The organism is Agathobaculum sp. Marseille-P7918, assembly GCF_964248325.1.
Classification (GTDB): Bacteria; Bacillota; Clostridia; order Oscillospirales; family Butyricicoccaceae; genus Agathobaculum.
In genome coordinates, this window is record NZ_CAXTXI010000003.1 from 1 (window position 1) to 56,503 (window position 56,503).

Consider the following 56,503-nt stretch of genomic DNA (forward strand, 5'->3'; position numbering starts at 1 on the left):
ACTTTCCCATGAGGCCTCTGGGTTGGCTTTCTCCTTTTGAGTTCTCTGTCCAATATGTTTGACAAACCTACATTTTTTGTAAACGAATATCATGGCGCAAAAAAAGACGCCCGTGGGCGCCTTTTTTGCTTTATCGCATAATCAGGTATACGGTATAGACGACATAGGTGAGCGCCATAATCGCGCCGGGTGCTCGGCCGAGCTTGCCGCGGCGCGCGGGAAGATAGAACACCACGCTGATGCCGATGAGCACAAGCGCGTCAATGATCGAGGTCGCCTGCACCGGGATGGGCGTAATGGTTGCGGAAACGCCGAGAATGAGCAGCAGATTAAAGATATTCGAGCCGATGACGTTGCCCATTGCGATTTCATTCTGTCCCTTGCGGGCGGCCACCAGCGAGGTGACCAGCTCGGGCAGGCTGGTGCCGATGGCGACGATGGTCAGACCGATGAGCGTCTCAGACAGGCCGAACATGCGCGCGATGCCGGTCGCGCCGTTGACCGCCAACTGACCGCCGATGATGATGCACGCAAGGCCAAGTATGATGTTGACGCCGATCATCAGCGGGCGCATCGGCACCTCATCCTCTTCGCCTGTCAGCGTATCCCGGTTTTTGAGCGCCGCACGGATTTGCGTGCCCAGCACGAGCGCGAACACGGCCAGCAGGATAATGCCCTCGATGCGAGAAATGGTCAGATCAGGCGCAATGAACACCAGCAGCAGGATGGCCGCGCCGACCGAGATCGGCCAGTCGCGCCGCAGCAGCGTGCGGTCCATGACGAGCGGGCAGACCACCGCAGACAGGCCGGCAACTACCAGCAGGTTAAAGATGTTCGAGCCAACGACGTTGCCGACCGCTATCTCGTTTGCGCCCTGCAAGGCCGCTGTCAGGCTGACGGCCAGCTCGGGCGCGGACGTGCCGAAGGCGACAATCGTCAGACCGACGAGCAAGGGCGATACGCCCAGCCGCCGCGCCAGCGCGGACGCGCCTGCGACAAATTTGTCCGCGCCCCACACCAGCAGGACAAAACCGAATACCAACATGATGAATGATAACATGATACAACCCCCTATAATGTTACGATAGCATATCCGAGCGCAAAAAAAGAGACTTTTATTGCGCATCTGCAATAAAAGTCTCGCTGCTTCCGGTAGGCACGGGTCGAATGCTCGACCGTGATTGACGATGCCGACCACGCCCGCAGGCGTGAGCTACTCCCTTTTGTTGTACCTAAAAATATATCGGAAGGACAAGGGTTAGTCAAGCCAAACTTAGAAAAAACTTTACAAGTTCCCTGCAAAACGGTATACTATATACTACTGAAAAATACGTGAAGGAGCATTTTCATGCTTGAGTTCGAGGAATACAAGGTCAAACTGAACAATTTAAAGCCCCAGCTTGAGGAGCTGTATGAGTCGCTCGGCTTGGACCGGGCAAAGCGTGAGGTTGAGGAGCTGGAGATTAAGTCCTCTCAGCCCGGCTTCTGGGACAATCCGGAGGAAAGCCAGAAGATTGTTTCCCGCATGGGTGCGCTCAAGGGCAAGATTGAAGCGTACAACCATCTGAATGGCCTGTGCGACGATTTGCTGACGATTTGTGAAATGGCAATCGAGGAAAACGACGAGTCCATGCTTGAGGAGCTGGAAAACGGCTATAAGGAGTTGGAAGAGGGCGTGGCTGAGCAGAAGCTGTCCACGCTGCTGACCGGTGAGTACGACCATAATAACGCGTTGGTGTCCTTCCATGCAGGCGCGGGCGGTACCGAGGCGCAGGACTGGTGCGAAATGCTGTACCGCATGTACACCCGCTGGGCCGAGCGCCACGGCTTCACCTATAAGATTATGGACTATCAGGACGGCGAAGAAGCGGGCCTGAAGAGCGCGGATATCCTGATTGAGGGCGAGAACGCTTACGGCTTCCTCAAGGGCGAGTCGGGCGTACACCGTCTGGTGCGTATTTCCCCGTTTGACGCTTCCGGCCGACGCCACACCTCGTTCTCCGCGGTCGAGGTCATCCCGGATATCCCGGACGACTCGGCGGATTTCGAGATTAAGCCCGACGATTACGAAATGCAGGTGTTCCGTTCCTCCGGTGCGGGCGGTCAGCACATCAACAAGACTTCCTCTGCGGTGCGCCTGATTCATAAGGCGACCGGCATCGTGGTTTCCTGTCAGACCGAGCGCAGCCAGTTCCAAAACAAGGACAACTGCTTGCGCATGCTGCGCTCCAAGCTCGTGGAAATCAAGGAGCGTGAGCATCTGGAGAAAATTTCCGACATCAAGGGCGATCAGAAGAAGATTGAATGGGGCAGCCAGATTCGCTCCTATGTCTTTATGCCCTATACGCTTGCCAAGGACACACGCACCGGCTTTGAAAACGCCAACATCAACGCGGTCATGGACGGCGACATCGACGGCTTCATCAATGCGTATCTGTCCGCTCTGGCAACCGGTACGCTGGGCAAGAAGTAAGTTCCACCCAAAACGCATAAACCACAGCTCTTCGGCACAAACTGCTGCCGGAGGGCTGTTTTTTTATGAAGGGTAATGCAAAATATGCCGTAACCGGTGCGCTGGCAGGCGCGGCCAACGGCTTTTTCGGTGCGGGCGGCGGTCTGTTTCTGGTGCCGCTGCTGGTATACTGGTGCGGTTTGGAGGAACGGCGCGCATTTGCAACCTCGGTTGCGGTTATCTTTCCACTCAGCGCGTTATCCGCTGTGCTCTACTGGATGCAGGGCGGATTGGCATTTGCCGCAGCGTGGCCCTATCTGCTGGGCGGTGTGCTGGGCGGCTGGGTTGCGGGCTGTGTTTTTCATCGGATAGATATGGTGTGGCTGCGGCGCGCGTTCGGTCTGCTGCTGCTTTACGGCGGGGTGCGCGCCGTATTGCTGCTGTGAGCGCGCTGCTGTCTGCCGCCGTCGGACTGGTGACCGGTATCCTGTCCGGCTGCGGTGTGGGAGGCGGTTCGCTGCTTATGCTGTATCTCACGATGCTTGTCGGGATGGGACAGTATCAGGCGGCAGGCATTAACCTGCTGTACTTCCTTGCCTGTGCGCCCGCAGCGCTCTGGTCACACATCAAAAACGGTCTGGTCGAAAAGCGGGCGGCTCTGTGGTGCATTGCGGCGGGCGTACCGGCGGCTGCTGCCGCCTGTTTGCTGGCGGCATATATGGACACCGATTGGCTGCGGCGCGCATTTGGCGTATTCTTGTTGGCTGTCGGCATCAAGGAATGTTTTGCAAGGCGAAAATAAGCAGCTGCATGCCGCGCGGAGAATCCAATCCCGGAAAAAAATGCTTCCGGGATTTTTGTCGCATACAAAAGTTACAAAATGATTACAGAACGGTTACAGTTTTGTTGTAAACCGTGCGAAGAGAACAGTTCAGTAGTATACTTTATCTATTAGATGATATTTATTACTAATTGTAAATAAATATTATTATAAGGAGGAAACTGGAATGAACTTGAAAGGATCTCGTACCGAACAGAATTTGCAGGCGGCATTCAGCGGGGAGTCGATGGCCCGTAATAAGTATCTGTTTTTTGCAGATAAGGCGCGCAAGGAAGGACATGAGGATATTGCCGAACTGTTTACCGGTCTGGCACAGAACGAGGGCGCGCATGGACGACTGCTGTATGAGAAGCTGACCGGCATTGGCACCAGTGCGGAGAATTTGCAGACGGCTATTAAGGGTGAGTATGGCGAATGGAGCAGCATGTATCCGGGCTTCGCAAAGATTGCCCGTGAGGAAGGCTTCGAGGACATCGGCCTGCTGTTTGACAATATCGCCAAGATTGAGCAGGACCATGAGCTGCGCTTTATGAGCGCTTTGATGTCGCTGAGTCAGGGGGCGAAAAAGGAAGAGAATACGGCCTCCTTGCCGCCGCAAAAGAAAACGGTTGCCGTACAGGGCCACCGCTGTGTGTTCTGCGGTGCGATTTACGATGAGCGTCCGGATGTGTGCGGCGTATGCGGCGCAATCGGCTCGTTCGAGCAGACAACCTATCAGAAGGAAGTATAAGGAAATTCGTACATAGAGCGGTTTACAAAGCAGCAACAGTTGGGAACAGATGGAAAGCCAATTCGTCTAACAGGATAACCGAAAACGGAAAGGGGTGTCCTGTGATGAAACGACGATGGCTTTGTATGGTACTGGTCCTGCTGTTGCTGCTTTCGCTTGCCGCATGTGGCGCAGCGTCAAGTGGTGCAGACAGCACCACCGGGGATTCGGCAGCACAAGCGGAAAACGGTGCGGCCATGGATGCGGCGGCATCTGAGAGCACGGCGGATTTTTCCGCAGTAAGGGAAAACGCCAAGCTGATTTTGTCGGCGGATTTGACGCTTGAGACGCAGGACTATGATGCAACCTGCACGGCGGTCGAGCAGATGACCGCCGAGGCCGGCGGCTATATCCAGTCGAGCGGGAACGCTGGTGAAAAAGGCAGCCGTACAGCAAATTATACGCTGCGGGTGCCGCAGGAGCAGTTCGAGACTTTTTTCGCCCAGCTGGGCGAAACCTGCCATGTTGTGTCCGCTAATCGGTGGAGCGAGGACGTGACCGAGCAGTATACCGATATCGAAACACGGCTGGCGACTTTGCAGACCAAGCACGAGCGGCTGCTTGCGCTGCTCGATCAGGCGGCGAAGATGGAGGACATCATTTCGCTGGAGAATGCGCTGGCTGACTGCGAGTATGAAATCGACAGTTTGACGGGTGAAAAGCGGCATTACGACGATTTGGTGGGATTCTCGACCTTCAATGTCACGCTGCGCGAAGTGCAGACGCTGACCGCTGTCTCTGAGGGCACGGGATTCGGCGCGCAGGTGGTGCAAGCCGCGCAGAATGGCCTCGGCGGTATGACCGCTGTGGTGCGCGGCCTGATTCTGATGATCGTGATGCTCTGGCCGGTGCTGGTGCTGCTGGGCATAGTGGGCGCTGTGCTCTGGCGGGTGCGTATATACCGCAAAAAGAAAGCACAGCAGTCAGCGGAAAGCAAGAAAGAATAAGCGGCCTTTAGGCTGTCGGATGCATATAATAGAAAAGAACCGCCGAAAGGCGGTTCTTTTTTGCAATGTTACTTTGCGTAGTCAATGGCGCGGGTCTCACGCACCATGTTGACCTTGATCTGACCGGGATAATCCAGTTCGTCCTCGATCTTCTTGGCGACTTCACGCGCCAGCAGGATCATTGCGTCATCCGAAATCTTGTCGGGATTGACAATGATGCGGATTTCGCGGCCTGCCTGAATAGCATACGAGCTGGAAACGCCGGGCGTTTCGTTTGCGATGCTCTCGAGCTTTTCCAAACGCTTGATATAGTTTTCCAGATTCTCGCGGCGCGCGCCCGGCCGTGCCGCCGAGATAGCGTCCGCTGCCTGCACCAGACAGGCTACCGTGGTCTTGGCTTCCACATCGCCGTGGTGCGCCTCGATAGCATGGATGATCGGCTGCGCTTCCTTGTACTTTTTGGCAAGGTCTACGCCGATCTGGACATGGCTGCCCTCGACCTCATGGTCGATTGCCTTGCCGATGTCATGCAGCAGGCCGGCGCGGCGTGCGGGCAGGGGATCAAGTCCCAGCTCGCTGGCCATCATGCCGGCGATATGTGCAACCTCGATGGAGTGCTGCAAAACATTCTGACCGTAGCTGGTGCGGTAACGCAGACGGCCGAGGATCTTGACCAGTTCGGGATGAATACCGTGAATACCGGTCTCGAAGGTTGCGCGCTCGCCCTCGCTCTTGATGATCTGCTCGACCTCGCGGCGGGATTTTTCCACCATTTCCTCAATGCGGGCGGGATGGATGCGACCGTCCACGATCAGCTTTTCAAGCGCCAGACGCGCGATTTCACGGCGTACCGGGTCGAACGAGGAAAGCGTGATAGCTTCGGGCGTGTCGTCGATAATCAGGTCAACGCCCGTGAGCGTTTCGAGGGTGCGGATGTTGCGGCCTTCGCGGCCGATGATGCGGCCCTTCATTTCATCGTTGGGCAGCGGTACGACCGAAACGGTCGCTTCGGAAACATGGTCGGCGGCGCAGCGCTGGATTGCGGTCGAGATGATCTCGCGCGCAGTCTGCTCGCTTTCGTCCTTGAGCTTTTGCTGAATCTCGCGCAGCTTGACGGCTGCATCGTGTGTCGCCTCGGACTCAATCGAAGCAACCAGCATTTCGCGTGCTTCGTCGCGGGTCATGCTGGCAATCTGCTCGAGTTTTTCCAGCTGCTCTGCCTTGATGCGGGACAGCTCTTCCTTTTCCTTCTGGGTCGCTTCCAGCTGGCGCGTCAGCTCTTCGTTCTTGCGGTCGAGCGTGTCGCTTTTTTTGTCGAGCGCTTCTTCGCGCTGAATCAGGCGGCGTTCGAGCTGCTGCGTCTCGTTGCGGCGCTCCTTCAGCTCACGGTCGGCTTCAGCGCGCTGCTTGTGGATTTCATCCTTGGCTTCCAGGATGGATTCGCGTTTTTTGGTCTCACCGGCTTTGATGGCTTCGTTGATGATGCGTGTCGCTTCGGTCTCGGCGGAGCCGATCTCCTTTTCTGCAACGCTCTTGCGATACAGAAAACCGATGACAATGCCCACAACGAGACACACAATACCGGCTATGATCGGGATGATGATGTCGGTCATATTTTTGGTGTGTCCTCCTATTTCTAATTTTGTGATTGGGAGGCAGCACCGGTTTGGGCGAAAAAACGGCTTGCGCGGTATCTTTCGGCAAAATGGGACGCAGATTTGCATCAATGATAGTATATATGGCAAACCATGCGGAAAATAATGACAAAAAATGGCGCAACAGGCCGATCATTCACAGACAAACAGGCGCGGCCCTGCGTAGCAAATGGCGCTTAAAACGCCGGGTTATAATGCCTTTGAAAAAAGCCCTGCGCGAAATTGCGCAGGCTATATTACAGCAGGTATTATACTACAATTTATTGTAAAGCCTGTTGGTCAAACTGTCAAGAAAAACCCATGCCATACCGTGCAGATTTTGGCGTATTTTGAGAACAGGCCGGCCGCGCCCTTGTGGAACAGGCGGCGATTTGCTATAATAAAACGAATATATCGGGAGGAACGCTTATGCACCAGTCTATGTGCCGCATTCAGCGCGGCCCGTTTGTTTATTATACCTGCCGCCGGCTGCCGGTGCGCCACGCCTTTACAACCAAATTCGGCGGCGTGAGCACGGGGCACTGCGAAAGCCTGAATCTTGGCTTTAACCGCGGGGATACCGAGGAAAATGTGCGCGAAAACTATCACCGCCTGGCGGAAGCGCTGGGCGTGGACGAAACGCGCATCACACTGACCCGGCAGATTCACGAAACAGAGGTTTCGGTCGTCGGGGAGGAGCAGGCCGGTATGGGCCTGACCCGTCCGATGGCGTGGCAGTCGGACGCTATCGTCACCGCGCTGCCCGACACGCCGATTTGCGGCTTTTACGCGGACTGCGTGGTCACGCTGCTGTACGACCCCGCAACCCACACCGCGGGCGTGTGCCATGCGGGCTGGCGCGGCATGGCCGCGGGCATCCTGCCCAAGACCGTAGCGGTGATGGAGGAAAAGCTCGGGACAAAGCGCGAAAGCCTGCGCGCGGTGCTCGGTCCGTCCATCCGGCAGGAATGCTTTGAAACCGATGCGGATGTGCCCGAGGCAATGGAAAAGCAGCTCGGCGCGCTGGTGCAACCTTATATTATGGAGAAGGGTCCGAAGTTCCATGTGGATTTGCAGGGAATCGGTGTTCGGCTGCTGCAGAACGCGGGCCTTGAGCCGGAAAACGTAATTGACAGCGGTATCTGCACCATGTGCCGCTCGGATGAATTCTGGTCGCACCGCAAGACGCACGGCCTGCGCGGCGTGCAGGGCGGTGTGATCTGCCTGTAACCGAAAGGAAGTCCGGTTTATGAAATGGAAAAAAGGCGTGCTTGCCGCGTTCCTTGCAGCGTTGTGCCTGCTGAGCGCCTGCGGTCTGCCCGCTTTGGGCGGCGAGGATGCGCCGGTTGACAATGTCAAGGTGTCGGATGCATATTTCGGTCTGGCGTGGTATCAAAACGGCACACTCAATCCGGTGCTGGACAACACCAGCATCAATCGCGTGCTGTGCGAGGCGCTGTATGAGGGGCTGTTTGAGGTTACCTCGAACTTTACGGCGGAAAATGTGCTGTGTGAATCGTATACGGGCGACGGCACAACCTTCACCTTCACCCTGCGGGACGACATAACCTTCTGGTCGGGCGAAAAACTGACCGCGCGCGATGTGGTCTCAAGCCTGCAGACGGCGCAGTTTAACGAGGCTTCGCCGTTTCACAACCGGCTGACGGAGGTTTCCTCCATCGAGGCGGTGAGTGACCGCGAGGTGCGTATCGTGCTCACCTCGCCCAATATCAATTTCCCGCGTCTGCTGGATATTCCGATTTACCGGCAGGGCTCGGCCGACAGCGGCAGCTTTGCCGACGGCACCGGCCCGTTCCAGCCGGTTGAGCAGGATCGACACTGGACGCTGGAGGCCAACGAGAATTGGCACGGCGGCTTCCTCGGCTCCATCCGTACGATTACGCTGGTGACAATGACGCGCGCGGACGCGGCGATGTCCAGTTTCCAGACGGGCGACGTGTCTCTGATGCGCGCGGCGCGTATCTCGCCCGATCCCCCGTCGGTTGGCGGTTCGGTGGATACCGTGCAGACAACCAGCGCGTCGCTGCACTATCTGGGCATCAACTATGCAAACAGTCAGCTGGCCAATGCCAAGGTGCGGCAGGCGCTGAGCGCCGCACTCTCGCGGCAAAGCCTGTGCGCAACGCAGCTGCAAACGTTTGCCGACCCCGCGGTGATGCCGGTCAATCCGCAGCCGGCGGATGAAAATCTGACGCTCAATCTTTCGGCGGACGCAACCAGAGCGGCGCAGCTGCTGCGGGAAGGGCTTGGCGGCGAAACCGACACAGATGAGACGGATACGTCCGGCCAAACCGGCGACACGGACGAGTATGGCAATACGGACGAAACGGATAACGGCGACGAATATACCGACGAGGATAATAATACGGATGGCGGGGAAGATACGGACATCAGCACCGCTGCGCTTGGCACCGGAGGACAAACGCTGTCCATTCGTCTGCTGGTCAACTCGGACAACGCCTTCAAGGTCGCAGCTGCAGAGCAGATTGCCGCGTCCTGGAATGCGCTGGAGGGCGTGACCGTGACAGTGGATAAGCAGCCGTATGAGACGTTTGTCTCCATGCTGCAATCCGGTTCGTTTGACGTATACTATGGAGAAACACAGCTTACTGCGGATTTTGACCTGCGTCCGCTGTTATCCTCCGGCGGCAGCCTGAACTATGGCGGCTATTCAAACGAGGACATGACGGCGGCAATTGCTGCGGCGCGCAGCGGCGAAAATGTTTCCGGCTTCTACAGCCTGTTTTTGGAGCAGATGCCCATCATTCCGATTGCGTTTGAGCGCGGGCAGATCATTATTCGCAAGGGTCTTATCGACAATTATACGCCCTCGCCGTACAATGCGTTTGCAGGGCTGGAAACGTGGACGACTTCATAAAGGAATTTAAATCCCCCGGAAAATCCGCCGCCTGCGGTGAAACACCGACGCGGTTTGGCAGATATAGGAGATATTTCATGGCAGAAAAGGTAGTATTGGGACTTTCGGGCGGCGTGGACTCCGCTGTAGCGGCGGCACGGCTGCGAGACATGGGCTATGAAGTGCACGGCCTGTTTTTGGAGGTGGGGCTGGGCGGCGAGGAGGCCGCCCAGCACACGGCGGATGATTTGGGCATTCCGCTTTATATCGCGCACCGGCGCGAGGCGTTCGAGCAGCAGATTTGCGGTTATTTTGCCGATTCGTTCTGCAATGCGCGCACGCCTAACCCGTGCGTGATGTGCAATCCGCTCATCAAATTCCGCGCACTGACCGACTACGCCGATGAAATCGGCGCGGCGTATGTTGCCACCGGGCACTATGCCCGCACGGGACATGATGCCGAGGGCCGTGCGCTGCTGCGGCGTGCCCGCGCGGAAAAGGATCAGAGCTATATGCTGTACCGACTGCCGCGCAAAACGGTGGCGCGCTGTCTGTTCCCCTTGGGTGAAGCGGAAAACAAGGCGGAAGTGCGCGAAAACGCGCGCGAAATCGGCCTTTCTGTGTCGGAAAAGCCGGACAGCATGGATGTGTGCTTCATCCCGGACGGCGATGTACAGGGCTGGCTGGAGCGTCACGGCGCGGCCTGCCCGCCGGGCAACTTTGTGGACGAAAACGGCAAGGTGCTCGGGCGGCACAGGGGCATTCACTGCTATACGGTCGGCCAACGTAAGGGGCTGGGCGTCGCGGCGGAGGGACGGCTGTTTGTGCATGAGCTGCGGCCGGAGACCAACGAGGTCGTTTTGTCGCTCGAGGATGTGTACCGCAGTGAGATTACCGTGCGGGACGTGCATTATATTGCGCTGGAATACGCGGAAAACGGCCCGTTTGCCTGCGAGGTGCGCGTACGCTTTTCGCGCCGCAGCGACCGTGCGATCGTCTATCCGGACGGCAAGGAGGCGCGCATCGTGTTTGAGGATGCGGTTCGCGCACCGGCTGCGGGGCAGAGCGCGGTGCTTTACGACGGCGATATCGTCATCGGCGGCGGGTTTATCGAGTAAAAAATGGCGGCTTGCCGCCATTTTCTTTTGGAATCGCGCGGGGCGCGTGGAAGGGTGAAAGACAATGCGGGAAAATCATATTTTGCAGGGACATCTGCTCGGCGCGTTCACCGTGCTGGTCTGGGGCACGACGTTTGTTTCGACCAAGGTGCTGCTGCGCACCTTTTCGCCGGTGGAAATCATGGTCACGCGTTTTGCGTTGGGGTTTGCAGCGCTGTTGATTGCGTCGCGCGGCTGGATGCGCGCCAAGGAAAAACGGCATGAAATCCTGTTTGCGCTGGCAGGACTGACGGGCGTTACGCTGTATTTCCTGATGGAAAACATTGCGCTGACGTACATATCGGCCTCGCTCGTTGGTATCATCGTGGCGGCGGCGCCGCTGTTTACCGCACTGTTCGCCGCGCTTTTGCTGCACGAGAAGCTCGGCCGCTGGTTTTTCTGCGGCTTTGTCTGTGCGATGGCGGGCGTAGCGCTCGTGTCGCTGGCGGGCGTGAGCGAGCTGCATTTCAGTCCGCTGGGGGCGTTGCTCGGCGTGGGCGCGGCACTGGTCTGGGGCGTGTACTCCGTGCTGATTCGGTATCTGGGCGGGGCGGGCTACGCTACCGTACCGCTGACCTGCCGGGTGTTCGGCTATGGACTGCTGTTTCTGCTCATTCCGGCGTTTCTCGACGGCTTTCCGGCAGGACCGGCGGCATGGCTCGAGCCGGTGCATCTGGCAAATCTGCTGTTTCTCGGGTTGGGCGCATCCGCGACCTGCTTTGTGACGTGGAACCGCGCGGTATTCCTGCTCGGTCCGGTGCGTACCAGCGCGTATATCTACGCGACTCCGATTGTAACCATCATCAGCTCGGCGCTCATCCTGCACGAAACGATGACCCCGTCCATGTGGCTGGGCACGGCGCTTGCGCTCGGCGGTCTGGTACTGTCCGAACGCGACGGCACCAAGAAAGAAAACGAGTCAAAACGGTGATTCGCGCGCCGTATGGCGCGTATCAAATAGAAAAGAACCGCCGGAAGGCGGTTCTTTTTATCAAAGCCGAGGACATGTGCCTCGGCTTTGATGCAAGAAAGAGGAAAAGTTTCGCATGTTGGAACTTTTCCTCGTATGGGGGATGTCCGCGCTTCGCGCGGCATGGCCCCGCAATCGAACCTGTACGGTTCGATTGACATTAGTTGAATGCCTCGTCATCCCGTTCCTCGAACATGCGGTGCACGCGGGCGCGCAGTTCAGGATAGCCTGCAAGCGTTGGGTCGGTCTGCAAAATCTGCTCGGCTTCTTCGCGTGCGCTCTGCATGAGTGCCAGATCGGCAATCGGGTCGGCAACGTGCAGCGCTGGCAGACCGTGCTGCCGCCTGCCGAAAAAGTCGCCCGGGCCGCGCTGCGACAGGTCGGCGCGCGCGACTTCAAAGCCGTCATTTGTTTTACACAGGATTTTCAGCCGTTCTCGCGCGGTTTGCCCTTTGTCCGCGCCGAAGAAAATGCAGTAGGACTGCCGCGTGCCGCGTCCGACGCGCCCGCGCAGCTGGTGCAGCTGGGACAGGCCGAAGCGGTCGGCGTCCTCAACGACCATCAGGTTGGCGTTCGGCACGTCCACGCCGACCTCAATGACAGTCGTGGCAACCAGAATATCGTATTCTTTCGCGGCAAATGCCTGCATGACGCGCTCTTTTTCTGCGCTTTTCATGCGGCCGTGCAGCACGGCAACGCGCCGGTGCGGCAGCATTTTTTGCAGGTCGACTGCGTGCTGCTCCGCGCTCTTGAGGTTCATTTCTCCTTCTTCGACCAGCGGACACACCACATAAACCTGCCCGCCCTGCTCGATCTGTTTGTCAATGAAGGCAGTGATGCGTTTTCGCATATTCTCGCCCACAGCATAGGTCTCGACCGGCTGACGGCCGGGCGGGACTTCGTCGAGCACGGACACATCGAGGTCGCCGTACAGGATGAGCGCAAGCGTGCGCGGGATGGGCGTTGCCGACATGACCAGAACATGGGGTGTTTGTCCTTTGGCGGACAGCGCGGCGCGCTGCGCCACGCCGAAGCGATGCTGTTCGTCGGCCACGACCGCGCCCAGCCGGTGAAAGGTCACGCTCTGCTGGATGAGCGCATGTGTACCGATGACAACCTGCGCCGCGCCGCTTTCGATGGCGGCGAGGGCAGCGCGCTTCTGCGCCGCACTCATCGATCCGGTCAGCAGGGTGCAGGAAATGCCGAGCTTTTCCAGCAGCGGCGCGAGCGTTTCCGCGTGCTGCGCCGCAAGGATTTCCGTCGGGGCCATGAAGGCGGCCTGATAGCCGCTTTTAGCGGCCAGCGCACATAGCGCAGCGGCGACAATTGTCTTGCCTGAGCCGACATCGCCCTGTACCAGTCGGTTCATCGGACGGCCGGAGGCGCAGTCCGACGCAATTTCCCCGATTGCGCGGCGCTGCGCTCCTGTGGGGGAAAAGGGGAGTGCGGTGAAAAAGTCTGCAAGGGATGCATCCGAAAATAGCAGCCCTGTGTCGGCGCGGCGGCGCTCCTTGAGCTGCTGCAAGCCACAGCAGAGAAGGAATAACTCCTCGAATACCATACGGCGGCGCGCATCGGCCATATCCTGCGTCGACTGCGGCCGGTGGATGGCGGCAAGCGCGTCGGCAGCATCCGGCAGCTTGTACCGCGCGCGCAGCACCTCGGGCAGCGGGTCGGGCCAGTCGCCCGGTACCGCATCCAGCGCCGCTTCGGTCACACGCGCCATGTCACGCTGGGTCAGTCCTGCGGTCAGCGGGTAGACCGGCACAATACGACCGGGGTGTTCCGCGTCGGGCGAGACCTTTTCCGACTGCGGCGAAACCAGCATGCGCGTGTGGCCGTTTGCCTGCACGCGCCCGTAGAACACATATTCCTGCCCGACGCGCAGCAGTGCCGCGGCATAGGGGTTGTTGAAATAGGTGACGGGCAGCGAGCCGGATTCGTCGAAAATCGTGCATTTGACCAGCGTCATGCCCTTGCGGATGCGGGTGGTTTTCGGCTCGGTGCCGACAACCGCACGGACAGCATACTTGCCGTCTTCCGCGATGTCCGCAATGGGGGTGATAGCCGTGCGGTCCTCATAATCGCGCGGATAGGTTTCCAGTGCGTCGCGCAGCGTACGGATATGCAGTTTTTCAAACAAAGCCGCTTTTTTCGGGCCGACGCCCTTGACAAAGCGGATGCTGTCCTCCAGTGCGGGCATGGCAGCCTCCTTAGAAATAGACGCGCGGCCGCCCGTGGGGGCGGCCGGAGCCGAATGTGACGGGAACCGTGGTTCCCATCGAGCATGTTAGTATTCGCGGTAAACCGCCTTGACCACGCCGAGAATCTGACAGCCTGTGCCGTCAATGGGAGGGTAGGCCGGGTTTTCCGGCATCAGCCATACGCCGTCCGCCGTGATGTTCAGCGTTTTACAGGTGGCCTCGTCCTCCAACAGAGCGATGACGATATCGCCGTTGCGCGCTTGAATATCCTGTCGGACGATAACCAGATCGTCATCCATGATGCCAACGCCGATCATCGAATCGCCGCGGATGCGCAGGGCATAGTATTCTCCGCCGTTTGCCGCAGGTTCAAACGGGACGTAGCCCACGTGCTCCTCGACCGCGAGAATCGGCATACCGGCGGTGACGCGGCCGAGAATGGGCACGCGCGTAACCATGGACGGGCCGCTGACCGGGGTCAGCGCGCGGGATTTGTGCTCACTTGGCTCAAGGTAGCCTGCCTCCTGCAATTTTTTCAGGTGCGCATGCACAGTCGAGGGTGAGCGCAGGTTCATTTCCGCGCAGATCTCGCGCACCGAAGGGGGATAGCCATGCTCGAGGGAAAATTCGCTGATATAATCCAAAATCCGTTGCTGTTTGGCGGAGATTTTTTTCATATGGACGCACTCCTTGCTGTTGCCTTTCGGAACATACGTTCGTATTTTTTTCTATTATACCCTAAAATGCGCAGTAAAGCAAACATTTGTTTGTGAAAAAACGGAAAGAATTGTGAAAAACAGAAATCGCGTACATTTTCCTGTCGATTATTCCGAATTATGTCAGGCCACTCGCAAAAAAATCACCGCTTTGCTTGTATTTGGACTGGTTTTGTTATATCATATAGACAGAAACGATTCAGACGGCGCTACGCCGTGCAACGCGTTTTGTCGCAAAAAGCATCAAACGATCGCAGGGAGGGTTTTTCTATGACGATCAAGACCGATCTTGGATATATTGAAATCACAAACGAGGTGATGGCAGGAATTGCGGGCTATGCGGCTTCTTCGTGCTTCGGCGTGAAGGGCATGACCATTCGCTCGATGTCGGACGGGCTGGCGCATCTGCTCGGACGCGATACCCAGTCGCGCGGCGTTAAGGTATCGGAGGCGCCGGACGGCGGCGTCAATATCGACCTGCACATCGCGGTTGAGCATGGCGTGAACATTGCAACCGTGTGCCGCTCGATCATCAGCGAGGTGCGCTACCACGTTGAGCGTTTGACCGGCGTGGATGTAAAGAATGTGGATATCTATGTAGAGAGTATCCGTGCGGACTGACGCGCGGCCAAAAAAGAATTCGGGGAGAGTTAAGTAAATGGCAGATCAGAAAATAGACGGCGCGCTGTTCCAGTCCATGGTGATCGAAGGCGCGCTTGCCATTGCCGAAAAGAAGGAACAGGTCAACGAACTGAACGTTTTCCCTGTGCCGGACGGCGATACGGGCACCAATATGTCCATGACGATGGGCTCGGCGATGACCGAGATGGAAAAGCTGACCGAGCCGACGCTGGCAAAAGCCGTCGACACGACGGCATCCGCGCTGCTGCGCGGCGCGCGCGGCAATTCGGGCGTTATTTTGTCGCTGCTGTTCCGCGGCGTGGCGAAAAAACTGCGCGAAACCGATGCGGCGGGCGGCCGTGAACTGGCGCTGGCGCTGCGCGAGGGTGTGGAAACTGCGTATAAGGCGGTTATGAAGCCCGCGGAAGGCACGATTTTGACCGTGTCGCGTGTGTCTGCACAGCAGGCGGTCGAAGCCTGTCAGGCCGAGCCGGACCTGTCGGCCGAGCAGGTGCTCGAAACCGTGCTGACCTGCGGACGGCAGGCGCTGGAGGAAACCGTGCATCAGAATCCCGTGCTGGAAAAGGCGGGCGTGGTGGACGCAGGCGGCTTCGGCTACCTGACCATTCTCGAAGGCATGCTGGACGCGCTGCGCGGCATCCATAAGGAGCGCACCGTGGCCGAGCCGACCAAGGCGGCGGCGGATTTTGCTGCAATCGCGGATGAGGATATCACCTTCACCTACTGCACCGAGTTTATCGCCGCGCGCAAGGATAAGGCGCGCAACGTTGGTCGTCTGCGCGCGATTCTCAGTGAAATCGGCGACAGTCTGGTGGTGGTTGAGGATGACGATATCGTCAAGGTGCATGTACACACCGACCAGCCCAACAAGGCACTGGAGGAGGGCCTCAAGTTCGGTCCGCTGCTGACCGTTAAAATTGAGAACATGCGCGAGCAGCACACCGCCAAGGTCATCGAAGGCACAGCGGATGCGCCGGCCGAGCGTGTCATTGTTCCGGCGGAAAAGAAATTCGGCTTTGTCGCGGTCGCCGCGGGCGACGGCTTGAAAAACGTATTTACCGATTTGGGTGTGGACGTCGTTGTGCAGGGCGGTCAGACCATGAACCCCTCGACCGACGACATCGTGCGCGCGGTGGATGCGGTTCCGGCGGAAATCGTGTTTGTGCTGCCCAATAATAAGAATATTATCATGGCAGCCGAGCAGGCTGTGCACCTGTCTGAGGAGAAAAAAATTGTCGTCGTGCCGACCAAGACCATCCCGCAGGGCATGTCTGCGATGCTGGCTGTCGACCCGGACGGGGAGGATGAAAACCTGCTGGCGCAGGCGATGCGCGACGCGGCGGCTCATGTGCGCAGCGGTCAGGTGACCTATGCCGCGCGCGACAGTGAGTTTGACGGTAAGAAGATTAAGCAGGGCGAGTATCTGTCGCTCAGCGAAGGCAAGCTGTGCGCGAGCGGGCGCGAGGCTTCGGTCATCAAAAAGCTCGTGCGCGAGATGGTAAGTGACGACAGCGCATTTGCCACGGTCATTTATGGTGAAGGCGTGAGCGCGGAGCAGGCCGCGGAGGTAGAAGCGCTGCTGCGCAAGGAAAATAAAGAGCTGGAAATCTCGGTCATCGACGGCGGACAGCCGGTGTACTATTATATTCTTTCCGTAGAATAAACAAAAGGAAAAGCGCCTCCCTGCGGGGGAGGCGCTTTGTTTTGGAGTGAAATCATGTCAGTATTCGATATTTTCAAAAAGCTCGACGAGCAAAAAGCCGCAGCGGCGGCGCAGCCCATTGAGTGGCTGGTGGTCGGGCTGGGCAACCCGGGCAGCAAGTATGACAACACGCGCCACAATGCAGGCTTTCGCGCGCTGGAAGGCTATTGCGCGCGCAGCGGCTGCAAAATCGACAAAATGAAGTTTAAGGCTCTCGTCGGGGAGGCAACGCTCGGCGGTGCGCGCGTGCTGCTGATGAAGCCGCAGACCTTTATGAACCTATCGGGCGAGGCGGTGCGCGATGCAGCGGCCTTTTACAAAATTCCGCCCGCGCGCATCATTGTGCTGTCGGACGACGTTTCGCTCGACGTGGGCACGCTGCGCGTGCGTCCGAAGGGTTCAGCAGGCGGGCAGAACGGCTTGAAAAATATCATTTATCACCTCGGCAGCGAGGAGTTTCCGCGCGTCAAAATCGGTGTGGGCAAAAAGCCGCATCCGGAGTATGACCTTGCAGCATGGGTGCTGAGCAAGTTTACCGCCGACGAGCAGAAGGCCATCGACAAGGCCTGCACGGATGCAGTGGATGCAGCGGCCTGCATCATTGCCGAAGGCTGTCCTGCAGCGGCGCAGAAATTCAACGGAAAACGCATCTGAACGCGAAAAAGGGACGTGCCGGACACGTCCCTTCATTACTGGAATCCAGTTTTTGTTTATTCGCCGCAGCCGGCACAGCCGCAGCAGTCTGTGCAGCCGGATGCCGCCTCGGCTGCCTTGCGGTCCTCGTAATCGCGCAGGCTGCCCTCTGTGATGTGGCTGAGCGCCGCGATGCGCTCGTTGACCATATCCCACAGGCACATGGGCAGATGGTCGCGGTGGCCGCGGTGGATGGTCACGCACTCAAAGCAGTTGCCATGATGCGGACAGGGCTGACGGCACGGGCAGTGGTCGCCTGCTTCGCGCACCTGCCGCAGAAATTCCTGTTTGATACGCCATGCTTCCTCTTTTTTGCCCTCGCGGTCCAGTTTGTCCTGCAAAATGGCAAGTTCGTTGCCGTCAATCTGCATGTTTTTTGCGCCTCACTTTCCTATGTTCCCGCTTAGCATAGCAAAAAAGAAGGGCTGCGTCAAAACCTTTGCGAAGGGAAATGGGTGATTTGTATGAGGTGCACAAAAAGAGGACAAATTTTCTGGCAATTTGCGCGGGTGGTAGTGACTTGAAAAAGCGCGTCCCGTTTGTTACAATGTTAACAACAAGTGAACATCGTCCTCGTTGTGATTGGATTGTTACCGTGTTGGCGGGCAAAACCAAATTTCTCGCGGCCGGCCTGAAAAAGGAATTCCCGGCGGTGCAGGAGTTTGGTTATTTTTATTTTTCGGACAGTATGCCGGTTTCTTTCTGTTCCGGTCATAATCATGCGGATTTCTGTATGGTTTTGCGGCAGGAAGGACATACTTTGCCGGGAAAACGTGACGGAGGCGGTGATTTGCTGATTCAGTATAAAGCGTGAAAAGTCATTTTCAAAATGTAAACAATAGAAAGGAAAATGCAGTTATGAAAATCGTAGAGTACACCGTTAAGGACGAACTCGGCATCCACGCGCGTCCGGCAGGCATGCTGGTCAAGGAGGCCGCACAGTTCAAGTCTTCCATCAAGATTGCTGGCCCGAAGAAGGAAGTCGACGCAAAGCGCATCATGGGCGTGATGAGCATGGGCGTCAAGCAGGGCGACACGGTCAAGCTGACCATCGAGGGCGAGGACGAGGAAGCGGCAGCAGCTGCGCTCGAAAAGTTCCTGACGGAAAACCTGTAAGAGAAACCGGTGTTAATATCCGATACCGGCGCCGCCGGATGTGCCGCAGCCATTCTGGATGCGATCGGCGGCCGGGATAATGTGCTTTCCGTCGGATGCTGCATGACACGTCTGCGTTTGCGTCTGCGGGAACCCGCAGCGGCGGATGAGGCAAAGCTGCGCGCCGCGGGCGCCGCGGGAGTGCTGCACCGAGCGGATGGGGAAGTGCATGTCGTCATCGGACCGCTTGCACGGCCGCTGGCGCGTGAGATGGAAACACTGGTCAAATAAAAAAGCCTGTCCTTCTGCGGCAGTGGGAGGCGCGGGTGTTCCTCAAGCAGCTGAGGCGGGCGAACGCCCGCCTTTGTTTTTTTGACGGCAGATGTTTGGACAAAGAGAGAGGTATTGAATATGAAAATCATTCGTGCAAAGGACTATAATGACATGAGCCGCAAAGCGGCCAACATTATCTCGGCGCAGGTCATCCTCAAGCCGGATTCCGTGCTGGGACTTGCCACCGGATCGTCTCCGATCGGCATTTACGAGCAGCTCATCAAGTGGTACAACAAGGGCGATGTGGATTTCGGCGGCTGCACGACGTTCAATCTGGACGAGTATCGCGGCCTGACTGCCGATCATGACCAGAGCTATCACTACTTCATGCACAAGAACTTCTTTGACGCTATCAATGTGCCGGATGCGCGCATCAACCTGCCGGACGGCGCACAAATGGACGCGGAGCGCGAATGCGCGCGATATGACGCAGCAATTCAGGCGGCCGGCGGCATTGATTTGCAACTGCTCGGCATGGGCCTGAACGGCCACATCGGCTTTAACGAGCCGGACGATTATTTCTCCAAGGGCACGCATTGCGTCGACCTGACCGAGTCCACCATTGAGGCAAACAAGCGCTTCTTCGAGTCCGTTGATGACGTGCCGCGTCAGGCATATACCATGGGCGTACAGACCATCATGCTGGCGCGCCGCATCGTAATCGTTGTTTCGGGCGAGAACAAGGCCGACATCGTGCGTCAGGCATTCTTCGGCCCGGTTACGCCGCGTGTACCGGCCTCCATTCTGCAGCTGCATACCGATGTGTCCGTTGTAGCGGACGAAGCCGCGCTTTCCAAGAGCCTGGACCTGCTGTAAGCTGCGTGCGCGCATATGGAGTTTAAAAATCTCAGGATCTATCAACCGGACGGTACTTTTCATAAGGGCGGGCTGGCGCTTTCGGGCGACCGGATTGCAAGTACACCGGTATCGGCGGATGCCTGCGATATGGATGGTCTGTATGCCATTCCGGGACTGATCGACATTCATTTCCACGGCTGCGCGGGTTATGACTTCTGTGACGGAACCGAGCAGGCGATCTCGGCCATTGCGCGGTATCAGGCGGAGCACGGTGTGTGCGCGATTTGTCCGGCAACTATGACCTATCCGGAGGAAAAGCTGACTGCCGTGATGCAGGCTGCCGCAGCGTATCGAACGGAGCGGAGCGGTGCGGCATTGGTGGGCGTCAATCTGGAGGGTCCGTTTCTGTCTCCAGCGCGGAAAGGCGCACAGAACGGCGCATGGCTGCAAAATCCGGACGCCGGCCTGTTTCGTCGCTTACAGGAGCAGGCGCAAGGGCTGATTCGTCTGTGCGAAATTGCACCCGAGCTTCCGGGCGGACTGGATGTGATCGGGGAGCTGGCGGGCGAGGTACGCCTGTCACTGGCACATACCGAGGCGGATTACGATACCGCGTGCGAAGCGTTCTGGCGCGGTGCGCGCCAGGTTACACACCTGTTCAATGCCATGCCGCCGCTGACACACCGCGAACCGGGTGTTATCGGCGCGGCGTTGGACAACGACGAGGTTGGCGTGGAGCTGATTTCAGACGGCTGCCATGTGCATCCGTCGGCCGTGCGCGTGGCGTTTCGCCTGTTTGAAAACCGGATGATATTGATTTCGGACAGCATGTCCGCAACCGGGCTGGACGATGGGGAATACACTCTGGGCGGGCAGGAAGTGTCCGTGCGGGACGGCCGCGCAACTCTGCGCGGCGGTACTACGCTGGCCGGTTCGGTTGTCAATCTGTTTGAGTGTATGCGTCGTGCCGTGCAGATGGGCATTCCGCTCGGGCAGGCGGTGTGCTCGGCGTCAACCAATCCGGCACGGGCTATCGGTATCCAGCACGATTACGGTACGCTCGAGCCGGGCAAGCTGGCCAATATCATTCTGCTCGACGAGGATTTGAACATCAACACGCTCATTCTGCGCGGGCAGATTATGTGACTATGTTAAAAAGGGCTTCGGGAATGCTCCTGAAGCCTTTTTTGCGCGCCTTGACCGTGGAGGGCGTTTATGCTACGATAACCATATCTAAAAGAGGGGAGAGGCCGTATGATTCAGTGTTTCGTCAAAAAGGAATATGCTGCGCCGTTCGGCCTTTTGTGCATGCCGCGCCTGTTTTCGGTCAGTCGGACGGACGAAAAGGCGTCGGCACATCCGCGTGTTATGCACGCACATGACGATTTGGTCGAAGTGGTGCTGGTGCGCGGCGGCGAAAGCCGGTATTATGTCGGCGGCACGCCGTATGACGCGCGCCGCGGAGACCTGTTTATCTTCAACAGTCGCGTCGTGCATGATGAGCCTTCCGGCCCGGACCGGCCGGTCGCCACGGTCAGTCTGGCGCTGGGCGGCCTTGCCGTGCCCGGCCTGCGGGCAAACGCCCTGATTGCGGAGGACGCTTCGCCTGTCTGCCACCTGAACGAAACGCAGACCGCGCGGCTGGAGCGGCTATATGACGTACTGTATGACGAGTTGACCGCGGGCAACGACGACGGCGCGCACCACCTGCTCATGGCGGTGCTGTCCCTTGTGCAGCAGTTTCGCGCCGCAGCGGCGGATGGCCGCGCCGCAGGCGAAAATGCGTTTGCCCAGCGCATCAAAGACTATATTGACGCGCACTTTGCCGAGGAGTTTTCGCTTCAGCAAATGGCCGGAGCGCTGCACGTCAGCCCGTATTACCTTGCGCATGTCTGCAAGGAGGCAACCGGCTATTCGCCGCTGCAATATGTGCTGCGCCGCCGTATCGGTGAGGCACAGACCCTGCTCATTACGACCGACCTGCCCGTCACGCGCATTGCCGCACAGGTAGGGTATGATAACCCCAGCCACTTCAACGCGCAGTTCTCCAAGGCGGTCGGCATGTCGCCGCGCACCTTCCGGCGGGAGTATGTCTATCACGCCTGAGGGGCCGACCGCAAGAATTTGAAAGTTTGCTTGATACAGCCGCGAAAACGCGGCTGTTTTTTTGCGAACAAATCGCAAGAACGCTCTGGTTTTTCCGTGTTTCCGGCAGTAAAATAAAGGCAACAAAACGGAAGAGGGCGCGTCAGGGCGTCCGCATGAGAATGCAAAGGAGAATGCGGTATGAAAACGGTCAAAGTGGGTTCGGTCGGTCTGGGCCGTCTGGGTTACGAACATGCATGCAATCTGGCGACGCAGGTGCCGGGCTGCGAGCTGGCGGCGGTCTGCGATGTGGACGAGAAGCGTGTGAAAGAGGTTGCCGAGGAGTTGGGCGTACCCTATACTTATACGGATTTTGAAGAGATGTGCCAAAACCCGGAGCTGGATGCGATTGTCATCGTTTCTCCCTCCTTTCTGCACTGCCAGCAGATCGAAATTGCAATGAAAAACGGCAAGCATGTGTTCTGTGAGAAGCCGCTCGGCACGGACGTTGCTCAGTGCAAGGACGCGGAAAAGGTCGTCGAAGCGCATCCGGACCTGATTTTCCAGCTGGGCTTCATGCGCCGGTTTGACAAGTCCTATGTTGAGGCAAAGCGCAAAATCGACAACGGCGATATCGGCAAGGTGGTGCTGGTGCGCTCGTACACGCAGGACCCTCGCTCGACCATCGAGTCCACGCTCAAGTTCGCGCCGCACTCGGGCGGTCAGTTCCTCGATATGTGCGTGCATGACATTGATCTGATTCGCTGGTTCACCGGCTCGAATGTCAAGAACGTATGGGCGATTGGCGGGGTGTTCGAGTTTGACCTGTACAAGGAGCTGAACGACGCTGACAACGCCGCCGCCACCATTCAGATGGATAATGGCGCGATGGGCTTCATGTTCACCAATCGCACGCACGCGGCGGGCAGCAATGTCGAAACCGAAATTATCGGCACGCATGGCACGCTGCGCATTGCAAATGTCGGTGCGAAGAACCTGCTTAACATCGTCGACGAGCACGGATCGCGCGAGGAGTATTATCCGGACTTCATGAGCCGCTGGCATGAAGCGTTTGTGGCCGAAATGGTCGCTTTTACCGGCCATGTGCGCGAAAACACCAAGCCCTCCGACCTGACTGTGTACGACGGTATGGCGGTATCCGAGGCGGCTTACCGCTGCAAGGAGTCCTTTGAGACCGGTAAAATGCTGCCGATTCGGTAAAAGACATCGATCGAACCGTGCAGGTTCGATCGAGGGGCCGTGCCGCGCGGCGCGCGGACACCGCCTATACGCGATTTTGCGCGCCAGTGTGACACACAAAATCGCGTCCTTGTATCAAATCCGAGGCGCATGTCCTCGGATTTGATGAAAAGAACCGCCTTTTGGCGGTTCTTTTCTGTTACATGCATCTTAATAACGTAGGAGCTTGGAGCTATCAGTAATCTCAAATTCCACTGAATTTTTTAATGCCCAATTTACTGAATAGAGCAGTTTGAAATTTGTACGTTGGCCAAGGAAAGACCTGTGCACTTACCTATTATCGTAATTTCATCTCCATCGCTTAATTGAGACACAGAATCAGATTCGCTTTCACTAAAAAAGCATTGTACTGGATATAGCACATTTCCGCTTTCCAAAAGCACGCATGGATCTTTTGAAACCACGTCCTGAGAAATATCCTGTACAGTTCCGCTAATCGCTACGATTTTGTTTTTATATAGTTCGTCTGCTTGTACCGTATTCGCTTCATATGCACTTACCAGATTACTTGCGCTTACATTTATTATTTCTGGTTGTTCTGGACTTCCCGACACATTGCCGCTTTGTGCGACGGGTGCATTACGGTTATCAAGGGCTACAAATAGACCGTAGAATAGTAATACAAGGCTTATGATAAGTAATGCATAACCAAATGCTAGTAATCCTTGATGCTGTTTTGCGCCGCAATGCGGACAAACTCTTGCTGACTTTGCAATTTTTTCTCCACACGTCCTACAAACGGTCAATTTGTTCATATTACCATCCTCCTAAATATTATAATTGCAAGAAAAAATTCCCATGTAAGATGTAATATTTGAGGCTTTCCGATCGGAAAGCCTCTTTTGATGCCTGTATTTGTCAAATCTTAAAGATGCCGAATACCTTGGTGGCCAGCTCGGTGGCGAGAATAAGCACCAGCAGAACCGGCGCAATCCAGCGTACCATAACGCGGTGCAGCGCTTCGCGGTGGAAGGAGCCTGCGCCTTCTTTCACCTCGTCCGCGATGACCTTGGTGCCAACCACGTGGCCAATCAGGATGCAGGTGAGGAATGCGACAATCGGCATGAGCACTGAGTTGGAGATAAAGTCAAAGAAGTCGAGGAACTGCATGCCGATGACGGTGACGCCCGCCCACGGACCGTAGCCCAGGCAGGACGGCACGCCGAACAGCAGGACAATGACCATGACGAGCAGGGTTGCGGGCTTGCGTCCCAGGCGCGTTTTGTCCATGACGACCGAGACTATGGTTTCCATCAAAGAGATAGAAGAGGTCAGCGCTGCAAACAGCACCAGCAGGAAGAATACCGTGCCAATGATAGAGCCGAAATGCATGGATTCAAACACCATCGGCAGCGTAATAAACATCAATCCGGGACCGTTGTTAATCTGGGACGGATCGCCGCCGTTAAAGGCAACGACCGCCGGAATGATCATCAGACCGGCAATAAAAGCAAACAGCGTATCAAAAATCTCGATCTGCGTGACCGAGTGCTCCAGCAAGTTTTCCTTCTGCATATACGAGCCGTAGGTGATCATAATACCCATGGCAAGCGACATCGAATAGAACAGCTGGCCGAGCGCGCCGAGCACGGTAGAAGCCGAGAACTGCGAGAAGTCGGGCAGCAAATAGTATTTCAGACCAGTCATTGCGCCGTCGATGGTCAGCGAGTAGACCGCCACCATCACGCTCAGCACTGCCAGCACAGGCATCATAATGCGGCTGGCCTTTTCAATGCCCTTTTCCACGCCGAAGATGACCACAACGGTTGTCAGCAGCACATAAATTAAAAACCACGGGGTCGGACCGCTGAAATCCAGCATGGTAGCCGGAATGGAGCCTGCGTCAAAGCCGATAAAATCGTTGAAGAAGCCGCCGTTGTCGGCTGCGGTCAGACCGTTACCGGTCAGAAAAGTGACCAGATATTTCATGACCCAGCCGCCGATGACGCAATAATAGGGGGTGATGATAACCGGCACGAACGCCGCAATCCAGCCGAGAAAGCCGAACCGGCGGTCGAGCGCCTTATATGCCCCGATGCAGGACAGGCGGGTTTTGCGGCCGATGGCAATTTCGGTAATCATCAGCGCAAAGCCGAAGGTAATCGCCAGAATGATATACACCAGCAGGAAAATGCCGCCGCCGTATTGCGCGGCCAGATACGGAAAACGCCATAGGTTGCCCAGACCCACCGCAGAACCGGCCGCAGCCAGCACAAAGCCGATGCGGCTGGAAAAGCTGCTTCTTGATTTCTGTTCCATTTTTTGCAAACTACTCCCTTACATGTTTCTTTCTCTTTGCTGCCGCGAGAGCAGCGGGAACGCTATTCCGTGAGGTTGAATTCGCCGAGGAACTGCCATGCACGCAGCAGATTATCCAGATGGTAGTTGCCGACAATATCCGCCGTGCTCTGCGGCGCAGCGCAGATGCCGTCCGGCACGGTCAGGCCGAGCAGAGTCAGCCGCTTTGCGTTTTCCGGCGACAGACGCCCCTTTTCGTCCATCGCGCACAAGGCGTTCAGCTCCTGCCAGATGCTATGTGCGAGCTTTTCGCAGCCGCGCAGAAAAACGGTCTGTTCGATATGACTGTGCGAGTGAAATGCGCGCTGCTTCTCAAAAATGGCAAGCTCTCCTGCGATGCGCTCAAGCTGCGCCGCCAACGGCGATAGGTCCGGATATCGTCCATACAGCACGCGTTCGCTGACATAGGCGGGTACCGATTGCTGAAAATGCCGCAGCAGGTCGGAGATGCGGCGGCTGTTATTGTAGGGCTTAATGGCAACGTTGATGACCAGTGCTGTGGCGAGACCGATGGTGGTATCGAGCAGGCGGTTGAAGCCGTACTGAAAGGCGTCGCCGGCTGGTGACACACAGATGGAAACGAACACAATGCAGGACAGAGGCACGGCAAATTGCAGCCGCAGCCGGACACACAACAGAATCAGCACGATTAGTCCCAGTCCGATTCCCACATAACGAAAATTTGCCAGCAGACTGACGAACAGTGCGCCGAAGCCTGCGCCAAGCAGAATGCCGGTCAGCTGCGTGCGGCAGGTTTCAAAGGCGTCGCCTACCGTGCGGCTCATTGCGCTGATGGCGCCGATGGCGGCGAAAATCAATGATGTCGAGCCGCGCAGGTCGGCGAAAAACAGCGCCAGCGCTACAGCAAGACCGGTCTTGACGGTCCGCAGTCCGATGTGCGGGACAAACCGTGCCAACGTTTTCTTCTCCTCCGGAATAAAATAATGAAGCTATTGTATCACAAAAGCGGGTTTTTCACAAGATATTTGCAGGGAAAAGCCGGGTATGCTATAATTATTTTAACGTCCTATTCAGAATGGAGAGATGATGTTTCATGAAGACATACCGTTTTGGCGTGCTGGGCGCGGGCAATATGGGAATGGCGATAGCGGAAGGCGCGGTTCGTGCCGGACTGCTGATGCGGGATCAGGTGCTGCTGTTCAACCGCAGTGAGGACAAACGCGCAGCGCATCACGCCTGCGGCTATGCTGTCACGGGAAATTATACCGAGGTCTACACCGCGTGCGAAACCGTGCTGCTTGCGGTCAAGCCGCAGAACTTTGACGAAATTTTGCCGGTATTGGGCAAATGCAGCGGAGAAAAACCGCTGGTCGTATCGATTGCGGCGGGCGTGACGTTCGCCAAGATGGAGCGGGCGCTCGGCGCGGATACGCCGATTATCCGTGTGATGCCCAATACGCCGCTGATGCTCGGGGAAGGCGCCACCGAGCTGGTCAAAAACGCGGCGGCGACCGATGCGCAGCTGGCGCAGATTCGCGCGCTGTTCGACACCATGGGCGTGACCGTGGTATTCGACCGCGAGGATATGCTCAACGAGGTCATTCCGTATGCAGGCTCTGCTCCGGCTTATATCTATGCTTTTGCCGATGCGATGGTCAAAAGCGCGCAGGAACACGGCATCGATCCGGCGGATGCGCTCAAATTGTTCTGCCAGACCATGATTGGCTCGGCAAAAATGCTGCTGGAGGGCGATAAAACGCCCGCGGAGCTGATATGCGCCGTGTGCTCACCGGGCGGCACGACGATCGAAGCAATGCGGGTGCTCGAGGCGTGCGGTCTTGCCGATATGCTGGCGCAGGCGAACGATAAATGCATTGCGCGTGCCTATGAACTGGGTAAATAACCGGATGCCGCCATTGACTTTGCCGCAAGTGTATGATAAAGTTAAATAAATATTCCGCATCACTTTGAGAGGAAGTGGATTCTTTGAAAAATTCGACGAAAATCAAAGCGACCCTGCTGCTGACCAGCCTTGCGTGTGCGGCCGGTGCGACGGCGGCGCTTATGCTGCTTCAGAAAAAGCGCGAAGAGGAAGTTTACCACGAGGCGGAGCTCAAGGCCATGGATGAGCTGGAGGAAATGATGCGCGAGGAATCCGACTGCGCTTCCTGCGCCTGTGCAGAGGAGTGCGCGGCGGTAGACGACGCTTATCAGGATTCGTTCGACGATCAGGCATCGGAAGAGGACGAGAAGGCCGAGGAGGAAAAACCCGAGGAAAAGGCTTCTGAGGAAGCGGCAACCGAAGAATAAGCGGCAGCGGGCGGAGGATTTCCCCTTCGCCCGCTGTTTTTATCAGAACATAAGGAGGAACCCCCATGATAGAATACGAAGGCCGTGTATTTCGGCCGCCTTCTGAGGCGTACAGTCTGATTGTGCAGGTTACGATTGGATGCAGTCATAATAAATGCACGTTTTGCGACATGTATAAGGAAAAGCGTTTCCGTGTGCGCAAAATTGAGGATGTCAAGCGCGATTTTGATGAGGCGCGCCGCATGTATCCGAATGTCCGGCGCATTTTTCTGGCTGACGGCGACGCGCTCATGTGCCGTGCCGAGCACATGGCGGAAATTCTGCGTTACATTCGGCAGGTATTTCCAGAGTGCGAGCGCGTCACCAGCTACGGATCGCCCGCGTCCATTCTGGTGAAAACGCAGGAGGAGCTGAACCTGCTGCACGAGCTGGGACTGGAAATGATCTATCTCGGTCTGGAATCCGGATCGGATGAGGTGCTGCGCCGTGTCAACAAGGGCGAAACGGCGGACGAAATTGTGCGCGCGGGCTTGATGGTCAAGCAGGCGGGCATGAAGCTGTCGGTCACCTGCATTGCGGGCCTCGGCTCCACCGAACTTTCGGAAGAGCACGCGGTTAAGACTGCCGAAGCACTCTCACGCATGAAGCCTGAGTATATCGGCCTGCTGACCTTGCTTTTCGAGCTGGAAACGCCCCTGATGCGCGACTGGCAGGCGGGCCGCTTCTATCTGATGAACCCGATTGAGATTGCGCATGAGACGCTTATCCTGCTCGAGCATATTGATGCGGAGGGCAGCGTGTTCCGTGCGAATCATGCCTCCAATTACGTCAACCTTGCCGGTACGCTCAACCGCGATCGTGAGGCTATGTGTCAGCGGCTGCGGCAGGCGCTTGAGGGAAAAATCCAGTTCCGCAGTGAGGCATTTCGGGCAAGATAACCAAAAATGTAATTATTTTGTTGGAAAATCCGGCAAAATATGAAAGAGATTGTGTTGTTTTCGTTACAATTTCAAAAAAACCAAGACAAGACGGAAAAAATGTGATATACTAAATCTGTTTTCGGGGTTTTGTCAAATCGACCCGGATGTTAAGATGTTGTTAAGAAACGTGCGTTCCGTCTGGAGGATTGCTGATGGATTCCGTATCTCATATTCGCGTTGCACATCTGTTGATGGATTACGTTGAGCAGACCTGTGGCGTTACTTTTGATTCGAGTGGCTTTGTGTATGGCAACTTAAAGCCTGACCTGACCGGCACTTATCTGACCAAGCGCCACAACCCGTCGATCATGATGGACGAGGTGATGGACAAGATTCGCGCGTTCACGGAAAAGTATACCATCGGTCCGGTCAATGGGCGTGAGCTTTCGGTGGATTTGGGCGAGATTTGTCATTATATGACCGATTTCTTCACCTACCCGCATAACGATGATATCTATGAGCGCAATTTGCTGGCGCATTATCTGTACGAAAAGCGCGTAGCGCTGGTGATTCGCCGTCGGATGACGGAGGACAAGTTTGAGCAGTGGGCCAGCCCGATCATCCCGCCGACAACGGTAGACGCGCTGATAGCGCGCATCGGCTCGATGCATGATGCGTACCGCGCTGCGGACCGTCATCACGGCATCAACGACGATCTGGTACATATCTGCCGCGCGACTGCAATGGTGGTTCTTTCCATCATTAGCATTGTCTACGAGCAGGTGGAAGTACCGGCAAGCGTGATTGCATAAGAGAACACAAAAAGCCACGGTATCTCGTGGCTTTTGTCATTTTTTTTGACCGAAAAACAGGAGGAAATATGAAAAATGTAACGATCTATACCGACGGCGCCTGCTCGGGCAATCCGGGGCCCGGCGGATGGGGCGCGATTTTAAAATATGGAGAGAAGGAAAAGGAGCTTTCCGGTTCCGAGCCTTCCACGACCAACAACCGCATGGAGCTGCTCGGTGTGATTACCGCGCTGGAAGCGCTGAAAGAGCCGTGCACAGTCGACCTGTATTCGGACAGCAAGTATGTGGTCGACGGCATCACCAAGGGCTGGGCCAAAAGCTGGCGCGCCAAGGGATGGGTGAAAAGTGATAAAAAACCCGCTAAAAATCCGGAACTGTGGGGACGACTGCTTGATTTATTGGACAAACACGCGGTTCGGTTCCATTGGGTGAAGGGACATGCGGATAATCCATACAATAACCGCTGCGATGAGCTGGCGGTTGCCGCTTATCAGCAATATAAATAAGGAGTACCCTATGGAACGGATGCGCCGCGTGCGGAACGGCACGCTGATCTTCTATTATGTGTTCACACTTTGCGCGGCGGTGCTGTGCATGCTGCGGGAGGCGACGGTGTACAACGGCCTGCTGGTGCTGGCGGCGTTTTTGCTGCCCGTCGTTCCGCATGTGCTGTATCGCCTGTGCCGCCTGCGGCCGGTTTACCTGCTTGAGGTCGTGTTCGACGGGTTTGTGCTGGCGGCGGTGTCGTTTGCCAGTCTGTTCGGCGGGTACGAACTGATTCCGTACTGGGATAAGATTCTACATTTCCTGTCCGGTTTTCTGTTTGCGGTGCTGGGGACGGCGGTGTATTTCGCCAATAAGCCGGGACATGCCCTTGACCCTGCGGATGCCTTTAATGCTGCGCTGTATACATGGATGTTCGCCATGATGAGCGCGGTGCTTTGGGAAATTTGGGAATACCTGGTGTCGTTTTCGGGCGCGGATCCGCAGCAGGTGGCCTTGACCGGTGTGGGTGATACGATGGGGGATGTCATCGTATGCACGATAGGTGGCCTGATAACGGCGGTCTCCTGTTGGAAATACCTGCGGCACATAGGGGAAAACCGCCGCAAGGGCCTGATGATGCATTTGTTTGAAGCGTATTATCGAGAAAATATTCAGAATCGATCTTAAGATAGAAAAATCCCGGATGAAAGTCAATGCTTTCATCCGGGATTTGGTTTTGTCCTTGCAGTTGCTCCGCTATCAGATATTTACGGGAAATTAATCCTTTGGCGCGTTGTTGCTGCGCGAAACCGGAATGTCGTACGTGCGAAACAGACCGCGGATATAGCTGCTGTTCTGCATGGTGGATTCGCTCATATGGATAATCGCCTTTGCAAATTTATTCATAGTGCGGCCTTCTTTCTTATGGATTTGTCTATATCATATCACTGTTTTTTGTGGAAAACAATGGAACATATATACAAATAGCACAAATGAAACAATATAAAATTGTGATATACCACAAAAAGACGGCGTGCAGAACAGAGAGTCAGATTTCTCCGCACATGACCGCGGCAAGCGCGTCCTCGGTGGTGCGGTCGCCAAGAGAAATGGCCCCCATAGCCTCCGCGCGGTGGCCAACCGCATAGTGATGCAGATGCACGCCGCCTGCGGTACACTGGCTGGTGATATATACGCGTGTGCCGCTTTCGATCAGTGCGCGCACCGCGCTTTCCAGCCGCGTGGGAATGCCGCCTGCGCCGAAGGTTTCCAGCATCACTTTGGGATAACCGTGCAGCGCAGCGAAAAAGGTCGGGTCAAGGTCGGGCGTGAGTTTGATAAGCAGTACATGTGGGTCGAGTGAGGTGGGAGCGGACTGCGCGGGCGGCGCGACCGGAACATCCCAGCGCACCCTGCCGTCCGTTCCGACTGTGCCGAGCGGCGGCATACCTGCCGAAAGAAAGGCGTCGATTTGCGTTGAGTGGAATTTGACCGTCCGGTTGCCCGCGAGGATTTTGCCGCACAGCACTGCGACCACACCTGCGTGTCCGTCGGCTGCGACGCGGCAGGCGTCCAGCAGGTTGCGCGGTGCATCCGAGTCGGGCGCGCCCATAGGCAGCATCGAACCGGTCAGCACGACCGGTTTGACAAGGTCGGCCAGCAGGTGATACAGCAGCGCCGCGGTGTATGCTAAGGTATCTGTGCCGTGCGCGATGACAAAACCGTCGTATCGCTCGGCATTCTGCCGTACCGCATGAGCGATGCGCAGCCGGTCATCCGCAGTCATGTCGGTGGAGTCCAGCTGCATCAGGTCTCGTACGTCCATCGTACAGAATTCGCTCAGCTTGGGCACACAGTCCAGAAGCTCTGCACCGCTCAGCGCAGGTGACAGGCCGTTTTCGGTTTCGCGGCAGGCGATTGTCCCGCCGGTGGCAATCAGAAGCAATTTTTTCATCGGAGGGTCTCCTTTCGCGCCAGTCGGCGCGTAATTAGATGGAAAAAGCCTGCAAATGCAGGCTTTTTCATCAAACGCCCAGCTTAGCCGAGCGTTTGATATAAGAAAGGGGCAAAGTTTCGCGTGTCGGAACTTTGCTCCGCTTCGGACATATCCGCGGCAGCGTCGCAGTGTGTCTTGCTCGATCCAACCTGCACGGTTCGATCGAATTTATTTATAGCTTTCCTCCAAAATGCCGATAATATCCTCGCGCGAAAGCGGGCGCGGGTCGACGCGGAACAGACCGCCCATCGTGTCGGTGGCGTTGTCCGCAATTTTGCCGAAGTCCTCCGGCTGCACACCATAGCCCGACAGGCGCAGCTCACTGACGTTGCAGTGCTTTTGCAGCGCGGCAAGCGCCGTGATGAAGTCCTCCGGCTTGTGCGCATCCGTGTGGCCCAGCGCACGGGCGATGGCAACCAGTTTGTCGCCCGAGGACTCGAAAAAGCGGCTCCAGTAGGCTTTGGAAATCATAATCAGACCGGCGCCGTGCGGCAGTGCCGGATGGAACGCGCTCAGCGCATGCTCGATGGCGTGCTCGCCCGTGCAGCTGGACAGCGTTTCAACAAAGCCTGCCAAGGTGTTCGCCAGCGCAACATCGGCACGTGCGTCGGCGTTGCCGCCTTCGTGTACGGCAGTCGCAAGAGAACGGCCGATCAATTCAATTGCCTTGAGCGAGAACATTTCGCTGATAGGCGAGGCAGTGGTGGCGATATAGCCCTCCGCCGCGTGGAAAAATGCGTCGAAGCCCTGATAGGCGGTCAGGTGGGGCGGAACGGTCATCATAAAGTCGGGATCGACAATCGAGATGGTCGGGAAGCATTTCTCACCGCCCCCGCCGATTTTCTCTTCGCCGTTGGTGATCACCGTGAACGGGTCGGCTTCCGTGCCTGTGCCTGCGGTGGTCGGAATTGCAACGATCGGCAGGCCGGCCTTGGCGATGCGCTTGCCGCCGCCCGTGCCGCCATGGATGTAATCCCACCAGTCGCCCTCGTTTGTGGCCATGATAGCGACTGCTTTGGCCGTATCAATGGAGGATCCGCCGCCCAGCCCTACGACAAACGCGATGTTTTCCGCGCGGCACAGTGCAGCGCATTCGCGCACACCCTCGATAGTCGGGTTGGGCTGCACTTTGTTGTAAACCATGGTTTCGTGTCCGGCTTCCGCCAGCGCGTCGGCTACCTTGGCCACATAGCCTAAACGAGTGGTGGAAGTGCCGCCGGTGATAATCAGGCCGCGGCCTTCCGGCAGACGGGCGCGCGTCAGTTTTTGAACCGAGCCGCGTCCGAAAAACAGACGGGTCGGCATGTAAAAGCTAAAGATATCCATTATACTTGTGCCTCCTTTGAAAAAAGGGAGTCAAAATGACCCCCAAAGCAGCGTTTCTTTACTATATTCCGTGTGGGGCGTAAAACACACCCAACAATACCATTATAGCAAATTTGCTGGTCCTTGAAAAGAGAGAAAACGCTGAAAGAAAGTAATTTCTTTCGTGCAAAATGACCATGAAAAAACATAAAATAACGCTTGACGTTGTGCAATGTTGATGATATTATAATGTCACAGAAAAGATAAGGGCAAACACCAGAGGGAAAGTAAAGCAGGGGCTTTACAAAAAGGCGAAACCCATTCTTATTCTGAGAGGACTGGCGTAAAGCCAAATACGACCGGAGAAAGAGGTGAGTCCAATGGTAACAGAAGAGACGTCCTATTCGTTCGCGGGACTCGCCGCGACGCTGTAACCGAAACGATCAAGGTGATAGCTATAAAAATGAGCGAGTTCCAGACAATCAAAACGAACCGCCTGAAAAGCGCGATCGACTTCTGAATGAAGTAAGGAACGGCACCTTTGAGGAAGCTATCCTCGTGATATCCATCCGTGAAACATACTGACGATGCAAGTGGATCGAGGCAGCAGGAAAGTAAGGTTCGAGCATGAAAGAACCCTGAATTTGATGCGTTGGCGAATGAAAAAGAATCCGTGACGATGCCTGCAAAACCAAAAATAGTGCGCATCCAATGGCCGATGGGCATACTGATGAGTATGATGCCGCAAAAGCGAGCCAGAGCACAAGATTGAGATGATATCAAAACTTGCTGAAAGTGGTTCGGGTAAGCAGGAACAGAATCGAACGATAGCCCGCCGAGTAAGAGACGCGTCGAAAAATTGAGATAGAGTTCCCGAATGTAAGAAAGGTTAGCGACGAAAAGTATTTATTACCAAACGAACCGCAGTCGGGCGACTCCCGTGAACGATAGGATATAAGTTCCTGTAAAAGGCAGGAAAGAGAAGCAGTCAACCGAAGATATCAAATTGTATCGTGCAAACCGGGCTTTTGGTTTTCAGCATATGGGGGCAAAAGCATCGCCGGTCAAAATGGATAGCTTCACAAAACTGCGAGAAACGGAGCGGAGCATGGTTTCATTCCGATGCAGATGGCGGACGCCATGGCAGGGTAACGGAAGGGGAACAAAAAAGAATCCGTCCGTGCAGAAAAAATAAATACAGCGGGAAATATCCTGCTGGGAAAAGAGAATCTATGGAAATCTGGAAGTAAAAGGCCTCGTCTGGTGACGGGGCCTTTGTTATTGCGTCAGGATTCGGGTGTTTTGCCAATCATGTCATACAGTGCGTTGAGCGCGTCGGACAGCGTGCCGACGGCATCGATAAGACCAATATCTACTGCTTGCCTGCCTGAAATGACCGTGCCGACATCTGCGGTCAGCTGACCGGTTTCCCGCATGAGCTGCTGCAGGCATTGTGCGGAAATGTGAGAGTGCCCGGTGATGAAATCCACAATCCTTTCCTGAATCTTGGAAAGATATTCAAAGGCCTGCGGCACGGCAATAATCGTGCCGTTCATGCGCACAGGATGAATAGTCATGGCTGCTGAAGCTGCAATAAAGCTCTTTTTGGCCGCGACTGCCAGCGGCACACCAATCGAGTGTCCGCCGCCTAACACGAGCGAGACGGTCGGCTTGGTCATCCCTGCAATCAGCTCGGCAATGGCAAGGCCCGCTTCCACATCACCGCCCACCGTGTTAAGCAGAATGAGCATGCCGTCAATTTCCTCAGCCTGTTCCACAGCGGTGATCTGCGGAATAAGATGTTCGTATTTGGTTGTTTTGTTTTGTGCAGGCAGCTCCATATGCCCTTCGATTTGGCCGACAATGGTGATGCAGTGTACCGTGCCGCGTGAAGTCTTGGCTGTGATGGAACCGGTCTCGGCAATGTTGTTTTCCTCCGGTGCTTGAATGGTTGGATTTTCCTCCGCCATAATGCTCCTCCTTTTATGCACAAGCGTTCTCGAATTCAGTTTGCCGCGTTGCGCGTCGGATTATCCCCTGATGGTTCTTTCCACAGGCTTTATTACAATCTGTAAACGGCTTCCCCGCGGAATTGGGGATGGTTGTGGGGTCAATTACTGAAAGTTATCCACTTTGTACACAGGGTTATCCCCAAAGGGCCTGTGGAAAGACCTGTGCATAAAGTGGATTTCTTGACTGCTGTGTGGAAAATACATGCATAGAGTTTCATTATGGAAACATTGCTTGCCGTTTTGCGGGAAATTTGTTACAATACACATATATGCTTAAAATCGTAATAATGGAGTGATATATCATGAGCAACCCGATTGTTACAATCGAAATGGAGCAGGGTGGCGTGATTCGCGCAGAGCTCTATCCTGAGGTCGCCCCTAATACGGTCCGCAATTTCATTTCCCTGATTCAAAAGGGCTTTTATAACGGTACGATTTTCCACCGCGTCATTCCGGGCTTTATGATCCAGGGCGGCGACCCGGAAGGCACCGGCATGGGCGGACCGGGGTATGAGATTCGCGGCGAATTTACCGCAAACGGTTTCCAGAACGACTTGAACCACACCCGCGGCGTGCTTTCCATGGCGCGCACGATGGCGCCGGACTCTGCCGGCAGCCAGTTCTTTATCATGACGGAGGATTCTCCCCATCTGGATGGCCAATACGCTTCTTTCGGAATGGTTATCGAAGGTATGGATGTAGTGGACGGCATTGTGAATGCACCGCGCGACTGGCATGACCGTCCCCGTCAGGAACAGAAGATGAAAACCGTCACGGTGGATACCATGGGCGTGGAGTACGAGCAGCCAGAGACCCTGTAAGCAGAAAGAAGGGGAACGGTATTGTATTATACCAATAAAGAGATTTTTGTCCTGTCCTCAGTCGGTTGTATGGACACCGAACCGGACGGGCTGGAATCCATCCTCGCCGGAAATGAAGAGGGAGCGAAGGGCTGCTGCCTGTCGGTCGATATGACCGCGGACGGCATTGCAGTGCTCTCGTCGGATGGCTATTGTGTGGCGGCGGACGGCACGCAGATGAGCATTGCCGATTTCAGCTATGCGGAGCTGCATCAGGTGGCGCCGCAGCTCATTCCGGCCGGACAGGCCATCGAGCTGGCGCGCACCTGTCAGGCAAAGATTGCGATAACGGTACATAACCAGACACTGCTGCCGCAGCTGCGTATGACGCTGCGCCACGTAAACTATCTGGACGATACAATTTTTGTCGGTCTGGGATTGGTGGAGGCGGCACGTATCGCAGTGGCCAATCCGGATCTGCACATTATGGGTGAGCTGCCCGCGCTGCCGGATAACATCGACGCATTGGTGCAAGCGGCGCAGACGACCGGCTTGTTTGGCATACGCGCCGCAGCTGGGGATTTGACGCCGCGATTGATCGACGCCTGCAAGCAGGCGGGTCTGTTCACGATGAGCCTGCCGACCAATAACGAGCGCACGCTGGCTGGGCTGATTCACAGCGGGGTCAACTTTATCGAAACCGGGCGACCGGACATCACCGCCATGCTGCTGCCGGCGGGTGAGTCCGAGCCGCATCAGATCCCGATAATGCGATACTAAGCGGTTTCGATCGAATCGCACGGATTCGATCGAGCGGATGCACCGCGCAGTGGCGCGGATGCGTCCAAAGCTGCGCAAAATTCCGACGTGCTTTGCACGCGAAACTTTGCTTCGCACCTGTATCAAAGTCGAGGCACATGTCCTCGGCTTTGATGAAAAGAACCGCCATTTGGCGGTTCTTATTTGCTTTATGCCGTACTTTGCGGCGCGATGCAAGGGGGAGTGAGAAATGAAATATGTCACACGGCTGCTGCGTGTGTTAGTGGTGTGCTGTCTGGCCAATTACCTGCTGGTGTGCACCGCGGTGCTGCCGCTGTCCGGCCTGTCGGCTGTCATTGTGCTGCTCGCGCTGCTGGTGGGCTATCTGGTGATTCATATCCGGCCGTGCAACGCGCCGGGCGCGACGCGACGCTTGCGCACGCTGCTCGGCGGCTATGAGCTGCTGGTGGTGGCGCTTTGGTCTATCGTTGCGACCGGCGTGCTGTGGCTGGCGCTGTATAAAACCGGGCGGCTGGCCGGCCGCATGCCGGGCCTGCCCGCATGGGTGCCGGTCGTAATCGACCTGCTGATCTGGCTGATCGTAATGGGGCTGCTGATGCTGAACGGCTTTCTGCGCGTGCTGATTACCTGCAACCGGCTGCGCATCGTCTGGCGTGTGCTGCTGCTGGTGTGCTGGTGGGTGCCGGTGTTCAACCTGTACCTGTTCTACCATGTGCTGCACGCGGCGCGCAGCGAGTACTATTTCGGTTTGGGGCGTCTCGAGCGTGAAGCCGTCCACGCGGAAAACAAGGACTGCCGCACGAAATACCCGATCATGCTGGTGCACGGCATCTTTTTCCGCGACTGGCAGCTTGTTAACTACTGGGGACGCATCCCGCAGGCACTGCAAAAATGCGGCGCAACGCTCTACTATGGCGGGCAGCAGTCTGCCGCATCCGTGGCCGTGTCGGCGGCTGAGCTGAAAGCGCACGTCGAAGCTGTGCTGGCCGAGACCGGCGCGGAAAAGCTCAACCTGATCGCGCACTCCAAGGGCGGACTGGACAGCCGCTATGCGATCTCGCGTCTGGGTCTTGCACCCTATATCGCTTCGCTGACCACGATCAACACCCCGCATCGTGGCTGTGTGTTTGCTCAGCATCTGCTGGAGACGTTGCCAAAGAGCGTGCTCAGCTGGATGGAGCGTCGGTATAACGCGGTGTTCCATGTGCTTGGCGATGAAGAGCCGGATTTTATGGGCGGTGTGCGCGACCTTGCGGCTGACGCCTGCGCCGCGTTCAACGAGCAAACGCCCGACGCGGACGGCGTCTATTATCAGAGCGTGATGAGCACCATGCGCAGCCCGAAAAGTGCGGGCTTTCCGCTCAACCTGACCTGGCGGCTGGTCAACCGCTATGACCGGCAGGAAAACGACGGTCTGGTCGCGCGCAGCTCAGCTGAATGGGGGCATTTTCTCGGCAACCTGACCGTGCCGGGCCGCCGAGGCATTTCGCACGGCGACGTGATTGACCTGATGCGCGAGGATATTGCGGGCTTTGACGTGCGCGAGTTCTACATCGAACTGGTGCACGGGCTGAAAAAGCGCGGGCTGTGACGCAGCTTTCCAGCGGCGCAGATGAGAACCGGACAATCTTCGGAAAAGAGCCGCTTGGATGCGGCTCTTTTCTGTTTTGTGCGTGTTGCGGCTTGAATCGGGTGCGCAATGGTGCTTTTAGGGTTTTCTGTAAGGCAAAAACGTGTTATAATATTTCTGATTATCAATCAACCGAAAGGAGCCGCATGACGTGGCTGATATTTCCGTACAAAATCTGACCAAATACTACGGCGACAAGCTGATTTTACAGAATATTTCCTTTGACATCCAGCCGGGAGAAAAGGTGGCGATTCTTGGTGCAAACGGCGCGGGCAAGACAACGCTGCTGAACGTCCTGACCGGCCGCTTGCCTTACGACGGCGGACATGTGTCTTTCGGACAGGGGAAAACCGCGGGTGTGATCGACCAGATGCCGGATTTCCCGCCGGAATCCACGGTCGAGGACGTGTTGCGCCTTGCCTTCCGTGAGTCGGATGAGGTTGCCGCCGCGATGGACGAGCTGACCGACGAGATGACCCGCCGCCCGGATGACGCCTCGCTGCTCAAGCGGTATGCGCAGCTGGAAACCCGTCTGGAAATTCTGGGCGGCTATAACCGGGATTACGAAATTGACCGTGTATGCAACGGTCTGGATATTCCCGAGGCAATGCGTGCGCAGCAGTTTGCGCTGCTGTCCGGCGGCGAAAAGACGCGCATCAACCTTGCGCGTATCATTTTAGAGCAAACCGATATCCTGCTGCTTGACGAGCCGACCAACCATTTGGATATGCAGGCGGTGGACTGGCTTGGGGAATACCTCGAGAATTATCGCGGTACTGTTATGATTATTTCCCACGACCGCTGGTTTATTGATCAGTGCTGCGACCGCGTTATCGAGATTCACGACTGCACCTGCGATTTTTATAACGGCAACTACTCGTATTACGCGGTCGAGCGGGAGCGCCGCCGGGAAGAGCAGCTCAAGCACCATGAGCATGAGCTGGCCGAGAAAAAGCGTCTCGAGGCGACCGCCCGTGCCATGCACGAACACGGCACCGAGCATCTTGCCAAGCGTGCGGCGTCCATCGAGAAGCGCATTGCGCGCATGAAAGTAACCGACCGGCCCAAGACCGAAAAGAAAATGACCGTCACCTTTGGCGACCCGAACTACGAGACGGAAGAAGTCCTCAAGGTCAAAGATATTACAAAGAGTTATGATGGACGGGAAATATTACACGATATCAGCTTCAACATCCGCAACCGCGAAAAGGTCGCACTGCTCGGTGCGAACGGCGCGGGCAAAACCACGCTGCTCAAGATTCTGCTGGGCGAGGAAACCCCGGATAACGGCGTGATTCGCAAGGGCGTGGGGCTGCGCCCCGCCTATCTGCCGCAACAGGTGCACTTTGCCAATCCGCATCGCAACCTGATTGACACGCTGATTTATGATAAGAATGTGTCGATGCAGGTGGCGCGCAACCGGCTGGGATCGTTCCAGTTTACGGGTGAGCAGCAGATGAAAACTGTGGAAATGCTGTCCGGCGGCGAAAAAAGCCGTCTGCGGCTGTGCGAGCTGATGTATGATCCGCTCAATTTCCTCATCCTTGACGAGCCGACCAACCATTTGGATTTGGCCAGCCGCGAATGGATTGAGGAAGCGGTGGAGGCATTCGACGGCACGCTGCTGTTCGTTTCGCATGACCGCTACTTTGTCGAGCGGTTTGCCACGCGCGTGCTGTATCTGGAGGATGGGCGGCTCATCGACTTTATCGGCTCATACTCCGATTTTCTGAAATACCGTGAAAAAGGGGAAAAGCCGGATAATCCCGCGCCTGTCCCGGCACCAAAGCGCAAAAAGCCCGATGTCCCGACGCTGGACGACGTTCCCCGCCCGCCGGAAAAGCCAAAGCGCACGGGCGGCACGAAAAATCTGCAAAAACAGCTCAACACTCTGGAGCGGGAGATTTCCCAGCTCGAACAGCAGTCGGCCGAACTGGAACAGCAGATGATTGAGGCCTCGTCCGACTCGGCGCGGCTGTTAGAACTCATGACCGAAAAGGAAGCATGCGATGAGTCGCTTGCCGCCAAGATGGACGAATGGGAGGCCGTCGCAGCCGAATTGGAGGAGTTACAGCAATGATCGAACGCAAAATCTGGCTGACGCTCGCGGCGGTGTTCGCCGTGGGCGGTGTGATACAGCTGCCGTGGGTGCCGTCTCGCTTTGGCGCAGCGTTCTTCCTCGCACTCGCTGTCGGCTGCGCGGGAATGTGGCTGGTGCTGCGCGGGCAGGAGGCGTTCCGTGCCTGCCGCGTACTGGCGGTACTTGGGCGCGTGCTGTTCGTTTTGTTTGTCCTGTCGTTTGCGGCCATTCAGATTTTCGTGATTCAGGCAGGTATGCGGACGGAGCAAGTCGATACGCAGGCGGATTACTACATTGTGCTCGGTGCGTTGGTCAATCCGGACGGACAGCCGTCCGCCGCGCTCGCCGCGCGATGTGACACCGCGGCAGAGCTGCTGGCCGCCAATCCGGACAGTAAAGCGGTGCTGTGCGGCGGGCAGGGCGGCAACGAGCCGTGCACCGAGGCGGATTCCATGTTTGCGTATCTGACCGAGCGCAAGGGGATTGACCCTGCACGTCTGCTGCGCGAGGATGCGTCCACCAATACGATAGAAAATCTGGAAAATGCACGCGCGCTGATTGAAACAGCGGATGCGCGTGACCATACCGATTATGTTGCTGCGGTTATCACCAGTGACTATCATTTGGCGCGCGCCAAAATACTGATGCGCCGCGCGGGCTATGAGGAGGGACTGGGCGTACCCGCGCCCACGCCTTATCCCGGTCAGTGGGTTGCGGTGCGCTGCCGGGAATACTGCTCAATCCTTGGGCTGATGCTGACCGGCCGTTGGACGGCCTGAGGGGAAGGAGAAACGCATGTTTGAAAAAGTAAAGGGATTGTGCCAGCGCATGGATGAACTGGAAGCTCGCCTGTCCGAGCCGGGGCTGTACGACGACCCTGACCGTGCGGCAAAGCTGCTCAAGGAGCGCAATGAACTGGAACCGATTGTCATGACCTATCGCTCCTATGAGCAGGCACAGCAGACGATTGTGGATGCGACCGAAATGCTGTCCGACCCGGACATGAAGGAGCTGGCGCAGGAGGAGCTGCACGCGGCCAAGGCGGAGGAAAAGCGGCTGGAGGATGAACTGAAGATTCTGCTGCTGCCCAAAGACCCGAATGATGACAAAAATATTTTCGTGGAAATACGCGGCGGCGCGGGTGGGGAGGAAAGCGCGCTGTTTGCGGCTGATTTGTACCGCATGTACACGATGTATGCGGATAAGCGCGGCTGGCAGACCGAGGTGATGAGTGCGTCCGAGACTGAACTGGGCGGCTATAAGGAAATTGTGTTCCGCGTGGCGGGCGATAAGGTGTATTCGCGGCTCAAGTTTGAAAGTGGCGTCCATCGTGTGCAGCGCGTGCCCGAAACCGAGAGTCAGGGCCGCGTTCACACCTCGACCACAACGGTTGCAGTGCTGCCCGAAGCGGAAGAGGTCGACTTTTACCTCGACCCGAACGACCTGCGCATTGACACCTTTCGTTCATCAGGCGCGGGCGGTCAGCATATCAATAAAACATCCTCGGCCATTCGCGTCACCCACATTCCGACCGGCACGGTCGTCGAATGTCAGGATGAGCGCAGCCAGCACAAGAACAAGGACAAAGCGCTGCGCGTGCTGCGCAGCCGTCTGTATGAGGCCGAGGTGGAAAAACAGCAGGCCGCTATTGCCGCCGACCGCAAAAGTCAGGTCGGCACGGGCGACCGCTCGGAGCGTATCCGCACCTACAATTTTCCGGAAAACCGCGTATCCGATCACCGCATTAAGCTGACGCTCTATAAGCTCGACCAGTTCTTAAACGGCGATATGGATGAGATTCTGGATGCGCTCATTGCAGCGGACACCGCCGAAAAGCTGAAGGCACAGAGCGAAGCCTGACCCCTCTCGAAAGGAGAACCTGTACTATGAATGAACTTTCTGCACTCATGCAGTCCGCGCCGTGGCTTTGGATTGGCATTGCACTGGTTGTTATCAATCTGGTGTTGTTTGTGCTTAAGGTTACCAAAAAACTTATTCTGCTTGCCATCGGCGCTGTGTTGGTGGCAGTCGGCATTTATACCGGCGTGATTGAGACCCTGGATGTATTGCTGGCGCTGCCAATGCTGTATTTAGGATTATAAAACCCACATGGAAGTGAAATAAACATGAAAACAATTATGCTCTCCCCACAAAAAGACAAAAATGCGATAAAAACGGCAGCTGACTTGATTTTGCAGGGCGAAGTGGTGGGCATGCCCACAGAAACGGTCTATGGACTTGCTGCCAATGCCTTAAATGGGGAAGCGGTGGCAAAAATCTTTCGCGCAAAGGGCCGTCCGCAGGATAACCCGCTCATCGTGCATATCGCAGACTTCGAGCAGATTTACGACCTGTGTCCGGCGGTGCCGTCACAGGCGAAGCTGCTGGCCGAGGCGTTCTGGCCCGGCCCGCTGACCGTGATTGTGCCAAAGGGAGACTGCATTCCGAATGAGGTTTCGTGCGGGTTGGAAACGGTCGGCATCCGCCTGCCGTCGCATCCGCTGGCGCGCGCGCTCATCCGCGCGGCAGGCGTGCCGCTTGCTGCACCGTCGGCCAATACGTCCGGCCGGCCGTCCACTACGACGGCTGAGCACGTGCTGCGCGACATGGACGGCCGCATCGCCGCGATTTTGGACGGCGGACCGTGCGGCGTGGGCGTGGAGTCCACGGTTGTGACGCTCGCGCTCTATAAACCGCGTTTGCTACGGCCGGGCGGCGTGACGCTTGAGCAGCTTGAAACCGTGCTGGGGGAGGTCGAGGTCGACCGCGCGCTGTACGAGAAAATCGGGGACGATGTTAAGGTGTCCGCGCCGGGCATGAAATACCGGCACTATGCGCCCAAAGCACCTGTGACGGTGGTACGCGGTGACCCACAAAAGACGGCAAAATACATTGCAGAACAGATATCCGGACCCACCGGCGTTCTTTGCTTTGATGAATACGGAGATAATTTCCCCACTTGCGTAGTCGAGCGCTTCGGTTCGCAGAACGACCTCGCTGCGCAGGCGCGCGAGGTGTTTGATCGGCTCCGCGCGTTTGACGATACGGACGTGCAGCAGATCTGGGCGCAGTGCCCGTCCGACGAGGGCTTGGGCCTTGCGGTTGCCAATCGTATCAAAAAGGCCGCGGGCTTTCATGTGATCGAACTGGACTGACTGCATAACCCGCAAAGGAAGGTGGAAAAATGAGAATCATCGGCCTGACCGGCGGCAGCGGTACGGGAAAAGGGACGTTTGCCGCGCTGCTGCGGGATAAGGGTGCGGGCTGGGTAGACGCGGACGCGGTTTATCGGACTTTGTGCGCGGACAACCGCGAGATGCTCGCTGCGTTGGACGCGGCGTTTGGTGGCGTGCTGGACGAGACTGGCGCGCTCGACCGCCCAAAACTTGCGCGTATTGTGTTCGCCGACCCGGTAAAACTGCAAAAACTAAATGAAATTACCCTGCCTTACATTCGTGCAGCGTCCCTTGATGCGATGCGTAATCAGGGAGGCTGTCCGTTTGTGCTGTACGATGCGCCGACCCTGTTTGAGGCAGGAGTGGACGACCTGTGCGAGTGTACCATCGGCGTGCTGGCGGACACCGAAGTACGCGTGCAGCGCATTATGGCGCGCGACGGTTTGGACGAGCAGGCGGCACGTGCCCGCATCGGCGCGCAGCCGGACGCGGACTTTTATCGCGCGCGGTGCAATTACATTGTGGAAAACAACGGCGACCTTGCCGATTTGCAGCGACAGGCCGACGCGATTTTTAAAGATTTACGCAAAGGAGACTGACTTATGACTTCCGAACAACTGTTTTATGACAAAAAACCGGGATTTGACCGCCTGACCGGCAGTGACAAACGCGGCATGCAGACCTATGCCGAGGAATACAAGGCATTCCTTGACGAGTCCAAGACCGAGCGCGACGCGGTCAAAGAAATGGTGCGCATGGCCGAGGCCAAGGGTTTTCGCGCTTGGACGCGCGATGACACGGTCAAGCCCGGCGATAAGCTCTATCAGGTCAACCGCGACAAGGGCATCATGCTCGCCGTTATCGGCAAAAAAGGCATGTCGGAGGGTGTGCGCCTGACCGCCGCGCATCTCGACGCGCCGCGCGTGGACATCCGCACCATCCCCTTGTATGAGGACGGCGGCATGGCGTTTTTTAAAACGCATTACTATGGCGGCATCAAGAAATACCAGTGGACGGCGATTCCGCTTGAGCTGCGCGGCGTGGTGTGCGTGTGCCACAATGGGCAGATGAAAAAGGTTGAGGTGCGCGTGGGTGACAAGCCGGACGACCCGAAATTCGTCATCACCGATCTGCTGCCGCATCTTGCCTCTGAGCAGATGACCAAAAAAGCGACCGAAATCGTTAAGGGCGAGGGCCTGAATGTCCTCATTGGCTCAGTGCCGAGCGAAACGGTGGACGAAAAGTGCAGCGAGAAGATTAAACTGGCCATCATGGAGCATTTAAACCGTCAGTACGGTATGGTGGAAGCGGATTTCCTGTCCGCAGAGCTGTGCTGCGTGCCCGCGTTCAAGGCGTGCGATATCGGCTTTGACCGCTCATTTGTCGGCTCGTATGGCCATGACGACCGCGTCTGCTCGTATACCGCAGCGACCGCGCTGCTCGACTTGAAAGCGACGCCGACCCACACCTGCGTATGCCTGCTGGTGGACAAGGAGGAGACCGGATCGGACGGTGTAACCGGCATGCAGTCGCGTGCATTCGACACCTTCATGGCCGACCTGTGCCGTGCGCAGGACGCGTTGCTCGAAGAGTGCTATGAAAACTCGGTCTGCCTGTCCGCCGATGTGTGCAATGCGTTTGACCCCAACTATCCGGAGGTTTCGGAAAAGCGCAACGATGCCAAGGCTAACTGCGGCTTTGCGCTGGTCAAGTACACGGGCGCGCGCGGCAAGTCCGGTACGTCGGACGCGACTGCGGAGCTGATGGCTCGTATCCGCTGCATTTTCGACAAGGCGGATGTCATCTGGCAGACCGGCCAGCTCGGCAAGGTCGATCAGGGCGGCGGCGGCACGGTTGCGATGTATCTGGCCAACCGCAACATCGACACGGTGGATGCCGGTGTGCCCGTACTATCGATGCATGCACCGTTTGAAGTGATTGCAAAGCTCGACCTGTATATGGCGTACAAGGGCTTCGGCGCGTTCTACAAGGACTGAACCTAAGGAAAGTAACAATTTGGTGACAAAAGGGCGGCTTTTGCCGCCCTTCATTACGTCTATGTTACATTTTGCAGTTCACGACTCCAAGCTATGGTATCATAAACTGAACCCGAAAAGATCATCTGGCAGGAGGTTCCAAAGATGACATTTAAACAGGTGCTTTCGTACTTTCTGACCGGTGCGGCCGTACTGTCTGTGACAACCACAACGTTGGCCGCAGAGGATCTGCTGCATGACAATGCGGACGGTGCCGCCGATGTGCAGGCACAGATATCCCACGCAGAGAAGGTGCAGACTTCGTACGATCTGTCTAAAGAGGGCTGACAAAAGCGGCCGCTGTGCTCAGCACAGCGGCCGCTTTTTGTTTTTTCAGTCCAAAACGGAAAATTCGATTTCTTCCAGCGGGTAGCCATCCTCGAGGATCATAGGGGCGTGCAGGTTGTGGTCGGCAAGCGATTCGGGCAGATGTGCAAGCGTGAAATGAAGCTGGCTGCCGCCGCCTTCGCGTGGGGACAGCAGCAGACTGCCGCCGTGCAGCTGCGCGATGCGTTGGATGAGCGGCAAACCCAATCCGGGCGGCGTACCCTGCCGCGCGAGTGCAAGGTACTCGTCGAGCGGAGCGGGCATCTGCCAGCCGGACAGCAGCGCTTCAAAGCGTGCAGCATCCAGACCAGGGCCGCGATCGGCAACCGTGATGGTGAAAAATGCGCCGTCATCATACAAGCTCAGGGAAATATCGTCGTCCGGCGGCGTGACATGCAGCGCATTGGCAAGCAGGTTGTACAGTGCGGTGCGGATGAGCTGCGGCTCAATCAGTGCGATACAGCTATCGTCCGCATGCACTGTGATGGGGGCGGCGTTGCTCGAGGCGTGCGTGGACGCCTGCTCCGCAGCGCTGCGGCACAGCTGGGCCAGATCATCGTGGTGCAGCTGCAGCTGCTCGGTCAGCGGTGGGTCATGCAGAAAGTCCGAATGCATGAGCAGACGGTGCAGCCGCAGACACTGACGGCGCAGGTGCGCGGCAAGCGTGGGATCGTCCACCTGTGCAGCGTCTGCAAGCAGCGTGCCCAGATACTGTGTGCCCTTGGCGTGCAGCACACGAAGCGTGCCGTCATAGGAGGCGCGGTCGTCACGCACAAAGGCCAGTAGCGCTCCATCGCGGTGCGGGAGGATTTCCAGACGGTATTCCAAACCGTCCAGTTCTTCATAAACCGTGTGCGGTGCGCGCGCGGCAATACAATCGCGCAGAGCTGCTGCCGCCTGATCGCTGAGCAGCTGGTCGATGCGTTCGAGCGGGTGCAGCCCGGTCAGGCGAGTGGCGATTTCATTGCTGTTTTCAATATAAAGTGTGGAAGAAACTGTGACAACCGCTGCGTCGCGCAGACCGGTGCGAGCGAGCAGCTCACGCAGGGTTTTCTCGTCAATGTGTGAAAAGAACGTATCCGCCATCTCTATCCTCCAAAATATTTTTGTTTCTCTTTTCATGAGTATAAGGCTGCGCAGTGACTGAAATACTATATTTTGTGGGATGTGCTTATTATACCACCAGACGGGAATGCATTGCAAAGAAAAATGTACAAAAAGCCCAGTCGTAATGACAAAAATTTCACAAATATTACACCTTGCGGCAGACGACCCGTTTAGTGTATAATAAAACCATCGACAGAGACTCATTAAAAACATTTTAGGAGGATACTGTAAATGGCTATCAAAGTTGGTATCAATGGCTTTGGCCGTATCGGCCGTATGGTTTTCCGCGCTGGTCTGAAGAACCCGAACATTGAGTTCGTAGCGGTAAACGACCCGTTCATGACTCCGGACTACATGGCATACATGCTCAAGTATGACACCATGCACGGTCGCTATGACGGCACTATCGAGTATGACGACAACTCCATCACTGTGGACGGCAAGAAGGTTCTGTTCCACGCTGAGATGGATCCGAAGAACATCCCGTGGGGCAAGGACGGCGTTGATTACGTTGTCGAGTCCACCGGCGTGTTCCTGACCAAGGAGAAGGCGCAGGCGCACATCGACGGCGGCGCTAAGAAGGTTATCATGTCCGCTCCGTCCAAGGACGACACCCCGATGTTCGTTATGGGCGTTAACCAGGACACCTACACCAAGGACATGACCTTTGTTTCCAACGCTTCCTGCACCACCAACTGCCTGGCTCCGATTGCTAAGGTTCTGGACGAGGCGTTTGGCATCACCGAAGGCCTGATGACCACCGTTCACTCTACCACCGGCACCCAGAAGACCGTTGACGGCCCGTCCAAGAAGGACTGGCGCGGCGGCCGTGCGGCTTCCGGCAACATCATCCCGTCCTCCACTGGCGCTGCTAAGGCAGTAGGCAAGGTTTATCCGAAGCTGAACGGCAAGCTGACCGGTATGTCCATGCGCGTTCCGACCCTGGACGTTTCCGTTGTTGACCTGACCTGCAACCTCGCTAAGCCGGCAACCTACGACGAGATCTGCGCTGCTATGAAGAAGGCTTCCGAGACTCCGCTGTCTGAGGGCGGCCTGCAGGGCGTTCTGGGCTACACCGACGAGGACGTTGTTTCCTCCGACTTCCTGGGCGACGCTCGCACCTCCATCTTCGACGCCAAGGCTGGCATCCAGCTGACCGACACCTTCGTGAAGGTTGTTTCTTGGTACGACAACGAGTGGGGCTACTCCAACAAGCTGCTGATGCTCATCGAGCACATGGCTGAGGTTGACAACAAGTAAGTTATCCTCTTAAAACCCACAAAGCACCCTTTCCACAAGGAAAGGGTGCTTTTTTGTTTGGCATATGATATAATCACAGCAGAAAATGAGGTGGTTCATATCAAACGGAAATACAGCCAAGAGGAAGTCGAAACGCGTATGCGCGGCAGGCGTTACTGCAACCCGGACGATAAGAACCTCTTTGTGCGCCGCAGCATATGGGGCGCGTGGACGATGAATATGGGCAATCCGTGGGCGTGGTGTGCCGTTGGTGCAATCGCGCTGGCGGTTTGCCTGGCAGCGTATCTGTTGCTGTGGGTGCTCGGTGTGTAATATAAATAAAAACACCCTTTCCGTCGGAAAGAGTGTTTTTGTTTGCACAAAATCAGTCGGTCAGGTCGTTCGACCACTTCAGCTTATCGAATACATAAAACAGCAGGCTCATCAGCATGCCGACAATGGCAGCCAGCGTCATGCCGGACAGCGACACGTTGCCCAGCGACAGCGTCACGCCGGAAAGACCGGTGACAAAGATGACCGAAGTGAGTGCCATGTTGCGGTTTTTGCCGTAATCGACGTGGTTGTCAACCAGAATACGCAGACCAGAGGTACCGATCATGCCGTACAGCAGGAAGGAGATACCGCCGATGACCGGACCGGGAATGGTCTGGATGAGGGCTGCCAGCGGGCCGACGAACGAGCAGATGATGCTCAGCACAGCCGCACCGCCGATGACGCGCACCGAGTAAACCTTGGTAATGGCCATCACGCCGATGTTTTCGCCGTAGGTCGTAGTCGGCACCGAGCCGATAAAGCCCGAAATCATAGTAGAGAAATTGTCCGCGAACAGCGAGCGATGCAGGCCGGGGTCCTTGAGCAAGTCGCGGCCGACGACCTTGCTGGTGACCAGCTGGTGGCCGATGTGCTCGTTGGCAATGACCAGAATGACCGGCAGGATAATCAGAATGGCCTCCAGATCAAACTTTGGGGTCTGGAAATTCGGCAGCTGGAACAACGGCTGATGCATGGCAGCAACAATACCGTCCCAGATGACATGTTCTCCCGAAAGATACTCGGTGATGAGTCCTGCCACATAGCCGCAGATAATGGCAATCAGAATCGGGATGACCGACAAAAACTTGCGGAACAGCACGCTGCCGAGCACCGCAACGGCAAGCGTCACGCAGAAGGTAACCACAGTCGCGGTCGTTACGCCGTCTCCGACGATTTTGCCCGTCGATGCGGCGGAACCGGCCAGCTCCAGGCCAATGAGCGCCACAACCGGTCCCATCGCAGCAGGTGGAAGCACTACGTCAATCCATTTGGTGCCGCATTTATAAATGATTGCCGCGAGGATGCAGCCGCACAGACCGACAACCACAAAGCCGCCCAGCGCATACTGGTAGCCCCAGTTCTGAATGACGATGGTGGCCGGTGCGATGAATGCGAACGACGAGCCAAGGTAAGCAGGCGACTTGCCCTTGGTGATGAAGATGAACAGCAGCGTGCCGACGCCGTTCATAAACAGCACGATAGCCGGGTTGATGCCGAACATAAACGGCACCAGCACGGACGCGCCGAACATGGCGAACATGTGCTGGATGGACAGCGGCACGAGCAGGCGCGGCGGCACCTTCTCCTCCACCTGGATGATTCGATTGGTTTGCATGTTACTCTTTTATCCCCTTTTTTGTAATTTCGGCAGTGCGCCGATGTGTATGAAAAAGCGCGCAGAGCGCGTTTTTCTCAGGAAAACAGGCGCCGGATGTCATCCATGCGCGCGCATGCCATATTATACCCCATTTCGTAGCCCCATTCCAGCTTTTTCACATCTTTTTCAAAGCTCTCCAAATGGTCGGTGGGTTGGAGCAGTACGGTGTTCTGCGGCTGCTTTTCCGCCAGCTGATGGCAGAAGCACACGGTTTCGTTGTAGCGCTTGGGGCGCGTGAGCATAGTGCGTGTCAGCGCGGGATACTTGCGGTGCATGGCGCGCGCGGCAAACTTGGTGCCGTGCGTCATTTCCTTGCGATAGTCGAGCGGCTGGGTAAGCACAATCAGATTCTTTTCGTTGCCGTCATGCAGGCTTTTGACAATCGGAATCGGGTCGGCCAGACCGCCGTCATAGTAGGTCTGCGCGTCGATGGTGACCGGCGGGAAATAAATCGGGATGGCGCAGGTCGCGCGCAGCATGGTGCTCGCGCGGTCAAGCTGCATGCCGTCGAGGTATTCCGCCTCGCCTGTGCGCGCGTTGGTTACACCGACGCGGATGCGGCCCGCATAACGGTGATAGGTGTCCCAGTCAAACGGAATCAATTCGTTCGGAATGGTGGAGAATACGAACTCCACCCCGAAAATCGAGTGGTCGCGCCGCAGATTGCGCGCGCCGAAATAGCGTTTGTCGTTGCGGTATTGCCGCAGCACCTCTAGATTGCGCCCGCGCTGGCGGGACAGATAGGATACCGCATAGGTGATGCCGGCGGAAACACCGATGACATAGTCGAACATCAAATTGTTATCGAGCAGCGCGTCCATCACGCCGCACGAAAATACCGGGCGGAACGTGCCGCCCTCCAGAACAAGTCCTGGCATGCTTCCTCATAACCTTTCTGCTTGGGATGATTTATCGCCTTTTGCGCGTGGGCGGCTTGCCCTTGCGGCCGCGTCCTTTGCCGCGTCCCTGCCGGCGGCGCTGTGCGCGGTTTCCGGGCGCAGGCGCAAACGCGGGAGGCGGCGCATCCTCGGTCGGGTCGGATATCGGCAGCGCGCCTTCGGCGGGCGCAAAGTCAATTTGTCCGGTCACTTCGCTCGCGGCAAGAAGCTTGACGCGAATGGGTGTGCCGATGGTGAAGCGTTTGCCCGTGCGGCGGCCGGTCATGGTCATGCGCTGCTCGTCATACTGGTAGAAGTCACCCGTGAGCAGTTCGACGCGAATCAGTCCTTCGCAGCCGTTTTCGAGGGCCACAAAGATGCCGAACGACTGCACGCCAGACACCTCTGCGTCAAATTCCTCGCCGATGAAGCGCTTCATATAGGCCGCGATATACAGTTTGTCGATGCCGCGTTCACACTCGTCCGCGGCCTGTTCGCGCGTGGAGGATTGAGATGCGGCTTCTTCGCACAGGGTATGGTCGGCGGTCGTGAATTCTTCGCCGGTCAGCGCCTTTTGCAGCATTCGGTGCGCCACCAAATCGGGATAGCGACGGATGGGAGAGGTGAAATGCAGATAGAACTTTGCTTTCAGGCCATAATGGCCGATGCACTCATCCGCGTAGCGCGCACGGGCAAGGCTGCGCAGCAGCAGCGTCGGCAGAATGCGCTGCTTGGGGTCGTTCTTCGCGCCGCGCAGCACGGTCTGAAACTGGAAGGTGTCCTCCGGCTTGGAGGGGTCGATGCGGTAGCCAAACGGCCGCGCAAAGGCTGCGAACACGCGCAGCTTGTCCGGGTCGGGGTTTTCGTGCACGCGGTACACGGTCGGAAGCTCTCTTTTGCACATATACTCTGCGACCGCTTCGTTCGCCGCAAGCATGAATTCCTCGATGAGCTTTTCGCTTTCGCCCCGGTCGCGGTATTGGATGTCGGTTGGATTGCCGTTTTCGTCCACGATGATTTGCGCTTCCGGGATGTCAAGCTCCAAAGCACCGCGCTCAATGCGCCGCTTGTACAGCGCGTGCGCAAGGTCGTTCATACGCTCGGCGGTATCGACGAGGAAGGCATACTCCTCCCGCAGGGCCTTGTCGCCCGCAAGGATACGGTTTACCTTGTTGTAGGTCATGCGCGCGCCCGACCGGATGACCGATTTGGCAAAGCGGGCCTTGTACCGCCGCCCGTCCTTGTCCACCTCCATCAGCGCGGAGAAGGTCAGACGGTCGACACCGGGATTGAGCGAACAGATGCCATGGCTGAGCGCAAACGGCAGCATGGGCACGACATGGCCCGGGTAATAGACCGATGTGCCGCGGCGGAACGCCTCCATATCGAGCGGTGCGCCGGGCGTGACGTAATGCGACACGTCGGCAATATGCACGCCGAGCAGCAAGTGTCCGTTTTCGAGCGGCTCGAGCGATACCGCATCGTCAAAGTCCTTCGCGTCGTCGCCGTCGATGGTGAAGATGAGCTTGTCCCGTAGGTCGAGACGGTCCTTACATGCCGCCGGATCGATCTCCTGCCCGATGGCGTCCGCCTCTTGCAGCACCTCGTCGGGAAATACATCATACACGCCGTTTTCGTGCAGGATGCCTGCAATGGCGGCTTCCATTGTGCCGTCCTCACCCAAATCCGCTTCGACCACGCCCTGCGGCGGCAGCTTTTCATCTCCGTAGCAGGAGATAGACACCGCTACGCGATCGCCGGGCTGGGCGTCACCCAGATGGTGGCGGTCGATGGCAACCTCGGGGTATTTCTTGGAGACCGGCTGCACAAAATAGGCGTTTCCGCGCTGCACCAGTGCGCCGGTCAGCTCGTGGTCGGCGCGGCGCAGTACGCGAATGACCGTACCCTCGCGTCGCCCACGATTGTTTTTGCGCTCGGACAGCTTGACCAGCACGCGGTCGCCATGCCACGCGCCGCCGTTAGCACCGGGCGGGATAAACAGGTCGTCCGGCTTGGCGCCATCCGCGGGCGCGTCAGGGGCGACAAAAGCGAAGGCGCGTTCGGTGGCAAGATAGGTGCCTGCCACACAGCCGTAATGCGTGCAGACGGCAAAACGGTTTTTCTTGTTTTTCATCACCTGACCGTCCGAAATCAGATGGTCGAGCGCGTCCTTTAGCTCATTCTTTCCGGTTTCGGGCATGGCGCGGCGCATCTCATCCATGCGCATGGGCTGCGTCAGTAGGGCAAGCAGTTTGCTTTCCAGCTCAGTTCGTTCCATAAAAAGCCCTCCTTTCTATTCAGTATACCATTATCCAAGGCGGAATAAAAGGAAAATTGGCGTAAGCTCCGGTTTGACGGCGCGCGGGTCGCATGGTACACTAAGAGTAAGCAAAAACCTCCGGAAAGGGGAGCAGCATGATGAAAGCATTGATTACCGGCGCATCCTCAGGCATTGGGCGCGAAATCGCCCGACTTCTGTCTGAGCGCGGCTATGAGCTGATTTTGTGCGCGCGGCGGGAGGACCGGCTGCGTGAACTTGCTGCCGAGCTGCCGACCGTGTGCCATATCATCGCGGCGGACGTTTCGGACGCAAAGGAATGCCGCCTGCTGTATGAAGCAGCGCGCGGGGATGATCTTGAGGTGGTCGTCAATAACGCGGGCTTCGGTCTGTTCGGCGCGTTCACCGAAACCGATTTGGATGAAGAGCTGCGCATGATTGACACCAACATTCGCGCGGTGCATATCCTGACCAAGCTGGCTGTGCAGGATTTTCAGAAACGCGGGCGCGGCTATGTGCTCAATGTCGCGTCGAGCGCGGGCTTTTTGCCGGGTCCGCTCATGGCGACCTATTACGCGACCAAAAACTACGTTTTGCGGCTGACCGAAGCGCTGCGCGAGGAGCTGCGGCGTGCAGGCAGCGGTGTCAAGGTGTGCGCGTTGTGCCCCGGACCGGTGGATACCGAGTTTAACAAGGTTGCGGGCGTACGGTTTGCGCTCGGCGGCCTGACCGCACAGCGGGTTGCGCGTGCGGCGGTGGACGGGATGTTCGCGGGCAAAGGTATCGTTGTGCCGGGTGCAGCGATGAAGGCGATGACGGTTGCGCGCCATTTCGCGCCGGACAGCCTGCTGGCGCGTGTAACCTATCACTTCCAGCACAAAAAGGGTGGCGCATGACCGGACAGGAGATTCGGCGCACGCTGCAAAGCGAATTTGTGCGCACGCTGCGCAAACCCTTTGTGGACGCGGTCAAGGCATACCGGCTGGTGCAGCCGGGGGACGCTGTCGCGGTCTGCATTTCGGGCGGTAAGGATTCCATGCTGCTCGCGCTTCTGCTGCAGGATTTACAGCGCACGGTGGATTTTTCGCTGCGCTTTCTGGCGATGGACCCGGGCTACACGCCCGAGGGGCGCGCGCGGCTGGAAGCGAACGCCGCGCACCTTGGTCTGCCGCTCGAGGTGTTTGAGACCAATGTGCTGCGCATCGCGGGCAACCACGCGGCTGAGCATCCGTGCTTTTTGTGCGCGAAAATGCGGCGCGGATATCTGTACACCGAAGCGCAAAAACGCGGCTGCAACAAGATTGCGCTCGGTCATCACTATGACGACGCGGTCGAGACGGTGCTGATGGGACTGATTTACGGCGGACAGGTGCAGGCGATGCTGCCGCGCCTTGCTGCGAAAAATTATGCGGGGATGGAGCTGATTCGTCCGCTGTATCTGACACGCGAACGCAATGTACAGGCGTGGGCAGAGTTTTGCGGGCTGGATTTTGCATCGTGCGACTGCCCGGCAAAACAGCTGGAGCGCGATACCAAGCGCGCGGCAGTCAAGGCGCTGATTGCGTCGCTTGCGGCGGAAAATCCGCAGATTGAGGCGAATATCCTAAACGCCGTTAAAAATGTCGATACCGCAAAGCTGCTCGGTTGGCGGGATGAAAACGGACGCCACAGCTTTCTGGACCGGCTGTGAGGGAAAACAAAAGCGGAAAACCCACCAGGGCTTTCCGCTTTTTGTGTTATTCGGTTTTGACATACAGCATACGGATGGAATTGAGCACGCACAGCATGGCAACGCCGGAGTCTGCGAATACTGCCAGCCACATGGATGCAATACCGGCAAGACCCAGCACCATGACCAGCAGCTTAACGCCCAGCGCAAATGCAATGTTCTGGTGTGAGATACGCCGCGCGCCGCGTGCTATCTGCACGGAAGCCGGAATGGAGGACAGGTCGGCGTTCATGAATACCACGTCCGCGGCTTCAATTGCCGCGTCCGCGCCGCTGCCCATCGCTGCGCCTACGTCCGCGCCCGCAAGCACGGGCGCGTCGTTGATGCCGTCGCCGACGAACATCACCGCGCCGTGCTTTTCGCGCAGCTCGGTCAGTGCAGTCAGTTTGTCCTCGGGCAGCAGACGTGCGCGCACCTCTTGGATACCAAGTTCCTTTGCGACCGCGTCTGCGGTCTCCTGCGCGTCTCCGGTCAGCATGGCAGTGGTAAGGCCCTGCGCCTGCATGCGGTCCATGGCCTGTTTCGCGTCTGCCTTGACCGTGTCCGCAATCACAATATGGCCGAGCAGTTGTCCGTCTCGTGCAAGCAGCACCTCGGTGCTGCCGGGCGTGCCGGTGAGGCCTGCAAGGTCGATGCCGTGCCGCTCGAGCAGTTTACGGTTGCCGCAAAGCACGGTTTTGCCGCCGATAACGGCTTCCACGCCTTCGCCTGCCTGTTCACGGATGGAATCTGCAGCAGGGTAGTCGGTCTGGCAGGCGGACAGAATGGATTTTGCAATCGGATGGGTGGACGCGGATTCGCAGGCTGCCGCAAGCTGCAGCAGTTCGACGGCTTCCATATTCGCGTCTGCGGCAGGCACCACCTGCTGCACAGCAAAGTTGCCGCGGGTGATGGTGCCGGTCTTATCCATGACAATGGTTTTCACATCGCTGAGCGCTTCCAACGACACGCCGCCCTTGAACAGGATGCCGCGTTTGGAGCCTGCACCGATGCCTGCAAAATAGGTCAGCGGTACGCTCAGCACAAGCGCACACGGACAGGAAATGACAAGGAAGGTCAGCGCAGTATAGACCCAATGACTCCAGTCGCCGGTGATGACGCCGGGGACAAGGGCGGTCAGTACCGCAATGCCGACAACGGCAGGCGTGTAAACACGCGAAAAGCGTGTGATAAAGCGGTCGATTTTTGGTTTGCGCGCAGCAGCGTTTTCCACGCTGTCCAAAATACGCTGTACCATGCTTTCGGCCAGCACATGGGTGACGCGCAGTTTGAGCACGCCGTCTGTATTAACGCAGCCGGACAGCGCGCGGTCGCCGGGCGCGACGCGCACCGGCACCGGCTCGCCGGTGATGGCGGCGGTGTCCAGACGGCTGACACCTTCCTCAACTACGCCATCGAGCGGGACACGGTCGCCCGGACGGACGAGAACGAGGTCATCGACCTGCGCATCGGCGGC

Annotated in this window: 58 protein-coding genes (1 of these 58 cut by a window edge); 41 read left to right on the forward strand and 17 right to left on the reverse strand. The window is 57.0% G+C overall.

Annotation, left to right across the window (positions count from 1 at the left end; genetic code table 11):
• Nucleotides 1–130: 130 nt before the first annotated feature.
• Nucleotides 131–1,060, reverse strand: a complete 930-nt coding sequence (locus tag ACESSO_RS05215; protein ID WP_373163997.1) for a calcium/sodium antiporter — start codon at nt 1,058–1,060, stop codon at nt 131–133.
• A gap of 288 nt (nt 1,061–1,348) precedes the next feature.
• Here ACESSO_RS05215 and prfB point away from each other — a divergent pair, with 288 nt between their 5' ends.
• The 5 genes from prfB (at nt 1,349) to ACESSO_RS05240 (ending at nt 5,009) form a co-directional block, all read left to right on the forward strand.
• Nucleotides 1,349–2,473, forward strand: a complete 1,125-nt coding sequence (prfB, locus tag ACESSO_RS05220; RefSeq protein WP_373163998.1) for a peptide chain release factor 2 — start codon at nt 1,349–1,351, stop codon at nt 2,471–2,473.
• A gap of 65 nt (nt 2,474–2,538) precedes the next feature.
• Entirely contained in the window at nt 2,539–2,898 is a 360-nt protein-coding gene (locus ACESSO_RS05225) for a TSUP family transporter (RefSeq protein ID WP_373163999.1), read from the forward strand.
• A complete protein-coding gene (locus tag ACESSO_RS05230; protein ID WP_373164000.1) occupies nt 2,832–3,254 on the forward strand; it encodes a TSUP family transporter in 423 nt (140 codons plus the stop codon). Before ACESSO_RS05225 ends, ACESSO_RS05230 begins: the two co-directional genes overlap by 67 nt.
• A 205-nt stretch (nt 3,255–3,459) precedes the next feature.
• Nucleotides 3,460–4,023 (forward strand): rubrerythrin family protein, encoded by a 564-nt coding sequence (locus ACESSO_RS05235; protein ID WP_373164001.1) that lies wholly within the window; start codon nt 3,460–3,462, stop codon nt 4,021–4,023.
• A gap of 104 nt (nt 4,024–4,127) precedes the next feature.
• A complete protein-coding gene (locus tag ACESSO_RS05240) occupies nt 4,128–5,009 on the forward strand; it encodes a DUF4349 domain-containing protein (RefSeq protein WP_373164002.1) in 882 nt (293 codons plus the stop codon).
• 68 nt (nt 5,010–5,077) lie between these two features.
• Here the strand turns inward: ACESSO_RS05240 and rny are convergent, their stop codons facing one another.
• Nucleotides 5,078–6,622 (reverse strand): ribonuclease Y, encoded by a 1,545-nt coding sequence (gene rny / locus ACESSO_RS05245; RefSeq protein ID WP_373164003.1) that lies wholly within the window; start codon nt 6,620–6,622, stop codon nt 5,078–5,080.
• Between the two features lie 53 nt (nt 6,623–6,675).
• Between rny and ACESSO_RS05250 the strand changes: the two genes are divergently transcribed.
• From ACESSO_RS05250 to ACESSO_RS05270, 5 genes are all read left to right on the forward strand, one after another.
• Nucleotides 6,676–6,933: a hypothetical protein gene (locus ACESSO_RS05250; RefSeq protein WP_373164004.1), complete on the forward strand. Its 258-nt coding sequence runs from the start codon at nt 6,676–6,678 to the stop codon at nt 6,931–6,933.
• Between the two features lie 139 nt (nt 6,934–7,072).
• On the forward strand, nt 7,073–7,873 hold the full coding sequence (gene pgeF, locus ACESSO_RS05255) for a peptidoglycan editing factor PgeF (RefSeq protein WP_373164005.1): 801 nt from the start codon (nt 7,073–7,075) through the stop codon (nt 7,871–7,873).
• A gap of 19 nt (nt 7,874–7,892) precedes the next feature.
• On the forward strand, nt 7,893–9,542 hold the full coding sequence (locus ACESSO_RS05260) for an ABC transporter substrate-binding protein (protein WP_373164006.1): 1,650 nt from the start codon (nt 7,893–7,895) through the stop codon (nt 9,540–9,542).
• Nucleotides 9,543–9,619: 77 nt separating this feature from the next.
• Nucleotides 9,620–10,639, forward strand: a complete 1,020-nt coding sequence (mnmA, locus tag ACESSO_RS05265) for a tRNA 2-thiouridine(34) synthase MnmA (protein WP_373164007.1) — start codon at nt 9,620–9,622, stop codon at nt 10,637–10,639.
• 64 nt (nt 10,640–10,703) lie between these two features.
• On the forward strand, nt 10,704–11,609 hold the full coding sequence (locus ACESSO_RS05270; protein ID WP_373164008.1) for a DMT family transporter: 906 nt from the start codon (nt 10,704–10,706) through the stop codon (nt 11,607–11,609).
• A 199-nt stretch (nt 11,610–11,808) separates the two neighbouring features.
• Here ACESSO_RS05270 and recG read toward each other — a convergent pair whose 3' ends face one another.
• Nucleotides 11,809–13,851: an ATP-dependent DNA helicase RecG gene (recG, locus tag ACESSO_RS05275; protein WP_373164009.1), complete on the reverse strand. Its 2,043-nt coding sequence runs from the start codon at nt 13,849–13,851 to the stop codon at nt 11,809–11,811.
• A gap of 87 nt (nt 13,852–13,938) precedes the next feature.
• Nucleotides 13,939–14,529, reverse strand: coding sequence for a transcriptional repressor LexA (gene lexA / locus ACESSO_RS05280; protein ID WP_373164010.1), 591 nt, complete (start codon nt 14,527–14,529; stop codon nt 13,939–13,941).
• Nucleotides 14,530–14,838: 309 nt separating this feature from the next.
• Here lexA and ACESSO_RS05285 point away from each other — a divergent pair, with 309 nt between their 5' ends.
• The 3 genes from ACESSO_RS05285 to pth are packed head-to-tail and all read left to right on the forward strand — an operon-like array spanning nt 14,839 to nt 17,566.
• The gene (locus ACESSO_RS05285; protein WP_373164011.1) at nt 14,839–15,189 is read left to right on the forward strand and encodes an Asp23/Gls24 family envelope stress response protein; all 351 of its coding nucleotides are present in this window, start codon (nt 14,839–14,841) and stop codon (nt 15,187–15,189) included.
• Between the two features lie 37 nt (nt 15,190–15,226).
• The gene (locus tag ACESSO_RS05290) at nt 15,227–16,873 is read left to right on the forward strand and encodes a DAK2 domain-containing protein (RefSeq protein WP_373164012.1); all 1,647 of its coding nucleotides are present in this window, start codon (nt 15,227–15,229) and stop codon (nt 16,871–16,873) included.
• 54 nt (nt 16,874–16,927) lie between these two features.
• Nucleotides 16,928–17,566 carry an aminoacyl-tRNA hydrolase gene (pth, locus tag ACESSO_RS05295; protein ID WP_373164013.1) on the forward strand — a complete coding sequence of 213 codons (639 nt, stop codon included), beginning with the start codon at nt 16,928–16,930 and terminating at the stop codon, nt 17,564–17,566.
• Nucleotides 17,567–17,622: 56 nt separating this feature from the next.
• On the opposite strand, the gene ACESSO_RS05300 is transcribed toward pth, so the two are convergent.
• The gene (locus tag ACESSO_RS05300; RefSeq protein WP_373164014.1) at nt 17,623–17,976 is read right to left on the reverse strand and encodes an LPS biosynthesis protein; all 354 of its coding nucleotides are present in this window, start codon (nt 17,974–17,976) and stop codon (nt 17,623–17,625) included.
• A gap of 176 nt (nt 17,977–18,152) precedes the next feature.
• Between ACESSO_RS05300 and ACESSO_RS05305 the strand changes: the two genes are divergently transcribed.
• The 7 genes from ACESSO_RS05305 (at nt 18,153) to ACESSO_RS05335 (ending at nt 23,137) form a co-directional block, all read left to right on the forward strand.
• A complete protein-coding gene (locus ACESSO_RS05305) occupies nt 18,153–18,419 on the forward strand; it encodes a hypothetical protein (RefSeq protein WP_373164015.1) in 267 nt (88 codons plus the stop codon).
• Between the two features lie 44 nt (nt 18,420–18,463).
• On the forward strand, nt 18,464–18,721 hold the full coding sequence (locus ACESSO_RS05310; protein WP_373164016.1) for an HPr family phosphocarrier protein: 258 nt from the start codon (nt 18,464–18,466) through the stop codon (nt 18,719–18,721).
• A 9-nt stretch (nt 18,722–18,730) separates the two neighbouring features.
• The gene (locus ACESSO_RS05315; RefSeq protein WP_373164017.1) at nt 18,731–18,991 is read left to right on the forward strand and encodes a PTS transporter subunit EIIB; all 261 of its coding nucleotides are present in this window, start codon (nt 18,731–18,733) and stop codon (nt 18,989–18,991) included.
• Between the two features lie 120 nt (nt 18,992–19,111).
• Entirely contained in the window at nt 19,112–19,849 is a 738-nt protein-coding gene (gene nagB, locus ACESSO_RS05320; RefSeq protein ID WP_373164018.1) for a glucosamine-6-phosphate deaminase, read from the forward strand.
• A 15-nt stretch (nt 19,850–19,864) separates the two neighbouring features.
• Nucleotides 19,865–20,977: an N-acetylglucosamine-6-phosphate deacetylase gene (gene nagA / locus ACESSO_RS05325; RefSeq protein ID WP_373164019.1), complete on the forward strand. Its 1,113-nt coding sequence runs from the start codon at nt 19,865–19,867 to the stop codon at nt 20,975–20,977.
• A 108-nt stretch (nt 20,978–21,085) separates the two neighbouring features.
• On the forward strand, nt 21,086–21,937 hold the full coding sequence (locus tag ACESSO_RS05330) for an AraC family transcriptional regulator (RefSeq protein ID WP_373164020.1): 852 nt from the start codon (nt 21,086–21,088) through the stop codon (nt 21,935–21,937).
• Nucleotides 21,938–22,117: 180 nt separating this feature from the next.
• Nucleotides 22,118–23,137 carry a Gfo/Idh/MocA family oxidoreductase gene (locus tag ACESSO_RS05335; protein ID WP_373164021.1) on the forward strand — a complete coding sequence of 340 codons (1,020 nt, stop codon included), beginning with the start codon at nt 22,118–22,120 and terminating at the stop codon, nt 23,135–23,137.
• A 254-nt stretch (nt 23,138–23,391) separates the two neighbouring features.
• Here ACESSO_RS05335 and ACESSO_RS05340 read toward each other — a convergent pair whose 3' ends face one another.
• The 3 genes from ACESSO_RS05340 to ACESSO_RS05350 form a co-directional block, all read right to left on the reverse strand.
• Nucleotides 23,392–23,931: a zinc-ribbon domain-containing protein gene (locus ACESSO_RS05340; protein ID WP_373164022.1), complete on the reverse strand. Its 540-nt coding sequence runs from the start codon at nt 23,929–23,931 to the stop codon at nt 23,392–23,394.
• Between the two features lie 103 nt (nt 23,932–24,034).
• Nucleotides 24,035–25,435 carry a sodium-dependent transporter gene (locus ACESSO_RS05345; protein ID WP_373164023.1) on the reverse strand — a complete coding sequence of 467 codons (1,401 nt, stop codon included), beginning with the start codon at nt 25,433–25,435 and terminating at the stop codon, nt 24,035–24,037.
• Nucleotides 25,436–25,497: 62 nt separating this feature from the next.
• The gene (locus tag ACESSO_RS05350; RefSeq protein WP_373164024.1) at nt 25,498–26,391 is read right to left on the reverse strand and encodes an aromatic acid exporter family protein; all 894 of its coding nucleotides are present in this window, start codon (nt 26,389–26,391) and stop codon (nt 25,498–25,500) included.
• A 137-nt stretch (nt 26,392–26,528) separates the two neighbouring features.
• Between ACESSO_RS05350 and proC the strand changes: the two genes are divergently transcribed.
• From proC to ACESSO_RS05380, 6 genes are all read left to right on the forward strand, one after another.
• Nucleotides 26,529–27,338, forward strand: a complete 810-nt coding sequence (gene proC / locus ACESSO_RS05355) for a pyrroline-5-carboxylate reductase (protein ID WP_373164025.1) — start codon at nt 26,529–26,531, stop codon at nt 27,336–27,338.
• Between the two features lie 83 nt (nt 27,339–27,421).
• On the forward strand, nt 27,422–27,745 hold the full coding sequence (locus ACESSO_RS05360; RefSeq protein WP_373164026.1) for a hypothetical protein: 324 nt from the start codon (nt 27,422–27,424) through the stop codon (nt 27,743–27,745).
• A gap of 65 nt (nt 27,746–27,810) precedes the next feature.
• Complete coding sequence (locus tag ACESSO_RS05365) at nt 27,811–28,683, forward strand: radical SAM protein (protein WP_373164027.1); 873 nt, start codon at nt 27,811–27,813, stop codon at nt 28,681–28,683.
• Nucleotides 28,684–28,877: 194 nt separating this feature from the next.
• A complete protein-coding gene (locus tag ACESSO_RS05370; protein ID WP_373164028.1) occupies nt 28,878–29,477 on the forward strand; it encodes a zinc dependent phospholipase C family protein in 600 nt (199 codons plus the stop codon).
• A gap of 68 nt (nt 29,478–29,545) precedes the next feature.
• Nucleotides 29,546–29,983, forward strand: coding sequence for a ribonuclease HI (gene rnhA / locus ACESSO_RS05375; RefSeq protein WP_373164029.1), 438 nt, complete (start codon nt 29,546–29,548; stop codon nt 29,981–29,983).
• A 10-nt stretch (nt 29,984–29,993) separates the two neighbouring features.
• Nucleotides 29,994–30,650 carry a hypothetical protein gene (locus ACESSO_RS05380; protein WP_373164030.1) on the forward strand — a complete coding sequence of 219 codons (657 nt, stop codon included), beginning with the start codon at nt 29,994–29,996 and terminating at the stop codon, nt 30,648–30,650.
• A gap of 90 nt (nt 30,651–30,740) precedes the next feature.
• On the opposite strand, the gene ACESSO_RS05385 is transcribed toward ACESSO_RS05380, so the two are convergent.
• From ACESSO_RS05385 to ACESSO_RS05400, 4 genes are all read right to left on the reverse strand, one after another.
• Nucleotides 30,741–30,869: a hypothetical protein gene (locus tag ACESSO_RS05385; RefSeq protein ID WP_373164031.1), complete on the reverse strand. Its 129-nt coding sequence runs from the start codon at nt 30,867–30,869 to the stop codon at nt 30,741–30,743.
• Between the two features lie 142 nt (nt 30,870–31,011).
• On the reverse strand, nt 31,012–31,917 hold the full coding sequence (locus tag ACESSO_RS05390) for an asparaginase (RefSeq protein ID WP_373164032.1): 906 nt from the start codon (nt 31,915–31,917) through the stop codon (nt 31,012–31,014).
• 210 nt (nt 31,918–32,127) lie between these two features.
• Complete coding sequence (locus tag ACESSO_RS05395; protein WP_373164033.1) at nt 32,128–33,285, reverse strand: iron-containing alcohol dehydrogenase; 1,158 nt, start codon at nt 33,283–33,285, stop codon at nt 32,128–32,130.
• Nucleotides 33,286–34,550: 1,265 nt separating this feature from the next.
• A complete protein-coding gene (locus ACESSO_RS05400; protein WP_373164034.1) occupies nt 34,551–35,234 on the reverse strand; it encodes a ClpP family protease in 684 nt (227 codons plus the stop codon).
• A 344-nt stretch (nt 35,235–35,578) separates the two neighbouring features.
• On the opposite strand from ACESSO_RS05400, the gene ACESSO_RS05405 reads away from it, so the two are divergent.
• The 11 genes from ACESSO_RS05405 (at nt 35,579) to ACESSO_RS05455 (ending at nt 46,066) form a co-directional block, all read left to right on the forward strand.
• A complete protein-coding gene (locus ACESSO_RS05405; RefSeq protein ID WP_373164035.1) occupies nt 35,579–36,097 on the forward strand; it encodes a peptidylprolyl isomerase in 519 nt (172 codons plus the stop codon).
• 21 nt (nt 36,098–36,118) lie between these two features.
• Entirely contained in the window at nt 36,119–36,856 is a 738-nt protein-coding gene (locus tag ACESSO_RS05410; protein ID WP_373164036.1) for a hypothetical protein, read from the forward strand.
• A gap of 229 nt (nt 36,857–37,085) precedes the next feature.
• Complete coding sequence (locus ACESSO_RS05415) at nt 37,086–38,447, forward strand: esterase/lipase family protein (protein ID WP_373164037.1); 1,362 nt, start codon at nt 37,086–37,088, stop codon at nt 38,445–38,447.
• A 190-nt stretch (nt 38,448–38,637) separates the two neighbouring features.
• Nucleotides 38,638–40,566, forward strand: a complete 1,929-nt coding sequence (locus tag ACESSO_RS05420) for an ABC-F family ATP-binding cassette domain-containing protein (RefSeq protein ID WP_373164038.1) — start codon at nt 38,638–38,640, stop codon at nt 40,564–40,566.
• Entirely contained in the window at nt 40,563–41,345 is a 783-nt protein-coding gene (locus ACESSO_RS05425) for a YdcF family protein (protein ID WP_373164039.1), read from the forward strand. The genes ACESSO_RS05420 and ACESSO_RS05425 overlap by 4 nt, the downstream gene beginning before the upstream one ends.
• Before the next feature lie 16 nt (nt 41,346–41,361).
• A complete protein-coding gene (gene prfA / locus ACESSO_RS05430) occupies nt 41,362–42,426 on the forward strand; it encodes a peptide chain release factor 1 (protein WP_373164040.1) in 1,065 nt (354 codons plus the stop codon).
• 26 nt (nt 42,427–42,452) lie between these two features.
• On the forward strand, nt 42,453–42,668 hold the full coding sequence (locus ACESSO_RS05435; RefSeq protein ID WP_373164041.1) for a hypothetical protein: 216 nt from the start codon (nt 42,453–42,455) through the stop codon (nt 42,666–42,668).
• A gap of 24 nt (nt 42,669–42,692) precedes the next feature.
• Nucleotides 42,693–43,721 carry an L-threonylcarbamoyladenylate synthase gene (locus tag ACESSO_RS05440; protein WP_373164043.1) on the forward strand — a complete coding sequence of 343 codons (1,029 nt, stop codon included), beginning with the start codon at nt 42,693–42,695 and terminating at the stop codon, nt 43,719–43,721.
• A gap of 29 nt (nt 43,722–43,750) precedes the next feature.
• A complete protein-coding gene (gene coaE / locus ACESSO_RS05445; protein WP_373164044.1) occupies nt 43,751–44,341 on the forward strand; it encodes a dephospho-CoA kinase in 591 nt (196 codons plus the stop codon).
• A gap of 3 nt (nt 44,342–44,344) precedes the next feature.
• On the forward strand, nt 44,345–45,739 hold the full coding sequence (locus ACESSO_RS05450; RefSeq protein ID WP_373164045.1) for an aminopeptidase: 1,395 nt from the start codon (nt 44,345–44,347) through the stop codon (nt 45,737–45,739).
• A gap of 144 nt (nt 45,740–45,883) precedes the next feature.
• Nucleotides 45,884–46,066, forward strand: coding sequence for a hypothetical protein (locus ACESSO_RS05455; RefSeq protein WP_373164046.1), 183 nt, complete (start codon nt 45,884–45,886; stop codon nt 46,064–46,066).
• Between the two features lie 45 nt (nt 46,067–46,111).
• On the opposite strand, the gene ACESSO_RS05460 is transcribed toward ACESSO_RS05455, so the two are convergent.
• A complete protein-coding gene (locus ACESSO_RS05460; protein WP_373164047.1) occupies nt 46,112–47,191 on the reverse strand; it encodes a sensor histidine kinase in 1,080 nt (359 codons plus the stop codon).
• 252 nt (nt 47,192–47,443) lie between these two features.
• Between ACESSO_RS05460 and gap the strand changes: the two genes are divergently transcribed.
• Both gap and ACESSO_RS05470 read left to right on the forward strand, forming a co-directional pair.
• Nucleotides 47,444–48,472, forward strand: coding sequence for a type I glyceraldehyde-3-phosphate dehydrogenase (gene gap, locus ACESSO_RS05465; RefSeq protein WP_125115451.1), 1,029 nt, complete (start codon nt 47,444–47,446; stop codon nt 48,470–48,472).
• Nucleotides 48,473–48,529: 57 nt separating this feature from the next.
• Complete coding sequence (locus ACESSO_RS05470; RefSeq protein WP_373164048.1) at nt 48,530–48,784, forward strand: DUF5808 domain-containing protein; 255 nt, start codon at nt 48,530–48,532, stop codon at nt 48,782–48,784.
• A gap of 52 nt (nt 48,785–48,836) precedes the next feature.
• On the opposite strand, the gene uraA is transcribed toward ACESSO_RS05470, so the two are convergent.
• From uraA to rnr, 3 genes are all read right to left on the reverse strand, one after another.
• Complete coding sequence (uraA, locus tag ACESSO_RS05475) at nt 48,837–50,120, reverse strand: uracil permease (RefSeq protein WP_373164049.1); 1,284 nt, start codon at nt 50,118–50,120, stop codon at nt 48,837–48,839.
• A gap of 77 nt (nt 50,121–50,197) precedes the next feature.
• Entirely contained in the window at nt 50,198–51,040 is an 843-nt protein-coding gene (locus tag ACESSO_RS05480; protein ID WP_373164050.1) for a patatin family protein, read from the reverse strand.
• Nucleotides 51,041–51,071: 31 nt separating this feature from the next.
• On the reverse strand, nt 51,072–53,318 hold the full coding sequence (rnr, locus tag ACESSO_RS05485; RefSeq protein ID WP_373164051.1) for a ribonuclease R: 2,247 nt from the start codon (nt 53,316–53,318) through the stop codon (nt 51,072–51,074).
• A gap of 140 nt (nt 53,319–53,458) precedes the next feature.
• On the opposite strand from rnr, the gene ACESSO_RS05490 reads away from it, so the two are divergent.
• A complete protein-coding gene (locus ACESSO_RS05490; protein WP_373164287.1) occupies nt 53,459–54,214 on the forward strand; it encodes an SDR family NAD(P)-dependent oxidoreductase in 756 nt (251 codons plus the stop codon).
• Nucleotides 54,211–55,008, forward strand: a complete 798-nt coding sequence (locus tag ACESSO_RS05495) for a tRNA 2-thiocytidine biosynthesis TtcA family protein (RefSeq protein WP_373164052.1) — start codon at nt 54,211–54,213, stop codon at nt 55,006–55,008. The genes ACESSO_RS05490 and ACESSO_RS05495 overlap by 4 nt, the downstream gene beginning before the upstream one ends.
• Before the next feature lie 46 nt (nt 55,009–55,054).
• Here ACESSO_RS05495 and ACESSO_RS05500 read toward each other — a convergent pair whose 3' ends face one another.
• Nucleotides 55,055–56,503, reverse strand: partial view of a heavy metal translocating P-type ATPase gene (locus tag ACESSO_RS05500; protein WP_373164053.1) — the 3' portion only. 561 nt of this gene lie beyond the right edge of the window; 1,449 of the gene's 2,010 nt are visible here — the last part of the coding sequence; its start codon lies off the right edge, out of view — the gene reads right to left on this strand; the stop codon is at nt 55,055–55,057.

Excerpts from the sequence above, each read along its gene's own strand:
- ACESSO_RS05215 (WP_373163997.1), bottom strand. The coding sequence starts at position 1,060 with ATGTTATCATTCATCATGTTGGTATTCGGTTTTGTCCTGCTGGTGTGG.
- prfB (WP_373163998.1), top strand. The coding sequence starts at position 1,349 with ATGCTTGAGTTCGAGGAATACAAGGTCAAACTGAACAATTTAAAGCCC.
- ACESSO_RS05225 (WP_373163999.1), top strand. The coding sequence starts at position 2,539 with ATGAAGGGTAATGCAAAATATGCCGTAACCGGTGCGCTGGCAGGCGCG.
- ACESSO_RS05235 (WP_373164001.1), top strand. The coding sequence starts at position 3,460 with ATGAACTTGAAAGGATCTCGTACCGAACAGAATTTGCAGGCGGCATTC.
- ACESSO_RS05240 (WP_373164002.1), top strand. The coding sequence starts at position 4,128 with ATGAAACGACGATGGCTTTGTATGGTACTGGTCCTGCTGTTGCTGCTT.
- rny (WP_373164003.1), bottom strand. The coding sequence starts at position 6,622 with ATGACCGACATCATCATCCCGATCATAGCCGGTATTGTGTGTCTCGTT.
- pgeF (WP_373164005.1), top strand. The coding sequence starts at position 7,073 with ATGCACCAGTCTATGTGCCGCATTCAGCGCGGCCCGTTTGTTTATTAT.
- ACESSO_RS05260 (WP_373164006.1), top strand. The coding sequence starts at position 7,893 with ATGAAATGGAAAAAAGGCGTGCTTGCCGCGTTCCTTGCAGCGTTGTGC.
- mnmA (WP_373164007.1), top strand. The coding sequence starts at position 9,620 with ATGGCAGAAAAGGTAGTATTGGGACTTTCGGGCGGCGTGGACTCCGCT.
- ACESSO_RS05270 (WP_373164008.1), top strand. The coding sequence starts at position 10,704 with ATGCGGGAAAATCATATTTTGCAGGGACATCTGCTCGGCGCGTTCACC.
- recG (WP_373164009.1), bottom strand. The coding sequence starts at position 13,851 with ATGCCCGCACTGGAGGACAGCATCCGCTTTGTCAAGGGCGTCGGCCCG.
- lexA (WP_373164010.1), bottom strand. The coding sequence starts at position 14,529 with ATGAAAAAAATCTCCGCCAAACAGCAACGGATTTTGGATTATATCAGC.
- ACESSO_RS05285 (WP_373164011.1), top strand. The coding sequence starts at position 14,839 with ATGACGATCAAGACCGATCTTGGATATATTGAAATCACAAACGAGGTG.
- ACESSO_RS05290 (WP_373164012.1), top strand. The coding sequence starts at position 15,227 with ATGGCAGATCAGAAAATAGACGGCGCGCTGTTCCAGTCCATGGTGATC.
- pth (WP_373164013.1), top strand. The coding sequence starts at position 16,928 with ATGTCAGTATTCGATATTTTCAAAAAGCTCGACGAGCAAAAAGCCGCA.
- ACESSO_RS05300 (WP_373164014.1), bottom strand. The coding sequence starts at position 17,976 with ATGCAGATTGACGGCAACGAACTTGCCATTTTGCAGGACAAACTGGAC.
- ACESSO_RS05305 (WP_373164015.1), top strand. The coding sequence starts at position 18,153 with ATGTTAACAACAAGTGAACATCGTCCTCGTTGTGATTGGATTGTTACC.
- ACESSO_RS05310 (WP_373164016.1), top strand. The coding sequence starts at position 18,464 with ATGAAAATCGTAGAGTACACCGTTAAGGACGAACTCGGCATCCACGCG.
- nagB (WP_373164018.1), top strand. The coding sequence starts at position 19,112 with ATGAAAATCATTCGTGCAAAGGACTATAATGACATGAGCCGCAAAGCG.
- nagA (WP_373164019.1), top strand. The coding sequence starts at position 19,865 with ATGGAGTTTAAAAATCTCAGGATCTATCAACCGGACGGTACTTTTCAT.
- ACESSO_RS05330 (WP_373164020.1), top strand. The coding sequence starts at position 21,086 with ATGATTCAGTGTTTCGTCAAAAAGGAATATGCTGCGCCGTTCGGCCTT.
- ACESSO_RS05335 (WP_373164021.1), top strand. The coding sequence starts at position 22,118 with ATGAAAACGGTCAAAGTGGGTTCGGTCGGTCTGGGCCGTCTGGGTTAC.
- ACESSO_RS05340 (WP_373164022.1), bottom strand. The coding sequence starts at position 23,931 with ATGAACAAATTGACCGTTTGTAGGACGTGTGGAGAAAAAATTGCAAAG.
- ACESSO_RS05345 (WP_373164023.1), bottom strand. The coding sequence starts at position 25,435 with ATGGAACAGAAATCAAGAAGCAGCTTTTCCAGCCGCATCGGCTTTGTG.
- proC (WP_373164025.1), top strand. The coding sequence starts at position 26,529 with ATGAAGACATACCGTTTTGGCGTGCTGGGCGCGGGCAATATGGGAATG.
- ACESSO_RS05365 (WP_373164027.1), top strand. The coding sequence starts at position 27,811 with ATGATAGAATACGAAGGCCGTGTATTTCGGCCGCCTTCTGAGGCGTAC.
- ACESSO_RS05370 (WP_373164028.1), top strand. The coding sequence starts at position 28,878 with ATGGATTCCGTATCTCATATTCGCGTTGCACATCTGTTGATGGATTAC.
- rnhA (WP_373164029.1), top strand. The coding sequence starts at position 29,546 with ATGAAAAATGTAACGATCTATACCGACGGCGCCTGCTCGGGCAATCCG.
- ACESSO_RS05380 (WP_373164030.1), top strand. The coding sequence starts at position 29,994 with ATGGAACGGATGCGCCGCGTGCGGAACGGCACGCTGATCTTCTATTAT.
- ACESSO_RS05385 (WP_373164031.1), bottom strand. The coding sequence starts at position 30,869 with ATGAATAAATTTGCAAAGGCGATTATCCATATGAGCGAATCCACCATG.
- ACESSO_RS05390 (WP_373164032.1), bottom strand. The coding sequence starts at position 31,917 with ATGAAAAAATTGCTTCTGATTGCCACCGGCGGGACAATCGCCTGCCGC.
- ACESSO_RS05395 (WP_373164033.1), bottom strand. The coding sequence starts at position 33,285 with ATGGATATCTTTAGCTTTTACATGCCGACCCGTCTGTTTTTCGGACGC.
- ACESSO_RS05400 (WP_373164034.1), bottom strand. The coding sequence starts at position 35,234 with ATGGCGGAGGAAAATCCAACCATTCAAGCACCGGAGGAAAACAACATT.
- ACESSO_RS05405 (WP_373164035.1), top strand. The coding sequence starts at position 35,579 with ATGAGCAACCCGATTGTTACAATCGAAATGGAGCAGGGTGGCGTGATT.
- ACESSO_RS05415 (WP_373164037.1), top strand. The coding sequence starts at position 37,086 with ATGAAATATGTCACACGGCTGCTGCGTGTGTTAGTGGTGTGCTGTCTG.
- ACESSO_RS05425 (WP_373164039.1), top strand. The coding sequence starts at position 40,563 with ATGATCGAACGCAAAATCTGGCTGACGCTCGCGGCGGTGTTCGCCGTG.
- prfA (WP_373164040.1), top strand. The coding sequence starts at position 41,362 with ATGTTTGAAAAAGTAAAGGGATTGTGCCAGCGCATGGATGAACTGGAA.
- ACESSO_RS05435 (WP_373164041.1), top strand. The coding sequence starts at position 42,453 with ATGAATGAACTTTCTGCACTCATGCAGTCCGCGCCGTGGCTTTGGATT.
- ACESSO_RS05440 (WP_373164043.1), top strand. The coding sequence starts at position 42,693 with ATGAAAACAATTATGCTCTCCCCACAAAAAGACAAAAATGCGATAAAA.
- coaE (WP_373164044.1), top strand. The coding sequence starts at position 43,751 with ATGAGAATCATCGGCCTGACCGGCGGCAGCGGTACGGGAAAAGGGACG.
- ACESSO_RS05450 (WP_373164045.1), top strand. The coding sequence starts at position 44,345 with ATGACTTCCGAACAACTGTTTTATGACAAAAAACCGGGATTTGACCGC.
- ACESSO_RS05455 (WP_373164046.1), top strand. The coding sequence starts at position 45,884 with ATGACATTTAAACAGGTGCTTTCGTACTTTCTGACCGGTGCGGCCGTA.
- ACESSO_RS05460 (WP_373164047.1), bottom strand. The coding sequence starts at position 47,191 with ATGGCGGATACGTTCTTTTCACACATTGACGAGAAAACCCTGCGTGAG.
- gap (WP_125115451.1), top strand. The coding sequence starts at position 47,444 with ATGGCTATCAAAGTTGGTATCAATGGCTTTGGCCGTATCGGCCGTATG.
- uraA (WP_373164049.1), bottom strand. The coding sequence starts at position 50,120 with ATGCAAACCAATCGAATCATCCAGGTGGAGGAGAAGGTGCCGCCGCGC.
- ACESSO_RS05480 (WP_373164050.1), bottom strand. The coding sequence starts at position 51,040 with ATGCCAGGACTTGTTCTGGAGGGCGGCACGTTCCGCCCGGTATTTTCG.
- rnr (WP_373164051.1), bottom strand. The coding sequence starts at position 53,318 with ATGGAACGAACTGAGCTGGAAAGCAAACTGCTTGCCCTACTGACGCAG.
- ACESSO_RS05490 (WP_373164287.1), top strand. The coding sequence starts at position 53,459 with ATGAAAGCATTGATTACCGGCGCATCCTCAGGCATTGGGCGCGAAATC.
- ACESSO_RS05495 (WP_373164052.1), top strand. The coding sequence starts at position 54,211 with ATGACCGGACAGGAGATTCGGCGCACGCTGCAAAGCGAATTTGTGCGC.